The 57,671-nt window shown below is 68.8% G+C and carries 45 protein-coding genes and 1 tRNA gene (1 of these 46 running past the window's edge); 25 read left to right on the plus strand and 21 right to left on the minus strand.

Annotated features, from left to right (window positions below):
• The first annotated feature begins 371 nt into the window (after nucleotides 1-371).
• From Q0309_RS15070 to Q0309_RS15085, 4 genes are all read left to right on the plus strand, one after another.
• Nucleotides 372-1,847 carry a pyruvate kinase gene (locus Q0309_RS15070; protein ID WP_299442917.1) on the plus strand — a complete coding sequence of 492 codons (1,476 nt, stop codon included), beginning with the start codon at nucleotides 372-374 and terminating at the stop codon, nucleotides 1,845-1,847.
• A 191-nt stretch (nucleotides 1,848-2,038) separates the two neighbouring features.
• A complete protein-coding gene (locus Q0309_RS15075; RefSeq protein WP_299442920.1) occupies nucleotides 2,039-3,766 on the plus strand; it encodes a cation:proton antiporter family protein in 1,728 nt (575 codons plus the stop codon).
• Entirely contained in the window at nucleotides 3,763-4,575 is an 813-nt protein-coding gene (locus Q0309_RS15080) for a universal stress protein (protein ID WP_299442923.1), read from the plus strand. The genes Q0309_RS15075 and Q0309_RS15080 overlap by 4 nt, the downstream gene beginning before the upstream one ends.
• A 210-nt stretch (nucleotides 4,576-4,785) precedes the next feature.
• Nucleotides 4,786-6,465: a BCCT family transporter gene (locus Q0309_RS15085; RefSeq protein WP_299442926.1), complete on the plus strand. Its 1,680-nt coding sequence runs from the start codon at nucleotides 4,786-4,788 to the stop codon at nucleotides 6,463-6,465.
• A 467-nt stretch (nucleotides 6,466-6,932) separates the two neighbouring features.
• On the opposite strand, the gene Q0309_RS15090 is transcribed toward Q0309_RS15085, so the two are convergent.
• The 3 genes from Q0309_RS15090 to Q0309_RS15100 all read right to left on the minus strand — a co-directional run bounded on the left by Q0309_RS15090 (nucleotide 6,933) and on the right by Q0309_RS15100 (nucleotide 9,825).
• On the minus strand, nucleotides 6,933-7,856 hold the full coding sequence (locus Q0309_RS15090) for a U32 family peptidase (RefSeq protein WP_299442929.1): 924 nt from the start codon (nucleotides 7,854-7,856) through the stop codon (nucleotides 6,933-6,935).
• Nucleotides 7,857-8,162: 306 nt separating this feature from the next.
• Nucleotides 8,163-9,146, minus strand: coding sequence for a peptidase U32 family protein (locus Q0309_RS15095; protein ID WP_299442932.1), 984 nt, complete (start codon nucleotides 9,144-9,146; stop codon nucleotides 8,163-8,165).
• Nucleotides 9,147-9,174: 28 nt separating this feature from the next.
• Nucleotides 9,175-9,825 (minus strand): SCP2 sterol-binding domain-containing protein, encoded by a 651-nt coding sequence (locus Q0309_RS15100; protein WP_299442935.1) that lies wholly within the window; start codon nucleotides 9,823-9,825, stop codon nucleotides 9,175-9,177.
• 209 nt (nucleotides 9,826-10,034) lie between these two features.
• Between Q0309_RS15100 and Q0309_RS15105 the strand changes: the two genes are divergently transcribed.
• Nucleotides 10,035-10,517, plus strand: a complete 483-nt coding sequence (locus tag Q0309_RS15105; protein ID WP_299442938.1) for a TspO/MBR family protein — start codon at nucleotides 10,035-10,037, stop codon at nucleotides 10,515-10,517.
• A gap of 125 nt (nucleotides 10,518-10,642) precedes the next feature.
• Entirely contained in the window at nucleotides 10,643-11,161 is a 519-nt protein-coding gene (locus tag Q0309_RS15110) for a NifB/NifX family molybdenum-iron cluster-binding protein (RefSeq protein WP_299442941.1), read from the plus strand.
• Between the two features lie 282 nt (nucleotides 11,162-11,443).
• On the opposite strand, the gene Q0309_RS15115 is transcribed toward Q0309_RS15110, so the two are convergent.
• The 9 genes from Q0309_RS15115 to flgF form a co-directional block, all read right to left on the minus strand.
• Nucleotides 11,444-11,520, minus strand: a tRNA-Pro gene (locus Q0309_RS15115).
• A gap of 292 nt (nucleotides 11,521-11,812) precedes the next feature.
• On the minus strand, nucleotides 11,813-12,232 hold the full coding sequence (locus Q0309_RS15120) for a secondary thiamine-phosphate synthase enzyme YjbQ (RefSeq protein ID WP_299442945.1): 420 nt from the start codon (nucleotides 12,230-12,232) through the stop codon (nucleotides 11,813-11,815).
• Nucleotides 12,233-12,241: 9 nt separating this feature from the next.
• Nucleotides 12,242-13,522 (minus strand): glycolate oxidase subunit GlcF, encoded by a 1,281-nt coding sequence (gene glcF / locus Q0309_RS15125; protein ID WP_299442948.1) that lies wholly within the window; start codon nucleotides 13,520-13,522, stop codon nucleotides 12,242-12,244.
• Nucleotides 13,523-13,525: 3 nt separating this feature from the next.
• A complete protein-coding gene (gene glcE, locus Q0309_RS15130; protein WP_299442951.1) occupies nucleotides 13,526-14,773 on the minus strand; it encodes a glycolate oxidase subunit GlcE in 1,248 nt (415 codons plus the stop codon).
• Between the two features lie 22 nt (nucleotides 14,774-14,795).
• Entirely contained in the window at nucleotides 14,796-16,283 is a 1,488-nt protein-coding gene (locus tag Q0309_RS15135; protein ID WP_299442954.1) for an FAD-linked oxidase C-terminal domain-containing protein, read from the minus strand.
• A 222-nt stretch (nucleotides 16,284-16,505) separates the two neighbouring features.
• Nucleotides 16,506-17,267: a flagellar basal body L-ring protein FlgH gene (flgH, locus tag Q0309_RS15140; RefSeq protein WP_299443222.1), complete on the minus strand. Its 762-nt coding sequence runs from the start codon at nucleotides 17,265-17,267 to the stop codon at nucleotides 16,506-16,508.
• Nucleotides 17,268-17,363: 96 nt separating this feature from the next.
• Nucleotides 17,364-18,500, minus strand: coding sequence for a flagellar basal body P-ring formation chaperone FlgA (flgA, locus tag Q0309_RS15145; protein WP_299442957.1), 1,137 nt, complete (start codon nucleotides 18,498-18,500; stop codon nucleotides 17,364-17,366).
• Nucleotides 18,501-18,550: 50 nt separating this feature from the next.
• Nucleotides 18,551-19,336, minus strand: a complete 786-nt coding sequence (flgG, locus tag Q0309_RS15150; protein ID WP_299442960.1) for a flagellar basal-body rod protein FlgG — start codon at nucleotides 19,334-19,336, stop codon at nucleotides 18,551-18,553.
• Nucleotides 19,337-19,356: 20 nt separating this feature from the next.
• On the minus strand, nucleotides 19,357-20,100 hold the full coding sequence (gene flgF, locus Q0309_RS15155; RefSeq protein WP_299442963.1) for a flagellar basal-body rod protein FlgF: 744 nt from the start codon (nucleotides 20,098-20,100) through the stop codon (nucleotides 19,357-19,359).
• A gap of 404 nt (nucleotides 20,101-20,504) precedes the next feature.
• Between flgF and Q0309_RS15160 the strand changes: the two genes are divergently transcribed.
• The 9 genes from Q0309_RS15160 to aat all read left to right on the plus strand — a co-directional run bounded on the left by Q0309_RS15160 (nucleotide 20,505) and on the right by aat (nucleotide 30,942).
• Nucleotides 20,505-21,092 (plus strand): flagellar basal body-associated FliL family protein, encoded by a 588-nt coding sequence (locus Q0309_RS15160; protein ID WP_299442966.1) that lies wholly within the window; start codon nucleotides 20,505-20,507, stop codon nucleotides 21,090-21,092.
• Between the two features lie 62 nt (nucleotides 21,093-21,154).
• Nucleotides 21,155-22,351: a flagellar motor switch protein FliM gene (gene fliM / locus Q0309_RS15165; protein ID WP_299442969.1), complete on the plus strand. Its 1,197-nt coding sequence runs from the start codon at nucleotides 21,155-21,157 to the stop codon at nucleotides 22,349-22,351.
• A gap of 73 nt (nucleotides 22,352-22,424) precedes the next feature.
• The gene (locus Q0309_RS15170) at nucleotides 22,425-23,021 is read left to right on the plus strand and encodes a DUF6468 domain-containing protein (RefSeq protein WP_299442972.1); all 597 of its coding nucleotides are present in this window, start codon (nucleotides 22,425-22,427) and stop codon (nucleotides 23,019-23,021) included.
• 160 nt (nucleotides 23,022-23,181) lie between these two features.
• Nucleotides 23,182-23,970, plus strand: coding sequence for a hypothetical protein (locus tag Q0309_RS15175; protein WP_299442976.1), 789 nt, complete (start codon nucleotides 23,182-23,184; stop codon nucleotides 23,968-23,970).
• A 148-nt stretch (nucleotides 23,971-24,118) separates the two neighbouring features.
• Nucleotides 24,119-24,508, plus strand: coding sequence for a response regulator (locus tag Q0309_RS15180; RefSeq protein WP_299442979.1), 390 nt, complete (start codon nucleotides 24,119-24,121; stop codon nucleotides 24,506-24,508).
• Between the two features lie 249 nt (nucleotides 24,509-24,757).
• Nucleotides 24,758-25,765: a hypothetical protein gene (locus Q0309_RS15185; RefSeq protein WP_299442982.1), complete on the plus strand. Its 1,008-nt coding sequence runs from the start codon at nucleotides 24,758-24,760 to the stop codon at nucleotides 25,763-25,765.
• Nucleotides 25,765-26,502, plus strand: coding sequence for a flagellar motor protein MotB (locus Q0309_RS15190; protein ID WP_299442985.1), 738 nt, complete (start codon nucleotides 25,765-25,767; stop codon nucleotides 26,500-26,502). Before Q0309_RS15185 ends, Q0309_RS15190 begins: the two co-directional genes overlap by 1 nt.
• On the plus strand, nucleotides 26,499-30,164 hold the full coding sequence (locus Q0309_RS15195; RefSeq protein WP_299442988.1) for a tetratricopeptide repeat protein: 3,666 nt from the start codon (nucleotides 26,499-26,501) through the stop codon (nucleotides 30,162-30,164). Before Q0309_RS15190 ends, Q0309_RS15195 begins: the two co-directional genes overlap by 4 nt.
• Before the next feature lie 94 nt (nucleotides 30,165-30,258).
• Nucleotides 30,259-30,942 (plus strand): leucyl/phenylalanyl-tRNA--protein transferase, encoded by a 684-nt coding sequence (gene aat, locus Q0309_RS15200; protein ID WP_299442991.1) that lies wholly within the window; start codon nucleotides 30,259-30,261, stop codon nucleotides 30,940-30,942.
• On the opposite strand, the gene Q0309_RS15205 is transcribed toward aat, so the two are convergent.
• The 6 genes from Q0309_RS15205 to Q0309_RS15230 form a co-directional block, all read right to left on the minus strand.
• A complete protein-coding gene (locus tag Q0309_RS15205) occupies nucleotides 30,849-31,376 on the minus strand; it encodes a DUF2155 domain-containing protein (RefSeq protein WP_299442994.1) in 528 nt (175 codons plus the stop codon). The genes aat and Q0309_RS15205 overlap by 94 nt on opposite strands.
• A gap of 91 nt (nucleotides 31,377-31,467) precedes the next feature.
• On the minus strand, nucleotides 31,468-31,734 hold the full coding sequence (locus Q0309_RS15210) for a DUF3253 domain-containing protein (protein ID WP_299442997.1): 267 nt from the start codon (nucleotides 31,732-31,734) through the stop codon (nucleotides 31,468-31,470).
• 54 nt (nucleotides 31,735-31,788) lie between these two features.
• Entirely contained in the window at nucleotides 31,789-32,733 is a 945-nt protein-coding gene (locus tag Q0309_RS15215; protein ID WP_299443000.1) for a response regulator, read from the minus strand.
• A gap of 121 nt (nucleotides 32,734-32,854) precedes the next feature.
• On the minus strand, nucleotides 32,855-33,934 hold the full coding sequence (locus Q0309_RS15220; protein WP_299443003.1) for a patatin-like phospholipase family protein: 1,080 nt from the start codon (nucleotides 33,932-33,934) through the stop codon (nucleotides 32,855-32,857).
• Between the two features lie 55 nt (nucleotides 33,935-33,989).
• Entirely contained in the window at nucleotides 33,990-40,403 is a 6,414-nt protein-coding gene (locus Q0309_RS15225; RefSeq protein WP_299443006.1) for a type I polyketide synthase, read from the minus strand.
• The gene (locus tag Q0309_RS15230; protein ID WP_299443009.1) at nucleotides 40,397-40,630 is read right to left on the minus strand and encodes a hypothetical protein; all 234 of its coding nucleotides are present in this window, start codon (nucleotides 40,628-40,630) and stop codon (nucleotides 40,397-40,399) included. The genes Q0309_RS15225 and Q0309_RS15230 overlap by 7 nt, the downstream gene beginning before the upstream one ends.
• 436 nt (nucleotides 40,631-41,066) lie before the next feature.
• Between Q0309_RS15230 and Q0309_RS15235 the strand changes: the two genes are divergently transcribed.
• From Q0309_RS15235 to Q0309_RS15250, 4 genes are all read left to right on the plus strand, one after another.
• Nucleotides 41,067-47,003, plus strand: a complete 5,937-nt coding sequence (locus Q0309_RS15235; protein WP_299443012.1) for an AAA family ATPase — start codon at nucleotides 41,067-41,069, stop codon at nucleotides 47,001-47,003.
• Complete coding sequence (locus Q0309_RS15240; RefSeq protein WP_299443015.1) at nucleotides 47,000-47,539, plus strand: chemotaxis protein CheX; 540 nt, start codon at nucleotides 47,000-47,002, stop codon at nucleotides 47,537-47,539. The genes Q0309_RS15235 and Q0309_RS15240 overlap by 4 nt, the downstream gene beginning before the upstream one ends.
• A gap of 167 nt (nucleotides 47,540-47,706) precedes the next feature.
• Entirely contained in the window at nucleotides 47,707-48,066 is a 360-nt protein-coding gene (locus Q0309_RS15245; RefSeq protein WP_299443018.1) for a response regulator, read from the plus strand.
• Between the two features lie 50 nt (nucleotides 48,067-48,116).
• Complete coding sequence (locus Q0309_RS15250; RefSeq protein ID WP_299443022.1) at nucleotides 48,117-48,989, plus strand: GGDEF domain-containing protein; 873 nt, start codon at nucleotides 48,117-48,119, stop codon at nucleotides 48,987-48,989.
• 50 nt (nucleotides 48,990-49,039) lie between these two features.
• On the opposite strand, the gene Q0309_RS15255 is transcribed toward Q0309_RS15250, so the two are convergent.
• A complete protein-coding gene (locus tag Q0309_RS15255; protein WP_299443025.1) occupies nucleotides 49,040-50,893 on the minus strand; it encodes an autotransporter assembly complex family protein in 1,854 nt (617 codons plus the stop codon).
• Between the two features lie 223 nt (nucleotides 50,894-51,116).
• Here Q0309_RS15255 and Q0309_RS15260 point away from each other — a divergent pair, with 223 nt between their 5' ends.
• The 3 genes from Q0309_RS15260 (at nucleotide 51,117) to nudC (ending at nucleotide 53,842) form a co-directional block, all read left to right on the plus strand.
• Nucleotides 51,117-51,977 (plus strand): branched-chain amino acid aminotransferase, encoded by an 861-nt coding sequence (locus tag Q0309_RS15260; RefSeq protein WP_299443028.1) that lies wholly within the window; start codon nucleotides 51,117-51,119, stop codon nucleotides 51,975-51,977.
• A gap of 108 nt (nucleotides 51,978-52,085) precedes the next feature.
• Nucleotides 52,086-52,838, plus strand: a complete 753-nt coding sequence (locus Q0309_RS15265; protein WP_299443031.1) for a class I SAM-dependent methyltransferase — start codon at nucleotides 52,086-52,088, stop codon at nucleotides 52,836-52,838.
• A complete protein-coding gene (nudC, locus tag Q0309_RS15270) occupies nucleotides 52,826-53,842 on the plus strand; it encodes an NAD(+) diphosphatase (RefSeq protein WP_299443034.1) in 1,017 nt (338 codons plus the stop codon). Before Q0309_RS15265 ends, nudC begins: the two co-directional genes overlap by 13 nt.
• Before the next feature lie 31 nt (nucleotides 53,843-53,873).
• Here nudC and Q0309_RS15275 read toward each other — a convergent pair whose 3' ends face one another.
• The gene (locus Q0309_RS15275) at nucleotides 53,874-54,530 is read right to left on the minus strand and encodes a hypothetical protein (protein ID WP_299443036.1); all 657 of its coding nucleotides are present in this window, start codon (nucleotides 54,528-54,530) and stop codon (nucleotides 53,874-53,876) included.
• A gap of 176 nt (nucleotides 54,531-54,706) precedes the next feature.
• On the opposite strand from Q0309_RS15275, the gene ilvD reads away from it, so the two are divergent.
• Complete coding sequence (gene ilvD / locus Q0309_RS15280; protein WP_299443039.1) at nucleotides 54,707-56,608, plus strand: dihydroxy-acid dehydratase; 1,902 nt, start codon at nucleotides 54,707-54,709, stop codon at nucleotides 56,606-56,608.
• Between the two features lie 69 nt (nucleotides 56,609-56,677).
• Nucleotides 56,678-57,088 carry a hypothetical protein gene (locus Q0309_RS15285; protein ID WP_299443042.1) on the plus strand — a complete coding sequence of 137 codons (411 nt, stop codon included), beginning with the start codon at nucleotides 56,678-56,680 and terminating at the stop codon, nucleotides 57,086-57,088.
• Nucleotides 57,089-57,118: 30 nt separating this feature from the next.
• Here the strand turns inward: Q0309_RS15285 and Q0309_RS15290 are convergent, their stop codons facing one another.
• A complete protein-coding gene (locus Q0309_RS15290) occupies nucleotides 57,119-57,403 on the minus strand; it encodes a hypothetical protein (RefSeq protein WP_299443046.1) in 285 nt (94 codons plus the stop codon).
• A 189-nt stretch (nucleotides 57,404-57,592) separates the two neighbouring features.
• Between Q0309_RS15290 and rimP the strand changes: the two genes are divergently transcribed.
• A protein-coding gene (rimP, locus tag Q0309_RS15295; RefSeq protein ID WP_299443049.1) for a ribosome maturation factor RimP crosses the window boundary here: on the plus strand, nucleotides 57,593-57,671 show its start. It continues 473 nt past the right edge of the window; the window shows 79 of its 552 coding nt (coding positions 1-79); its start codon is at nucleotides 57,593-57,595; the stop codon falls past the right edge of the window.

Here is a 57,671-nt window from a genome sequence, read left to right on the forward strand (position 1 = left end):
GCGAGGCGGTGCGTCGCCCGCCGCGTTCGCGGCGGTCAGACGCACCCTACGGGCTTATGCACGTCATTGCGAGGAGCGCAGCGACGAAGCAATCCAGAGCGAATACTGGCGCCCAACGCCCTGGATTGCTTCACCCTCGTCTTCCGACGAGGGTTCGCAATGACGAGTCATGATCCTGTTCGCAGCCGTCGTAGGGTGCGTCTGGAGGCGGCGACGCCGCCGACGACGCACCAGGTGGCCGCGACGGCCGCGAGGCGGTGCGTCGCCCGCCGCGTTCGCGGCGGTCAGACGCACCCTACGGGCTCTGATGGACTACCCGTGACCGGCCCGCAACGAGGCAAGCTGGACGCTCCGTGTCCCAGAGGGGGGAGATGATCTTGAACGGCGACGGTAGCATCGACCACTTGCGCGCCGATCTTGCCACCGTTCGCGCGGAGGTCGAAGCGGTCGGTGAGCGTACGCTCGCCCGCTGGTCCCCGCTCCTGCACCGACCCGACTTCGAGGCCTCGGCCCGTAATCTGGCGCACTATCTGGCCCTTCGCGCGCACGACCATACCGATCTGCAGCGGCGGCTGCGCGGTCGCGGCCTCTCGACCCTGGGCCGCAGCGAGGGGCACGTCATTCAGAGCCTGGACGCCATCAAGGCCACCCTGGGCGGACGGGACCCCGATCCCGATATCCTCGCCGGGTTCGAGGGAGCGGAGACGCGCCTGCGCACCAACACGGCGACCCTGTTCGGACCCCGCCCCACGGAGCGATTCACCCGCATTCTGGTCACGCTGTCGCCCGAACTCGGCACCGACCCCGCGCGGCTCAGGGAGCTGATCGCCCTCGGCATGAACGCGGTGCGGATCAACTGCGCCCGCGATGACCCCGAGGCATGGCGCCAGATGGCGAAGACCGCGCGCGCGGTCGCCCGTGAGAGGGGGGCCGACCTGCGCGTATTGCTGGATCTCGCCGGCCCCAAGATCCGGACCGCCGACCTGCACGCCACGAAAGGGGTTCGCATCAAGGCCGGCGACCGGGTTCGGCTGCGCCGCGTCGGCGGTCCGTATCCGGCCGACGGGGCACCCAGCTTCACGTGCACACTCGACGAAGCGCTGGACGCCGTGCGGCCGGGCGCCACGGTGGCGATCGACGATGGCACGATCTGGGCCGTCGTCGAGGCGGCCGACGCGGGCGGACTCGACCTGCGGATCACCCGCAGCAAACCCGGCGGCGCCAAGCCGAAGGAACAGAAGGGCCTGAACTTCCCCGGCACGGCCTTGCCGGGAACCTCCATGACGGCGGCGGACCGCGCCGCCTTGCCCACCGTTCTGGAACTGGCGGACCTGATCGGCTGCTCCTTCGTCCAGCGCCCCCAGGACATCGACGATGTGCTCGCGGCGGTCGCCGAGGCGCCGAAGCCGCCGCGTCCCATCGGCCTGATCGCCAAGATCGAAACCGACATGGCGTTTCGCAACTTGCCGGAAATCATCGTCCACGGGGCCGGGCGCGTGCCCTTCGGGGTGATGGTGGCGCGCGGCGACCTGGGCGTGGAGGTGGGGTTCGCCCGGCTCTCGGAAGTCCAGGAGGAGATCCTCTGGATCTGCGAGGCGGCGCACATCCCGGTGATCTGGGCCACCGAGGTCCTGGCGCAACTCGTCAAGAGCGGCGTCGCCAGCCGGGGCGAGTTCACCGACGCGGCGATGGGTGCCCGCGCCGAATGCGTCATGTTGAACCGGGGTCCGTTCGTCGCCGATGGCGTACGCACCCTGGGCGATGTGCTGAACCGCGCCGAGCGCCACCTTGACAAGAAGACGCCCCAGCTTACCCGCCTTCAGGCGTGGCAAGACCCCGCCACCTGAGCGCGCGAAACGCCCCCGGCCCTTCCGGTTTTCGATGACAAAACGCCCGACTCCCGGGTAGGATCAAGACTTGGCCACGGCGGCCCGACCGGCCGGGCTGTATTGGTGTACCCTCAAGGGAAGTCCAGAGGCAGGCCGGTTCGCGTTGTGTTTCGGGCTGGCCCGGCGTGCGCGTGGGGAGTGGCGAGGACATGGTCGATTTCATTCCGTCCGGCAGCGTTTTCCTCGAGTTCTCGATCATTCTTCTGTTTTCCACGCTGATCGGAGCCGTCGGCCTTCTTCTGCGCCAGCCCCTGATTGTTTCGTTCATCGCGGCCGGTATTCTCGCAGGGCATTCCGTGCTCGGCCTGGTGCAGTCCGAGGAACAGATCCGCGTGCTGGCCGAGTTCGGCATCGCGCTGTTGCTGTTCGTGGTCGGCCTGAAGCTGGACCTGGGCTTGATCCGCACGGTCGGCGGCGTGGCCCTGATCACCGGCCTCGGGCAGGTCGTGTTCACGTCGGTGATCGGCTTCGTGCTGTGTCTGGGGCTGGGGTTCGAGCCCCTGCCGAGCATGTATATCGCCGTCGCCCTGACGTTCTCGTCGACCATCATCATCGTCAAGCTGCTGTCCGACAAAGGCGAGATCGACGCCCTGCATGGCCGCATCGCGCTCGGGTTTTTGATCGTGCAGGACATCGTGGTCGTGCTGGTCATGATCGTGCTGTCGTCGATGGGCGCCCGGGAAGGGGCGACGGCAACCGATCCGGGCCTGATCAGCTCCCTGCTGATGATCGTCGTCAAGGGCGGGCTGTTCCTGGCCGTCGTCGCCGCCTTCATGCGCTGGCTGGCCGAACCGATCCTGCGCCGGCTGGCGGAGTCCGCCGAACTGCTGGTGCTGTTCGCGGTGGCCTGGGCCGTCGTTCTGGCCTCGGTCGGCGAGGTCATGGGCTTCAGCAAGGAGATGGGCGCGTTCCTGGCCGGTGTCAGCCTCGCCTCCACGCACTACCGCGAGGCCATCGGGGCGCGCCTGGTCAGCCTGCGCGATTTCCTGCTGCTGTTCTTCTTCATCCACCTGGGCAGCGGCCTGGACATGGGCCTGATCGGCGAACAGGTGGTGCCGGCCCTCTGGCTGTCGCTGTTCGTGTTGATCGGAAACCCGCTGATCGTGCTGATCCTGATGGGGCTGCTGGGCTATCGCAAGCGCACCGGCTTCCTGGCCGGCCTGACGGTGGCCCAGATCAGCGAGTTCTCGCTCATCTTCGCCGCTCTTGGCCTGTCGCTGGGGCACATCGGGCTGGACCATGTGGGGCTGATCACCCTGGTCGGGCTGATCACCATCGGCCTGTCCACCTACATGATCATCTATTCACAGTGGCTCTATGCGCGTATGGAGCCCCTGCTGGGGATGTTCGAACGCCGCGACCCGGCCCAGGAAGCGGCCCTGATGGACCGCTTGTCGGAAAACGCCCGCTTCGATGTCATCATCATCGGCCTGGGCCGCTTCGGCAGCAACATCGCGCACGGACTGCGCCAGCAGGGATGGTCGGTGCTGGGGATCGATTTCGACCCAAGCGCCATGCGCGACGGCCCGCACCGGGACTACCCCGTGCTGTTCGGCGACGCCACGGACCCTGAGTTCCTCAAGGACCTGCCGGTGCAGCACGGCCAGTGGATCGTGAACGCGTGGCGCGTGCGGCCCGAGGGCGCCGCCGGCGGCAACTCCATCCTGGTCATGCTCAAGACCCTCAAGGCGCAGGGCTATCCCGGACGCGTCGCGGTCACTGCGCAGACGGCGGCCGAGGTGCCGTTCTACCGCGACCACGGCGCGGATCTCGTTCTGCTGCCGTTCGCCGACGCGGCCACCAGGGCCGTGGAACGGCTGGGCGACGCGCGCGCGGGCCATGCGGCCGAGGCCGCCGCGCCGGAGGTGGCGTCATGACGGAGGGGACCGGCCTGCATTGCCTCGTCGCCACCGACCTGTCGGCGCGCGGCGACCGGGCGCTGGTGCGCGGCTTCCGCATGGCGGCCGCGTCGCACGGCAGTGTCGTGGTCCTGCATGTGGTCGAGGACGCCTATCCACCCCCGATCCTGAAGCACATCCGCGACGATGTCCGGATCCTTCTGCATCAGCAGGTTCAGGCCATGCCCGAGTCCGCCGGCGTGGCGTGGCGGGTCGAGGTCGTTCCCGGGCACGACTTCGAGGAAATCATCGCCCACGCCTTCGGATGCAACCTGATCGTCCTGGGCGGGGGCCGGGAAACGCGGCTGTCGGATCAGTTCCTGACGTCGACGACGCAACGCGTCGTGCGGCGCGCCGATGTTCCCGTGTTGACGGTGAAGACGCCGTACCGAGGCCCCTATGGGCTGGCCGTCGTCGCCCTCGACGACACGGACCCGGCAGAGCGCGCCGTGACCTTTGCGCTGGACGCCTATCCGGACATGCGGGTGGTGGCCTTTCACGCCGTGGACGTGCCAAGCGACATGGTCGATCCGGCGGAGGGCGGGCTCGACGCATTCGCGCGGCCCATTCGCGACCGACTGGCCCGCGTGCCGAACTTCGCCGATCGGGGCCGGTTCACCTGCGAACGCGGGGCGCCGGTGCCGACGCTGGACGCCCTGGTGACCACGCACACACCGGATTTGGTCGTGCTGGGACGGCCACGCCGGGGCTGGTCCTTCCTGCTGGCACAGGATCTGCCGGGCCATGCGCTGATGAGCGCCAGGGCCGACATTCTCGTGGCGCCTTGATGGCTTGGAACGACCCTCGCCTCTTGTATCAGATGTATCAGGCGGTCTTGATGCTGGCTCGCCGGGATCAAGGCCCAACGCCGTGTCGTGGCGCCGGTGCGATCTCACCGGCCCTTGGGCCAGTCGGTCGCTCTTGTCGCGGGCCGCCGCATCGACAAGGCCCTGGCGATCCCTCCAAGGCCCCCACGCCCCTAACCCGGCGGAGCAGACATGGTACCGTTACCCCGTTTCAGCGCGCGACTCCTTGGCGACGTCGGTCCGGTTTTTCATGCCTCGGTGATGATCGTGGCCGTCTTCGTGGTGATCACGGCCCTGGCTCCGACCATGGTGGAACAGGCGTCGGCGGCGATCCTGCGCGCGACCGCCGAGAACGTCGGCTGGATGTACCTGATCGCGACCACGGGGTTCGTTGTCTTCGTGCTGTATCTGGCGTTGTCCAGGATCGGCACCATCCGGCTCGGCACCCAGGATGAGCCGCCCGAGTTCTCCTTTCCAAGCTGGCTGGCTATGATCTTTTCCGGCGGCATGGGTGTCGGCCTTGTGTTCTGGGGCGTGGCGGAACCCATGATGCATTTCAACGAACCGCCGCTGGGCATCGGTGATCCAAGGACCGTTGAGGCGGCGCAGACGGGCATGCGCTATGCCTTCTTCCACTGGGGCCTTCATCAGTGGGCGAACTTCGCGTTGGTGGGGCTCGCCATCGCCTACGTGCGGTTCCGCCACCAGAGCCACGGCCTGATCAGCGAGACCTTTCGTCCCCTTCTGGGAGATCGTGTGGATACGGGGTGGGGCAAGGCCATCGACGTCCTGACCGTGGTCTCGACCGTGTTCGGCGTGGCCACGACCATTGGCCTGGGGGCGCTGCAGGTGAACAGCGGCCTGTCGCGCCTTGTGGACGTGCCGTACGCCCTGTCGACGCAATTGCTGATCGTGGCGGTGCTGGGGGGCGCTCTGCTTCTGTTCGTGATGACGTCCCTTGAAAGCGGCATGCGGGTTCTCAGCAATGCCAACATGGTGCTTGCGGGGCTCTTGTTGCTGGTTGTTCTGTTTTTGGGGCCAACGTCCTTCATCTTTGGCGTCATGACCCAGACCCTTGGCGAATATCTGGGCAACGTCATCCAGATGAGCCTGGTGACATCGCCCTATGCCGGCGGCCAATGGGTCGAGCAATGGACCATGTTCTACTGGGCATGGGGTCTCAGTTGGGCGCCGTTCGTCGGCAGTTTCATCGCCCGTATTTCACGCGGCAGAACTGTCCGGGAGTTCGTGCTGGGCGTCATGCTCGTCCCCGTCGCGCTGAGCATGTTGTGGTTTTCGGCCTTTGGCGGCGCCGCGCTGCGCTTTGAAATGTTGGACAGTACCGGCATCGCGGACGCGGTCGCGGCGGAGGTTCCCGCCGGCCTTTACGTTCTTCTTGAACAGTTCCCGGCCAGCAACCTGCTGATCATCGCGGCGATCATCCTTGTCGCGCTGTTCCTGCTGACATCGGCCGTTTCGGCCACCTTCGTGCTGGGCATGTTCACGTCAAAGGGCGTCCTGAACCCGGCTGTGTCCATTCGCGGCCTGTGGGGCTGCCTTCAGCTTTTGATGGTGGCCGTGTTGCTGTCGACAGGGGGCCTGGAGGGGCTGCGCACGGTCTCCATCATCGCCGCGTTTCCGTTCATGCTGTTGATGATCATGATCGCCGCGTCGCTGTATCGGGACCTGTCCTATGAAATCGAGACCCGCCAACAGCGGGAGCAGGTTCTGACCGAGCGCATTGAATGGCTGTTGCTGCGCGAAGCCGAACGGGAGGCCGCCAGGGCATACGAAGAAGACGTCCACCCGACCATCGCCGAAACACCGCCGTTGGCCACGAAAGACACGCCGGACCCGCCGGACGCGCCGTGACGACCCAAGGGGCCAACCAAGGCACCATTTGCCCTATAGTCGCGGTCGATAGACACGTCGGGGCGGGTGGGGCGCCGCCCTTCGAAAACAACAGAAACAGCGCCGCTTTTCAGCGCGTCTGCCCAGCGACCGCGAACCCAGGTGTGGCGATATGGGTCATTCGGTGGCTCCGTTCCCAATCGCCGATTCACAGCGATGGTGAGGGGGCCGGGCGGATCCAGGCCCGGACGCCGCAGTTCGGCGCCAGAAGGCCGGTTTTGGGGATCGGCTGTTCACTGACCGGCGCCGTGTTTCGGAGGCTTGTCGGGAACGGCAGCTTTCCATGTCGCGGGTTCAATGACCTGCCCGTCCCCTCCCGGCCCCCATCCGCCCTTCGTCTTCCTTCCCCGCCCAACGCAACAGGGCGCCCCGGCAAGGGGGCGCCCCGTGACAATACGCGACCGGCTCACGGGGCGACGCCTCGCCCCCTACTCCGCCGCGACCCAATCGGCGCCGGGGGCGGTGTGGAAGAAGCCGTTGGCCACTTCGCGGTCCTCCAGCAGGTCGAGCAGGCGGTCCTCGGCCTCGTCGACGCCGACGCGGCCGGCCAGCAGGTCGGCATAGACGCGGCCCACCGCCACCATGTCCATGTCCAGCGGCGAGACGCGGACCTGGGTCACGCCGGCCTCGATCATCTCCGGGATCTCGCGCACCAGCAGGGTCACGGCGTAGGCCATGGTCTGCAGGCCGTTGACCACCATGAACGGGTCGCCGTCGATGGTGTCGACGTCCATGCCCTCCGGGTCCTGGTCGCAGATCAGCCGGCAGGTGGCCTTGGTCAGGCCGTGCGCGCGGGCGTGGTAGCAGCGCGCCGAGATGGCCAGCGGGGCGCGGCCGAACACGGTCACGCCGCACTCGACGCCCAGGTCGCGGGCCGTGCGGGCCAGGGTCAGCACGTTGTCGCGCGGCAGCTCCCACGGCAGGGTGACACACGTGGCGCCGCGCTCGACCAGGGCGGTCAGCGTCGCCGGGTTGTAGACGTTGACCATGGGGCCGATGTGGTGCGGCTGGTGCGACAGCAGCGCCAGGGCGCCGACGTCGTTGGCCTCGATCAGGGCACCGGCGTTGGCGGTGCGGGCCACGGATTCCAGCGCCTCGACCTCCTCCTCGGTCACCGCGAGGCCGATGGTCGGGCGGATCACCTGCCGGCCCGCCGCCTTCAGCATCACCTCGGCCTCGGCCATGGCTTCGAGCACGGGCGCCGTGTCGCGCTTGGAGCAGACGGTCTCGCCCAGCACGACGGTGTCGTAGGGGCCGTCCTCGGCGATGGTCTTGTAGAACGCGCGGCGCCGCTCCGGTGTCCAGTGGTACAGCAGCGGGCCAAGGGTCAGGCGGGCGGACGGTTGGGTCATGGGACGGGTCCGTTTCTCTCGATCCGTGCCTCGATCACACGGGGTGTTGAAAAAAGGCGCGACGGCGATGATCCATTCCCGCGCGGGTTCTCGTCGTCACACACAACCGAAGACGGCGGTCATCGCCTGAACCCCCTCCCAGCCTCCCCCATGAATGGGGGAGGAGTCCGGGCGGTGGACTCCGGCCGGACTCCCTCCCCGTTCACGGGGAGGGTTGGGGAGGGGTCTTGTCCCGCTCCGCCGGCGCGTGTCGGCTTCGGGGAAACACGTTTGAGGACCGTTTAGGGGGCGTGGCCCGGCCATCGATCAATGCCAAGTGCCGGCGTACACCCCCGTGGTGGCCGCCGCCCCCTCCATGAACGGGCGCGAGGCCGCCGCGTCGGTGGCCTCGCCGGCGATGGCGGCCTTCAGGGTTTTCACCACCTGGGCGACGTAGGCCTTGCCGCGCTGGCGGCCCTCGACCTTCAACGCGGTCACGCCGGCCTTGGCGAACTCGGGCAGCAGCGGCGTGGCGTCGAGGCTGCACGGGTCCTCGAACAGGTGCATCTCGCGGCCCATCACGCGGTAGCGGCCCTTGCACGGCGTCGGATAGCCGGCCTGCTCGCCGGCGCCGAAGCGGTTGAGGGTGAAGTTGCCCAGGCGCGAGGTCATAATCTCGCCGTGCTCCTCATAGCGCACGTGGCTGGCGGGCGAGCACGCGCCGTCCTTGTTGGGCGAAATGCCGGTGGCGTAGCCGGACATGGAACAGCGCCCCTCGGCCATCACGCACAGGCCGCCGAAGACGAACACCTCGGTCTCCATGTCTGGCACGGCGCGGATCAGGGCGGCGATCTGCTCGACCGTCAGCACGCGCGGCAGCACGACGCGGCGGATGTTGAAGGCGTCGCGGTAGAACTTCACCGACGGCGCATTGGACGCCGACGCCTGCACCGACAGATGCAGCCGCAGGTCCGGGTGGCGCTTGGCGGCATAGCCGGCCAGGCCCATGTCGCACAGGATCACCGCGCCGGCCCCGGCCTCGGCGCAGACATCGACGTTGCGCCGCCACAGCGAGTCGTCGCCGGCGTCGGGATAGGTGTTGATGGCGATCATGGGCCGGGCGCCCTTGGCCTTGCAGGTCTGGATGCCCTCGGCCAGTTCCTTCTCGGAGAAGTTCAGGCCCGGAAAGTTGCGGGCGTTGGTGCGGTCGCGGAAACCGAAGTAGACGGCATCCGCCCCCGCCTCGATGGCGGCGGTCAGGGCGGCCGGCGTGCCGGCGGGGCAGACCAGTTCCATGGGAACAGCATTCATCGCGGGACCTCTCCGACTCCGACTGCGACTAACTGGCTCGGCGGCGCTGGGTGCGCTGCATCTGGCTTTCCATGCGGGACATGCGCGCGTCCTGGCGGGCCAGCTCGGTGCGTAGCGGCGCCAGGATGGCGTCCTGCACCGTGGCCAGATCGCGGCTGGCGGCGGCGTGGACGCGCTGGCCGACCCGCATGACATGCGGCAGCGCGGACCCGAGCGGCCAGGGGAAGGCGCGGGCGACGTCATCGACTCCGGCGCCGGCGTCCTCCAGCGCATAGCGCAGGGCCATCACCAGACTGGTGTCGCCCTCGATGGTCAGCGCGCGGGTGAAGAACGAGGCATCGCCGTCCATGCCCTCGGTGTCCAGCATGGCCGTCAGGGTCTCCAGCGGTGCCCGCACGGCGGCCACCGCGCCCATGTCCTCGCGCGTGTCGGCCTCGATCAGGTCCATGGCGATGGCGCCGTCCTCGATGTCCAGCGCCACGGCCACCGGATGCCCGTTCGGAACGATGGCCAGCCGTCCGGTGAGCCCGGACAGCCGGTCCTGCAGGCGCGGCGCCATGTCGCGGACCAGGCCGTCCAGCACCGGGCGGGCCAGGGTCCGCATCACCGACAGCGGCACGGGACGCAACAGGATGCCAACGAGAAGACCGGGCGAGAAGGTACGCACTGAGGGTGGCATGGAGCACCTGACAGACTGGCGGAACGGGAGGACGCACGGCACCGGACCCTTGCGGCGTCACCGGGCACCTTGACCGCACAGTCATAATGCGGTCAATCCGCCCGGGCAAGAGTCGCGCTCGATCCCGCCGCGGCCTTCGGGGGATCGCGGCTCTTGTCCCCACCGCCGGCGCGCGCGCCGGCGATCCAGACCGTACCGGGAGACCCGCCATGCTGTTCGAGTCCCTTCTTGTGTTTGCCGTCCTGGTGGCGGGGAGCCTCGCCGCCGCGTCAATGGGGGCGGTGTTCCGTCCCGGCGCGTGGTACGCCGGCCTGCGCAAGCCGGCCTGGGTGCCGCCCAACCGGCTGTTCGCGCCGGCCTGGACGGTCATGTACACCCTGATGACGGCGGCTGCCTTTCTTGTCTGGCATTTCGGCGAGGGGACGGTCGGCACGGCGGCCCTGATCGCCTACGCCGTGCAACTCGGGTTGAACGCGCTGTGGTCACCGGTGTTCTTCGGCCTGCGGCGCATGGGGGCCGGGTTCGCGGTGGTGGCGGCCCTGTGGGGGGCGGTGCTGGTGACCACGCTGCTGTTCTTCCAGGTGTCGCCGTGGACCGGGTTGCTTCTGGTGCCGTACCTGGCCTGGGTCACCTTCGCCAGCGCCCTGAACCTGTCGGTCTGGCGCCTGAACCGAGCGGCGGAGGCGGGCTGAATCGCGATGCCTCGCGTCCATCCTGCGATTGCGAATTGTTATGTCCTGCCGCGGCCAGGGGCGTTACACCGTGCAGATGCCCGGCCGCCCACCGGCGGCGCCCGTTGCGAGTCGCGGAGGATCCCATGCGTATCGGTTTCACCAGCCTGAATTTCAAGACCATCACCGGCCATGCCGGCCGCACCCACCGGTTCCTGGTGTTCGATCTGGCCGAGGACGGCACGGCGACGGAACAGGACCGCCTCGACCTGCCGCCCGAGATGGCCATGCACGAGTTCCACCAGGCGGGACCGCACCCCCTGGACGTCCTGGACGTTCTCGTGACCAAGGAATGCGGTGCCGAGTTCATTCAGCGCATGGCCAAGCGCGGCGTGCGGGTGGTGCTCAGCCCCGAGGACACCGACCCGGCCAGCGTGCTGAAGGGGATCGCCGAGGGCCGGGTGGATGTGTCCGGCGCCGGGTCGCACGACTGCGCCTGCGGCCATGACCATCATGACCATGACCACGAGCATCATGACCATGGCCACGGGCACGGCCAGTGCTGCGGCGGGCATGGTCACGGGCATGGTCACGGGCATGGCCATGGGCAGGGCGGGGGCGGCAAAAGGCGCGGTCCTGCCGCCGCGCGTTCGGCCGGGCACTAACCTGATCCGGACACCAACTTGATCCTGTCTCCGACCCGAAAGACAGCCCGCACCACATCAGATCGTCCACATCGACGTCGAGCGCCCGGGCCAGGGCCTTGATCGTCGCGGTCGAGCCGCACGTGCGACCGCGTTCGCCCTTGAGGGCTTTCGCGGTCGCGGCCAAAGATATCGGCGTCGCGCCGCATATCGCTGTGGGTGGCTTATTGTTGCGGCGCCGGCACGCACCGTCCCACGGGCACGAAAAACCCCGCCAAGTCATTGACCTGACGGGGTTTTCTTTGGTCGGAGTGGCAGGATTCGAACCTGCGGCCCCTGCCTCCCGAAGACAGTGCTCTACCAGGCTGAGCTACACTCCGGCCGTCGCTGTTCCGTCCCGATCGGGACGGCCTGTATAGGGCTTCCGACCGGGCCACGCAAGATGCGATCGCGCAGGGTGTCCGTCGCAGATGATATGTCCGGTTTTTTGAAAGGGTCCCGACCGGAGGGATCGGACGCTACCGGAGGTCGGGACGGCCCGATCTGTGGACGGCGCTCCACCCCGCCCACAACCCCACCATCAGCAGCGGACATTTTTTGTGCTATGAAATCCAGACATCTTCACGTGTCTTTGGCACAAAAAAAGCTGGGCGACCTCGACGGTGCGCCGGCTCATTCCCCGATCAGGTGCGCCGCCACCTGCCGTCGGCCGCCGCGTGCCCGGTGCTCGACCACGAACACGCCTTGCCAGGTGCCCAGGACCATGCGGCCGTCGCGCACCGGAATGGACAGTTGCACGTTGGTCAACAGGGTGCGGACGTGCGCCGGCATGTCGTCCGGCCCCTCGGTGCCGTGGCGGTACAGCGACGGGTCGCGCGGCGCCAGCACCGCCAGCCGGTCGGTCAGGTCGGCGAGCACGTCCGGATCGGCGTTCTCGGTGATCGTCAACCCGGCCGAGGTGTGCTGAAGCAACAGGGTCAGCAGGCCGTCGCCGATGCCGCTGTCGGCCACGAACCGGGCGACGTCCCGGGTGATCTCGACGAAGCCGGTGCCGCGCGTCGGAAAGCTCAGGGTGTCGTGGTGCTGGCGCATGGCGCCCCCTTATGGTCCGATCCGGCGCGGCCTCGGCCCGCCCGTGGCCCAGTCGAGCAATTGCACGGTGTGGACCAGCGGCACGCCGGTCTCGGCCTCCAGGTGGGTCAGGCAGCCGATGTTGCCCGAGGCGATGACGTCGGGCCGCAAGGCGTGCAGGGTCTCCGCCTTGCGCGCCCGCAGCGCGCCGGCCAGGGCCGGCTGGGTGATGGAATAGGTGCCGGCCGAGCCGCAGCACAGGTGCGGGTCCGTCGGGGTCACCACGCGATAGCCGGCCGCCTGCAACAGGGCCTTCGGCGGGTCCTTGATCTGCTGGCCGTGCTGCAGCGAGCAGGCGGCGTGATAGGCCACGGTCAGGCCCGGCTCCAGGACCGCGTCCACCAGGCCGAGGTCGGTCAGAAGCTCGGTCACGTCCACGGTCTTTTCGCCGATGGCCCGCGCGGCCTCGGCCAGCTCCGGGTCGTCGGCCAGCAGATGTCCGTAGTCCTTCACCGTCGTGCCGCAGCCGGAGACGTTGATCACCACCCGATCCACCCCGGCGGCGGTCCAGGCGCGCACATTGGCGCGGGCGAAGGCCTTGGCCTCCTCCTCGCGGCCCATGTGGTGAACGGCGGCGCCGCAACAGCCCTGCCCCTCGGCGATGACGACCTCGCAGCCGTGCCGGCGCAGCAGGCGCACCGTGGCGGTGTCGATCTCCGGGTCCAGCGCCGGCTGCACGCAGTTGCGCATCAGGGCGACGCGCAGGCGGGTCGCGCCCTCGGGCGGGATGACCTGGGGGCGGTCGATCGCCGAGCGCAGCGCCGGGCGCCGCCGCGCCATGCCGGCCATGGCGCCGAACCGCCCCGGCACCGCCCACGCCAGCGGCCGGCCCAGCCAGCCCGCCAGCATGGCCCAGCGGAAGCGGCCGGTGTGGGGAACGATGGCGCCCAGCACGTCGCGCAGCAGGCGGTCCGCCCACGGCCGCCGGTAGGTCCGTTCGATGTGCGCCCGCCCCTGCTCCAGCAGGTGGACGTAGTCGACGCCCGACGGGCAGGTGGTCATGCACGACTGGCAGGTCAGGCAGCGGTCGATGTGCCGCACCACCGTCTCGCTGGCCGGCTTGTCGTGCTCCAGCATGTCCTTCAGCAGGTAGATGCGGCCGCGCGGGCTGTCCAGTTCATCGCCCAACAGGACATAGGTCGGGCAGGTCGCGGTGCAGAACCCGCAATGAACACAGGTGCGCAGGATGTCGTTGGCCTGTTGGACCATCCGGTCCTGTTCCAACCGCGCGGCGGAGAAATTGGTCTGCATGGGTCAGCGTCCCTCCGCCATGCGGCCCGGGCCGAGAATGCCGGCGGGATCGAAGCTCTCCTTGACCCGGCGGGAGAGGGCCTCCAGCGCCGGCGGCGACGGATGGAACCCCGCAGCGCGCGCCCGCGCATCGCGGCCGGCCCGGATCAGCGTGGCGTGACCGCCGCCGTGATGCTCGACCGCCGCGCGCACGGCCGAGACGTGGGCGTCCGGGGCCGGCGCCAGGGCCAGCCACACCAGCCCGCCGCCCCAGTCGAACAGCACCGACAGCACCGCGCCCGGCGCCGCCTGCTCGACCGCCCGCACCACCCGCGCGCCGCTCATCGGCGGCACCGACAGGCGCCAGACCTGCGCCTCGGGCGGATCGGCGATCAGCCGGGCGTCGCGCACCTCGCGCCAGAGCGTGGCGCTGTCCGGGCCGTCCAGGGCGTCGGTCGGTCCCCATCCGGCCAGTTCGTTGCGCAAGGCATCGCGGCGCCAGACGACCGAGGGCTCCGGCCCCTCCACCCGCAAGGCCGTCACGCCGCGCGCGGCCTCGCGAATGCCCGGGACGGCCGAGCGCGCGGCCACGTCGGCCGGCAGGTGGCAGGCGCCCGAGACCTCGTGCGGCGAGCGCAGGCCCAGCGACATCACCTCCATCGCCGCGGGGTCGGTGGCGCCGTGGATCAGGACGGTGCGGGTTTCCTCCGGACGCGGCACCACCTTCAGCGATAGCTCGGTCAGGGCCGCCAGGGTGCCGAACGACCCGGTCATCAGCTTCGACAGATCGAAGCCGGTGACATTCTTGACCACCCGGCCGCCCGACTTGAACGGCTCGCCGCGCCCGGAGACGCCCTGGACGCCCAGCACGTGGTCGCGCGCCGCACCCGCCGACAGCCGGCGCGGTCCCGACAGGTTGGTGGCCACCAGTCCGCCCAGCGTGCCCGGCGGATCATCCGGTCCATCGGGCTGGCCCAGCAGGGCGCGCCAGTCCGGCGGCTCGAACGCGAGCATCTGGCCGGCCTCGTCCAGCGCCGTCCGGATCTCCGACAGAGGCGTTCCCGCTCGCGCGGTCATCACCAGCTCGTTGGGCGCATAGTCGACGATGCCGGCGATCCCGCTCAGGTCGAGGCGATGCGCGGTGTTCGACGGCCGGCCGATGTCCGCCTTGGTGCCATGGCCGATCAGGTCGAGCGGCGTCGCCTCGGCCACGGCCCAGGTGATCAACTCCGCGACCTGCTCGGGCGTGTCTGGACGGTACGTCTGGGTCATGGGAAAGCGTGTCCGATCGCGGTCAGAATCGCGGAATGTCGGGGAACGGCATCGATCCGCCCGAAATCTGCATCCGGCCCAGTTCCGCGCAACGATGCAGGGTCGGGAACACCTTGCCGGGATTGAGGAACTGGCCGGGATCGAAGGCGCATTTCAGGCGCTGCTGGTGGGCCAGGTCGATTTCGTTGAACATCGTGCCCATCAGGTCGCGCTTCTCGACGCCAACGCCGTGTTCGCCGGTCAGCACGCCGCCCACCTCGACGCAGAGTTTCAGGATCTCGGCGCCGAAGGCCTCGGCCCGCTCCAGTTCGTCCGGCACGTTGGCGTCGAACAGGATCAGCGGGTGCAGGTTGCCGTCCCCGGCGTGGAACACGTTGGCGCACCGCAGGCCGTAGCGGGTGGACATCTCCGCCATGCGCGTCAGCACGGCCGGCAAAGCATGGCGCGGAATGGTGCCGTCCATGCAGAAGTAGTCCGGCGAGATGCGCCCCACGGCCGGAAACGCGGCCTTGCGCCCGGCCCAGAACAGCGCCCGTTCGGCGTCGCTGGTGGAGACCCGCAGCGAGGTGGCGCCATTGCCCGTGGCGAGGGCCTCGACGCGCGCGATCAGGTGGGTGACCTCGGCCTCCGGGCCGTCCAGTTCGCAGATCAGCAGCGCCGCCACGTCCAGCGGATAGTCGGCGTGGACGAAATCCTCGGCGGCGTGAATGGCCGGCTTGTCCATCATCTCCAGCCCGGCCGGAATGATCCCCCGGGCGATGATCTCGGCCACAGTGGCGGCGGCCGATTCGGTGTCGGGAAAGCCCATCAGCACGGCGCGCGCGGTCTCCGGCGCCCGCAGGATGCGCACCGTGACCTCGGTGATCACACCCAGCAGCCCCTCCGAGCCCGTCACCACCCCCATCAGGTCATAGCCGCCGGGGTCCAGGTGCTTGCCGCCCAGGCGGACCACCTCGCCCGTCATCAGCAGCATTTCGACGCCCAGCAGGTTGTTGGTGGTCAGGCCGTACTTCAGGCAATGCACGCCGCCGGCGTTCTCGGCCACGTTGCCGCCGATGGAACAGGCGATCTGGCTGGACGGGTCGGGCGCGTAGTAGAACCCCTGGTCCTGCACGGCGGTGGTGATGGCCAGGTTGGTCACGCCGGGCTGGGCGACCACGCAGCGGTTCGAGATGTCGATATCGAGGATGCGGTTGAACTTGCCCAGGCCGAGCGTGACCGCGTCGGCCAGCGGCAGGGCACCGCCCGACAGCGACGTGCCCGCGCCCCGGGGCACGATCTTGACCCCGTTCTCGTGGCAGTAGCGCAGCACCGTCGAGACCTGCTCGGTCGTCGAGGGCAACACGACAATCAGCGGCGGCTGGCGATAGGCCGACAGGGCGTCGCACTCATAGGCCCGCAGGGCGTCCTCGTCGACGATCACGCCTTCGCCGGGCACGAGTCGTTGCAGGTCCCGGGCGATCGCCACGCGCCGGGCGATGACGCCGGCATCCGGCTCCGGCATCCGCATGGGCTTTCCTCACGCCAGAGGTCGGCCGGCCCGGGGTGCCGAACCGGCAGGACACCCGATGCCATCTATTCTGCCCGGGCGGAGGTTTCAATGGGAATCGCGTCTTGGGTTGTCCGCGGCCTCGCGGTGCCGGGGCCGACGCGTCGGGTTTCATGAGAAAAGAAGCGCCGGCGCTGACGCACCGGCGCTTGTCAAATTGGTGTCGCTCAAGTGTCCGGCGCGTCAGAACGGGAACAGGATATCGTAGATCTGCTGGCCGTAGCGCGGCTCGGTCATGTCGGTGACCGTCCCCCGGCCGCCGTAGGAAATCCGCGCCTCGGCGATCTTGTCCCAGGCGATCGTATTGTCGGATCGCACGTCCTGCGGCCGGATCACGCCGGTCACGGTCAGTTCGCGCAGTTCACCGCTGACCCGCACCTCCTGGCGTCCGGCAATCACCAGGTTGCCGTTCGGCAGGACCTGGAGCACGACGGCGGCGAGGCGGATGTTGACCGTCTCCGAGCGCGCGATCGTGCCGCTTCCGGCGTGATCACTGCTGGACCCGAAGTTGACCAGGTTCGACGGATCGACCTCGTTGGGGAAGATGTCGCTGAAGCCGCCTTCCAGGCCGAAGAAGCTCGTGACCCCGGCGCCTTCCTCGCCATTCCGGCCGCGCGCCAGGGTGTTCGCCAAGCTGGCCTGTTCGCCCTCGATATCGACCACCACCGTCAGGATGTCACCCACCTCGCTGGCGCGCTGGTCCTTGAAGAAGGCACGGGCGCCGGGCCGCCACAGGCTGTTCGGATTGGGCTGGGCGATCTCCGGCGTCGGCATGGGCATACTGACGGGCTTGTAGTCGCGCCGCAGCGTCGGGTTCTCCAGGTTGCTCATGGCCGGGGGCTCGCCCACCTCGGACAGTCGCTGCAGGGTGTTGCAACCGCCCAGCGCGCCGACGAGCAGTCCCGCGACACCGGCCAGGGCAACGCCGCGCGCGATGCGGCGCATGGCCCCTGCGGCGGGCCGAGGCATGGTGAAACGGATCGGAACGGACATCACCCTTCTCCAAGCCAGCAGGAACTCAATTCTCAGCGCACGGATGACTCAATACACGCCGGCCGTCATCGAGTCCGGGCGGACCCGGACCGTGTTCCGTCCTGTGACCTCGGCCAGAACCTCCTTGTTGGAGGCCACGTTGGCCACCCGGACGGTATCGCCCACGGCGCCGTCCTCCAGCGCGCGCCCGCGCGCGGTCACCGTCATGAACGGTGTTTCCAGCACCATCGTCACCGCCGCGTTGCGGGAGACGACCTCGGGCGGAATCACCTGGTTGGCGCGGACCGGCCGCCCGGACTGAATGTTCTGGCGCGCCGCCTTGCCGATCAGGTCCTCTGTATCGAGCAGGATGTCGGGGCGCAGGTCGCCGCGCCGCATGGAATCCCAGCGCACATCCTCGGCGGTCACGATCATGCCCCGCCGCAGCGGTCGGGTCAGCACAGGCACCTCGACGGACACATGCACCGCCCCGGTCAGGCGAACCGGCCGGGCGTTCGGACCATCAGCGGGCACGTTGAGCAACGCGTTGAAGCGGCCCGTCCGGTCGTCATAGTACAGATCGCGCACGGCGATCCGCACGTCTTCCGGCGCGCCGACGGTCGCGTGCACGTTGAGGGCGCTCACTTCGACCTCGGCCTCCGGCTGCATCCCGGCGGCAACAAGATGACGGCGCAGTGTCTGCAAAACCTCTTCGCGGCCGATCTCGTAGCCGCGCCGCGCCACGACGGTCTGCACGAACCGGCTGGCGGCGGTCCACGGCACGCCGTACTCCTCGGCCAGGTCGTTCAGGTAGTGGACGTCCAGCACCACGCGCTCGCCCGGCGCCGGGGCATGGCCAACCGGAACCTGCGACAACTCCCGGGACAGCCCGCCGAACACGTCGCCCAGATGGATGAACGGCCGCTCGATGGTCGATTCCGGCCGCAGCACGGCGCGGGCGGGACCGCCGCCGGGAAGCCCATGCACCGACGCCAGCACACCAGAGGCGGTGCCGCGCCGGTTGGCGGCCTCGACCAGGGCTTCGGCGAGCGCCGAGATATCGGCGGGCCCCGACGCCGCGCCCTCGGCTGGCGACGTCGCTTCCGTGGTGGGCAGGGCCACCTCGTTGGCCATGCCCGCGCCCGGCACCAGAAAAGCCAGGGCCAGGGCACCCGCACCGACGACTTGGAAAACGGACCGCAGCATCGCATTCCCTCCCGCCGGACGCCGCGCGCCCGGCCGGTTGTCAGATCCCCCTATTTCATCCGCGAGACGGTGGACATCATTTCGTCCGCCGTGCTGATGACCTTGGAGTTCATCTCGTACGCCCGCTGGGCGCTGATCAGTTCGGTGATCTCGGCCACCGTGTCGACGTTCGACGATTCGAGGAACCCTTGCAGCACCGTGCCGTAGCCGGGCTGACCCGGGTTGTTGGCCGTCGGCCCGCCGGAGGCCTCGGTCTCGGTGAACAGGTTGTCGCCCTCGGGGTTGAGGCCGGCCTCGTTCGGGAAGATGGCGAGCTGGATCTGGCCGGCGTTCTGCAAGGCGTTCTGGCCGTCCAGCTTGTAGAGCACCTCGCCCGACGCATTGACGGTGATGCTGACCGCCTCGTTCGGAATGGCCTGGATGCCCTGCACCTTGTAGCCGTCGTGGGTGACCACCTCGCCGTCGGGGTTGAGCTGGAACGACCCATCGCGGGTGTAGCCGGTTTCGCCGGTCGGCAGGTCGATCTGGAAATAGCCCTTGCCCTGGATGGCCATGTCGAGGCTGTTGTCGGTGCTCAACATGCTGCCTTGCTCGGTGATCCGGTAGACGGCGGCGGTTTTCACGCCCAGGCCCACCTGCACACCCGCCGGCACGATGTCGCCCGCGTCGGAGGAGGTGGAGCCGGCGCGGCGCAGCGACTGGTACAGCAGGTCATGGAACTCGGTGCGACGGCGCGAATAGGCCGTCGTGTTCATGTTGGCGATGTTGTTCGAGATGACTTCAACATTCTGTTGTTGCGCCAGCATTCCGGTCGCACCGATGTTGAGCGCGCGCATGTTCTCCTCCGCTCCGCCTCTTATGCGTTCTTGGCGCCGGACAGGACCGAGATGGCCCTCCGCTGCCGCTCCGATTCTGACTCGATCATCTGTTGCACCGATTCATAGGCCCTGTGGACCTCGATCATGTGCGTGATCTGTTCCATTCCCTGGACGTTCGAGCCTTCGAGCATTCCCTGCTGGAGGGCGACGACCTCGACCTCTTGAGGTTCCTGGTCATCGGCATCCAGAAGGCCGGCCTCGACCCGGCGCAAGCGCTCCGGGTCCTCGAATTCCACCACGCGCAGCCGGCCGATGGCGCCGTTTTCGGTCGACACCGTGCCGTCGCGCGAGATGGTGATGTCCGTTTCGTTGGGCGCGATGAAGAACGGCGTGTCGTCGGCGCTCATCACCGGGTGCCCGGAACTGGTCACGATCATGCCGTCCTGATCCAGCATCAACCGTCCATTGCGGGTGAAGAAGCGCCCGAAGTCGGTCTCGACCTCCAGATAACCCTGCCCGCTGATGGCCACGTCCAGCGGGTTCCCGGTGTGGGTCATCGGCCCTTCCGACATGTCGCGGACCGTGCCGTAATCCAGCGTGTAGGACAGCCTGTCCGGCGACGGGCTCTCGATCCCGCGTGAGCGCGCCAGGTACTGTGTGAACAGCGTCGCCTCCGACTTGTAGCCGGGCGTGTTCATGTTGGCGATGTTGTTGGCCACGACGTCCATCTGCCGCCACAGGGCGGTTTGGCGGGACAGGGCGATGTAAGACGGCGTTTGCATGGGCTCGACCATTCGCGGAACAACGAGGGATCTCCACCGCAGGCGGATCCCGGCCGCAACCATGCAGGCCGCGTGCCAGCCGTCCCGGGTCCGGTATTGGCTCCCGGAGGGCGCCTTTGGCGCGCCTGTCCGGGGTGCGTGCTTGGGGAACCGGGGTGCTCATTGCCGGGCAGTTCTTGCCGGGCACGATGCGGCGCCGCGCCCAGAGTCCCTTCGCGCTGAACGAATTTTTAAGGAGTGCCGCCTACGCTTCGCGGTACGCCAGATCGCCACTGTGCCGCGCGTCGGACGCGGTGGCCGTGGCGTCGCGAGACCGGGGCGGCCCGGCCGGGTCCACGGACCCCGACACGATCCGCCCGCGTCTGGTCCGCGCCCCTTCGACCCCGCCACGGATTGCCGAGCCCATGGCCGACGACCTTGAAGAAGACTACGACGCCGCCGACGACAGTTTCCAGGAAGAGGGACGAAAGGGCGGCGGCGGCAAAAAGAAACTCCTGCTGTTCATTCTGCCGGTTCTGCTGGTGGTCGGCGGGGCCGCCGGCGCGTTCTTCACGGGGCTGCTCGATCCGGTCATGAACATGGTCACCGGCGGCGGCGATGAAACGCACGCGGCCGGCGACGCGCACGGCGGCAACGGCGGTGGCGGTCATGGCGGCGAAGGTGGGGACGGTGCCGGGGTCCTCGGACAAACCGTGTTCTACGACCTGCCCGAGATGGTCGTGGATCTGAACGCCGGCGGCCGCAAGTCGCACTTCCTGAAAGTCCGCGTGAGCCTGGAACTCGCCAGCCAGGCGGATGTTGCGACGGTCGAGGCAGTCATGCCGCGCGTGATCGACAACTTCCAGGTCTTCCTGCGCGAGTTGCGGATCGAGGATTTGCAGGGCGCCGCCGGCATCTATCGCGTGCGCGAGGAGTTGTTGCGGCGGGTCGGCAACGCGGTGCGACCGGCCCGCGTCAATGCCGTTCTGTTCAAGGAAATGCTGGTGCAGTAGGCGAACCGCCGGCGGCGGCGCCGGCGGACAAGACGCCCCCGAGACCCGAGGATACGGCTGACATGACCCCCTCCGACGAACCGGGCCGCGAGGTTTCACAGGAAGACGAGGAAGCCATGATGGCCGAATGGGCCAACATGGTGGACGAAGATGGTGGTGCCGGCGGCGGGAGCGGTGGCGGGGGCGACGGCGAAGATGGCAATGCTGACGCCATGGCCGCCGAATGGGAGGCCATGCTCGGCGACAACGGTGAGGACGGCGAGGTTGCCTCCAGCGTCGCGGGCCGGGAAAGCACCCGGGTCCTGAACCAGGACGAAATCGACAGTCTGCTCGGCTTCGACGAGTCCGAGGAGATCGGCAGCGACAAGTCCGGTATCCAGGCCATCCTGAACAGCGCGCTGGTCTCGTACGAACGCCTGCCGATGTTGGAGGTGGTGTTCGACCGGCTGGTGCGCATGATGTCGACCAGCTTGCGCAACTTCACGTCGGACAACGTCGAGGTCTCGCTCGACAACATTTTGTCTCTGCGCTTCGGCGACTACCTGAACTCGATTCCGCTGCCGGCGATGCTGTCCGTGTTCAAGGCCGAGGAGTGGGACAACTCCGGCCTACTGACCATCGACTCTTCCATGATCTATTCCATCGTCGACGTCCTGCTGGGCGGCCGGCGCGGCACGGCGGCCATGCGGATCGAGGGGCGGCCGTACACGACCATCGAGCGCAACCTGGTCGAGCGCTTGGTGCATGTGGTCCTGGCCGATCTGTCGGCGGCGTTCGACCCGCTGTCACCGGTCACCTTCCGGTTCGAACGCCTGGAGACCAACCCGCGCTTCGCCACCATCTCGCGCCCCGCCAACGCGGCCATCGTCGCCAAGCTGCGCATCGACATGGAGGATCGCGGCGGTCGCCTGGAACTGTTGATCCCGTATGCCACCCTTGAGCCCGTGCGCGAACTGCTGTTGCAGATGTTCATGGGCGAGAAGTTCGGGCGCGACTCCATCTGGGAAACCCACCTGGCCGAGGAGATGTGGTTCACCGAGGTCCAGATGGAAGCCATCCTCGACGAGGTCGAACTGCCGCTGCGCCATATTCTTCGGCTCGAGGTCGGCTCTCAGATCATGTTCAACGCCACGCCCGATTCGACCGTGGTCCTTCGTTGCGGCGACGTGCCCATGTTCGCCGGCCGCATGGGGCGACGCGGCAACAACATTGCCATCCGCGTCGATCGCAAGGCTTGGCAGAAAGCTTCGCCCGCGTAACGTCCGGCAGACCGACCATGGTCGCGGCCGCCGGATCCCCGGCCCCGCTCGCCATGGCAGCGCAGAGGCGCCCATGTCCTTCAGCTTCCTTCTCGACGTCATCATCGTGGCGTTGCTTGTCCCGACCATCGTGTTCGCCTGGATCCTGAACGGGCGACTGGCCGATCTGCGCCGCAATCGGGATGAACTGGCGCGGCTCATTTCCGAGTTCAACGAGGCGACGCAACGCGCCGAATCGGGCATTCCGAAGCTACGCAAGGCGGCCGACGACGCCAGTCGCGGTTTGCAGGACCGCGTGGAAAAGGCCCAAACCCTGCGCGACGACCTCGCCTTCATGGTCGATCGCGCCGACACGGCGCTCGGCAAGCTGGAAGACGGCGTGCAGGGCCGCCGCGCCCGCGCGCCGGACAGCGCGCCCGCGCCCTCCAGCCTGGGCGCGCGCTCCCACGCGCCGGGTGCGTCCGCCGGCCGGGCATCCGCGCCGGGGGGCGGCGTTCCGGCCCCACCGCCGGTGCCGGGGCGTCGCCCGGTGCGCGCCGCCGCGCCGCCACCCGCCGCGACGGCGGCCGCGTCGACGGTCTCCGATGACGGCGACGACCAGTTCTTCATTGAGGACGAACGCTCCGAAGCGGAACGGGAACTCCTGCGGGCGCTGCAATCCGCGCGGTGATCGGCCGACGTTCGTGTCTTCGCGGTCCCGCCCGAGACCGCGGCGCTCCGACCGTGGCCGCTTTTCTGGTTTCTTAACGGGTCTCTGCTGTACTGCGCACACGCGGCGGCGCGCATGGCGCGTCCGGGGGACCGCAGAAGGGCAGAAGGAAGGTATCGGGATGCCCAAGACCAGGGCCAAAACCACCGCGCGAAAGGGCCAGCGGACACGGCGGAAAGCGTCGCCACGGGTGGGCGTCCTGCACCTCGTGATCGTCGCTGGTGTTCTCATGCTCTCCGTGCGAGTCGGCACACTCTACGAGGACATCAACGGCTGGGGCGCGTCGGTCCAGGTGGGCCAGACCCAGGCCATGGCCGTCGAAGCCACCGCCGCCGAGCCGCCTCGGGTCGGGCCGGAGGCGGAACCGACCGGCCAGGTGACACCTGGCGGCGCACCGCCGCCGCCGACCGGCGGCGCCCCGGACATGGCGGCCGAGGCCGTCGCCGGCACGGCGCCCCCGGGGTTCACGCAGTCCGAGATCAACCTGTTGCAGCGCCTCGCCGAACGCCGCGAGGAACTGGACGCCATGGAGCGCGAGTTGACCGACCGCGAGGCCCTGCTGCAGGCAGCCGAACGGCGCATCGAAACCCGCATCCAGGAGCTGAAGAATCTCGAATCGGTGATCCAGGATTTGCTGGGCGAGCATTCCGAGCAGGAACAGGCGCGCATCGATCAGCTGGTCAGCATCTACGCCACCATGAAACCGGCCGACGCCGCCCGCATCTTCAACGACCTGGAAATGCCGATCCTGCTGCGCGTCATCGAAACCATGAAAGAGCGCAGTTCCGCCGCCATTCTGGCCGAGATGTCGCCGGCCAGGGCCAAGGAAGTCACGACCGAGTTGGCCCGGCGCCGCGCCCTGCCGGGTACCGATCCGTTCGCGGCGAATCAGGAGGCGGCCCTGCAATAAGGCGGGGCCAGACCGGCCAAAAAGGATAGACGAAGTCCTTGGCCGAAAACGGGACTTGCACCAGCGCGTGGGCATCTTATAAGTAGCCTCGAGGGTACGCGGGCTGGTTTGGAACGGGTTGGTGCCGTGTGCGAGAATGGGGAGAGAAATGGCCGTCGACAGCGAAATGCGCATCCTGATCGTGGATGACTACAAGACCATGCTCCGGATCATCCGGAACCTGCTGCGCCAGCTTGGCTTCAACAACATCGACGAGGCGATGGATGGCAGCCAGGCGCTGCAACAGCTTCGGTCCGGCACCGAATACGGACTCATCATCTCCGACTGGAACATGGAGCCGATGACCGGCCTCCAGCTTCTGCGCGAGGTGCGGGCCGACGCGAAGTTGAAAGGCACGCCCTTCATCATGGTCACGGCGGAATCCAAGTCCGAGAACGTGATCGCCGCCAAGGAAGCGGGTGTCTCCAACTACATCGTCAAGCCGTTCAACGCCGAGACCCTCAAGTCGAAGATGGTCAGCGTGCTTGGTGATTTCTGACGCGCCGCGTCAAGGCTCGACGCCAGGCCCCTGATGGTCCGGGGCGGCCGTTTCGGGCGCGACGCGGCACCGTTGGGCGCGGTTCGTGTGTCCAACAATAAATCATTTGTTCAGTCTCTCGTGTCACGCTGCCAATCACCCGGCCGACGGGCTCGGCCGGACTCCATGTCAGGATGGGAGGAGGCACCGTGAGCACGTACAGGCACCCCCTGCCGCGTCTTGCCATCTCACGCTAGGATGGCCCTTGCCATGTCCCCATGGGACCCGCCGGCCCCCGCGCCCGCCTTTCCGAAACGAGACCCGTTCACCCCCTATGGGGCCTACGGCGGCTCGGATAGCGCGCGGCAGTGGGTCGTCGCGCCGATGGCGCGCGGCTCTTTGGCCCTGTTTCTGGCGCTCTACCTGCTGCTTCTCGCCTTTTTCATCATGCTGACGGCGCTCTCCGCCCTGGAAAACGAACGGGCCCGGGCCGTGATGGACAGCCTGACGGTGACCTTCGCCAAAACCACCACGGCGGATGAGTCCCTGGGGCGCCTGCCGACCGAAAGCCTGGTGCGTGACACGCGGGCCGCCGAGACCTTCATCGCCATCATCCGCGATCTGATCCAGGTCGCGATCCCCGAAGCACGGATCGAGCCGATCGTCGCGGGCCGCGAGGTCGAAGTGTGGATCCGCGCCGAGGCTGTGTTCGAACCGGGACAGGCCGACATCCGCCCGGCCAGGTACCCCACGCTGGACGGCATCGTCGCGGCGCTGGCCGCCGCGCCGGCCGGTCAACGCTTTGAGATGGCGGCCGTGTTCCTGTCCGGCCCTCAAACGGAGGTTGACACCCCCACCTTGCCGGTGTCCGGGGACGATCTGCCGACCCGCCGCGCCGGCGACCTCGGCCGCACCATGACCGCGCGCGGGGCCGCGCCCGGCAGCGTGTTCGTCGGGCTCGCACCCGGTGATCCGGACTGGATGCGCCTTGTGTTCCGGGCCGTCGACGTGACCGGGTGGACGCCGGACGTCAGCGCCGCCCCGGGCGGTGGGGCGCAGACTGTCGCACCGACGCCGCGTGTGGCGCCCGAGGATGAGGGATCGACCGAAAATCCGCCGGTGCAGGCGCCGGACGTCTCGTTGGAGGGTGCCCAAACACCCGAAGAAAGTGATAATGTGCAGAGGGGCTTGTCGGGGGAAGCGTCAACCGGGCTTCAGGTTGACGATGGATCAGCGCGGGACGGTCGCGTCCCCGTTCCACCGGCAAGGACAGACTGATGACAGGTTCGCAAGACCACGCCCCATCAACCAGCACCGCCTGGATGGTCACATTCAGCGACCTCGTGGTCCTGATGCTGGCGTTCTTCGTTCTCATGTTCTCCATGACCTCGTTCAAGGCGGAGACATTCCAGAGCCTGTCGGCCTCCCTTACCGAAACCTTCAATCCGCGCCCGGCTCCGGTCCAAACAGAGGACGGCACCGATCCCGCGATCGTCGCGCCGGCCCGCCCGCCCGGCCAGGGCCTGGGCTACCTCGCCTCGGTGCTGGAAACAACGTTTGCCAACGACCCCCGGTTCGCCGGCACGTTGGTCCAGTTGCTGGACGGCCGCCTGGTGATCCTGATGCCCGCCGACCTGCTGTTCGAGGCCGGCCACGCCGACGTGGCCGTGACGGCGCGGCCGGTCATTGCCGAGCTTGGCGCCCTGCTGGCCAACCTTCGCAACCGCGTCGCCGTCGCCGGGCACACCGCCCCCAACCCCGTGGACGCCGACAGCCCGTTCCCGGGCGCCTGGGAGTTGTCGCTGGCCCGCGCCGCCGCCGTGGCCAACGGCCTGCGCCGCGCCGGCTACCCGGCTCCGCTGGAGGTCTGGGGACACGCCGACACGCGCCACGACGCGTTGCGCGGGGTGCAGGAGGCGGACCGCGCCCGGCTGGCGAGGCGGGTCGATGTCGTCGTGCTGCCGGATCGCCCCCAACAGATCCCCCATGCCGGACGGGAGGGCCGCGCCGGATGAGCCGGATCGTCGTTCTTCTGCTGACCCTGGCCGCGACCGCCGTGGTCGCCACCCTGACGCCCGTCCCTCCGGCGCGCGCCGCCGAGGTCATGTCCTCGTCGCAAGACGGCTTCGGCCGCATGGTGTTCCGGTGGGACGATCCCGTGCGCTACTCGGTCGAGGTGCGGGGCAACACCCTGTTCGCCGAGTTCGACGCGCCGGTGGCCTCGGACGTCATCATGGTGCCGTTGCGCCTGCCCGACTATGTCGAGACGGTGTACGTCTCGGGCGACCGGCGCACGGTGTCCATGCCCCTGAAGGGCGACTTCACGCTGAACGTGTTCACGCTGGGCAACGGCGTCGTTGTCGACCTGCGTGGCGGCCCCGCCGCCGAGCCCCCCGCTCCGCCGCCGGCACCGGCCGAGACTGCCTCGGCTCCTGGCACGGTTCGCGTGCGCACCGGCAAGCACGAGGGCTTCCAGCGCATCGTGTTCGACTGGCCCCGCGCGGTGGGCCACAGGATGACCGCCGACGACGATCGCTTGGTGCTGCGCTTCGACCGGCCCGCCCGGCTGGCCGTGGACCCGATCCGCGACGACCTGCCGGCGGGCTTTTTGAATGTCACCAGTCGCATCGACGGCGACGACAGCGTCTTCGCCCTGAGCGTCCCCGAGGGCGCCACGGCCCGCACCTACACCGCCGGGCCGAAGGTGGTGATGGACATCACCATCCCACCCGAACCGCCAGCGGAGCAGGTCGCGGCCGCCCAGCCTGAGACGGAGCCCGAGGCCGAGCCAAACACCGAACCGGAACCGGCGTCCGACTCCGACCCCGAGGCGGCTCCAGAGGACGCGGAGCCACAAGACGCGGCGCCCGCCAATCAGGGGACCCCGGCCACCGCCACGGGCGATGGCCCCGCACCAGACCCGGCGGACGACGCTGGCGAATCGCCGTCAGCGTCCATCGCCGCGCCCAAAGACCAACCGCAGCCGGTCGCGCAGAGCGCTGAAACCGCCCCGGATGACCCGTCCGATCCGGACGCCGAGGCGGCACCCGATGCGGAAGGCACTGGGGCGGACGGCACTGGGGCGGAGGGCACTGGAGACGCGGCGCCGACGGACGCCGACGGCGCCGATCAAGCTGCCGCCGCCGATCAGCCCAACGCCGCCGAGACGGACGCCGCCGAGACCTCGACCGCCCCCAACGAAGCGGCGATGGAGCCCATCGCGGCCGGTGGCCCAACCCTCACGCCCGGCGCCGAGGAGGCCATGGCGGAACGCCTCGCCGATGCCGTGCGCCAGTCCGGCGAACAGGCGCAGACGACCGACGACGGGCGTCCGTCCGTCGTCAGCCTGGGCTTTTCATGGGATATGCCGACCGCCGCCGCCGTGTTCCGCCGGGGTGGATACCTTTGGGTGGTGTTCGACCGCTTCCAGGAGGTCGACCTCGACCTGCTGCGGCGGCTCGGCTCCGGCGTTGTGCGCAGCGTCGACCAGGTCCGCATCGGTCCGAATTCCACCATCGTCCGCATGACCACCTCACCGGGCTACAATCCGTCATTGCGCCGCGACGGCCTTCTGTGGGTGGTCGATCTGATGCGGCGGCCGTTGCGTCCGGAACGCCCCATTCGCATTCAGGTGCAGGAATCGTCCCCGGTCGGGGCGCGGCTGCTGCTGCCGGTGGTCGAGGGCGGACGCGTGGTCCCCGTGCGGGACCCGGAACTGGGCGACCAGTTCTTTGTGCTGCCGCTGATCCAGCTTGGCCACGGTGTGTTCCCGGCCCGGACCTTCCCCGAACTGACCATGCCCGTGACGGCGCAGGGCGCGGTGGTGGTGCCGCTGTCCGACCGCATCGAGATGCGCTCCAGCCGCAGCGGCGCCGAGATCACCGCCGACGGCGGCCTGACCCTGTCGCCCGACACGGCGCGCCTGGACGCCCTGGCCAACCTCGGCGACGACGCGCTGCGGCACGTGTTCGATATCCCCGCCTGGCGGCGCGAGAGCGAAGACAAGAGCTATCACGACATTCTGAACGACCTCCAGTTCGCCGTCGCCATGGCCCCCGACAGCCGCCGCGCCGAGGCCCGGCTGGAACTGGCCCGCTACCACTTCGCCAACGGGTACATCCCCGAAGCCCTTGGCGTGTTGCGCGCGCTGACCGACGAAGACCCGCAGATGGTCAACACGCCAGCGGTTCGGGCGCTGCGCGGGGCGGCCCAGTTCCTGATGCATCGCTACGGCGAGGCCGTGGACGACCTCAGCCACCCCAGCCTCGCCGACGTGGACGAGGCCGCCTTCTGGCGTGCCGCGGCGCAGTCGCGCATGGGCCACGCCGGCCTGCAGGCCGCCGTGCTGGAAGCCACCGGCGCCGTGCTGGAGAACTATCCGCCGGACGTGAAGATTCCGCTCGCGTTGGTCGCCGCCGAAGCCACCATCGAGGCGGGCGATGACCTCGCCGCCAATACCTTCCTGGAGGCCGCGCGCGACCCGGACTACAACACCACGCATGACGAGGCCGTGATCCAGTACCTTGAAGGCAAACTGATGGCCAGCACCGGCGCCTTCGAGGCGGCCCTCGCCGCCTGGCGCGAAGCCGAGGCGGGCCAGAGCCGCCGGCACGCCGCGCTGGCCGCCCGCGATCGCCTGGACATGGAACACAGGCTGGACCTGATCACCACCGAGCAACTGATCAACGGCCTGGAGGACCTGCGCTTCGCCTGGCGTGGCGGCGATTTCGAATACGACCTGCTGAGGGAACTGGGCGCCCTCTACCTTGAGGACAAGCGCTACGGTGACGCCCTGCGGACGCTGCGGCTGGCGGCGTCATACTTCCAGGAGCGCCCCGGGTCCGACGAGCTCATGGCCGCCATGCGCCGGATCTTCGACACTCTGTTCCTGGACGGCGGCGCCAACGACATGGCGCCCCTGACGGCCATCGCCCTGTTCGACGAGTTCCGGGAGCTCACCCCCACCGGCAACAAGGGCGACGAGATGATCCGCCGGTTGGCCGACCGTCTGGTGTCGGTCGACCTGCTGGACCCGGCCGCCGCCCTGCTGGAACGCCAGATCCGCTACCGTCTGCGCGGCCTCGACCGCTCCAAGGTGGGAGCCCGTCTGGCCCTCGTGTACCTTCTCAACCGCCAGCCCGGCAACGCGCTGGAGGCCCTGGAGAAGACCCGATTCGCGCCGCTGCCCGAACGCCTGGAGCGGCAGCGCCGCCACCTGCGCGCGCGCGGCCTGGCCGACACTGGCGACCCCGAGGCCGCCATCGCCCTGCTGGAAAACGACCCCAGCGAGGATGCGCGGGTGCTGCGGGCGGAAATCCACTGGCGCGACCGCAACTGGGCCGAAGCGGCCCGCGCGCTCGCCGAACTGGTGCCGCCGCCGCCGCAGGACAACGCGGCGCTGTCGGAAAAGGATGCCTTCCGCCTGATTGACTGGGCCACCGCCCTGACGCTGGCCGGCGACGAGACCGGCGTCTCCCTGCTGCGGCAACGATATCTTGACACGCTGGCCGGCACGCCGTTTCGTGATGCCTTCGACTTGGTCACGGCGACGCCCGAGTCGGGAGTCATCGACATCGCCTCGGTCGGCGGCAAGATCAGGCAGGCGGAAAAGTTCCGCAGCTATCTGACCGCCTACCGCGACAAGCTGCGGGACGAACGCCTCAGCGCGATCAACTGAGACTCCACGCCTTGATGCTTGATGCCCACGGCGGTTGAGGGCGGCTCATCCGCCAAGCCGCACCGGCCCGCTCGCCAAAGGACGCCCGCGCGCCGTGTTCCAGATCACCCCTGACATCCTGCTCCGCGCCTATGCCTCGGGCCTGTTCCCCATGGCCCGTGCCCGCCACGACCCGAAGGTCTACTGGGTCGACCCGGACCAACGCGGCGTGCTGCCTCTCGACGCCTTCCACGTGTCCCGCTCGTTGCGCAAGACCCTGCGCCGGCAGGTGTTCGAGGTTCGCGTCGACACCGCCTTCGCCGACGTCGTGGGCGGCTGCGCCGACGCGGTGCCGAACCGCCCGGAAACCTGGATCAACGAAGAAATCGAGACGCTGTTCCTGGACCTGCACGCACGCGGGCTGGCGCACAGCGTCGAGGTGTGGCGCGACGGTCAGCTGGTGGGCGGGCTGTACGGGTTGGCGCTGGCCGCCGCCTTCTTCGGCGAGAGCATGTTCTCGCGCGCCACCGATGCCTCGAAGGTGGCGTTGTGCCATCTGGTCGCCCGCCTGCGCGCCGGCGGCTTTCGCCTGCTCGACACCCAGTTCATCACCGACCACCTGGCCCAGTTCGGCGCCCGCGAGATCCCGCGCGGCCTGTACATGGACCGCCTGGACGACGCCATGCACAAACCGTGGGGCACGTTTCACTGCGATCCGGAGGCGGTCTCGTCGGCGCTGGCGGCGCTGTCCGCGCCGCCGCCGGATGCATCGGCGCATTCCAACACCCAGACGTCATAGACCGGGTGTTCCAGGGCCGACAGCGACGGGCTGGAGGCGAACATCCAGCCCTGGAAGATCTTGCGCGGCGCCTCGCCTGGACGGTTTTCGCTGATCTCCAGGAACGCGGCATCCTCGGGCGCCTGGTCCGGCGCCGTGCGGCGGCAGGCCCGCACAAGGACCTCCACGCCCTCCAGGGTAACCCGCTCACCCACCGGTACCGCGATCTGGTCGACGCGCGCCGTCGACTTGTCGAGCCAGCGCAGCACCACCCGGTCGGAGTCGATGGTCGGGCGGTCGAACGTCGTCGAGGGGGCCGGGTCGTCCTGCGCCGCCACCGTGCCGGCGGCCGGAACGGCGGCGCCGGCCAGCACGGCCCCGACCAAGCCAACCAGGGGCAGCGTCACGATACCATGGCGGAGAAGACGGCGGGCGGGCATGGTCGGATCAGGCATGGTCGGGCGATCTCGTGGCGGGTGGAGACGGAAACGGGCGCGGGTCTCGTTTGCCGCACCAATCGGGCGGAAGCAAGGCAGGCCTGGATGGTCATGGCCCGTCCGGCGCCGCCCCCAGGCGGATCACGCCCTTGACGTCGGCCGGATCGGCCACCGGCTTGCCCTTGCGGTAGATGCCGATGCGCCCCTGGCGGGCCAGAGCGATGGCCACGGTCCGGACCGGCCGCAGCAATGCGCGCCAGTCCCCGGACGCCCCCTCGGCCAGGTCCTGGGCGATGTCCGCCGGCGCCACCGTGCGGCCGGGATCGCACGTGGCCACGCGCCGCAGGATGGCGTCGGCAATGGCGTCGTGGTCCATGTTTGGCCTCCCCACGCGACACGCGCCCCATCGCCGGCCGGAGCCATGGCCCGCTCAGGACTCACCGCGGGTCCGGGCCCTTTCGATCACCGCGGCCAGCTTGTCGCGCTTGATCGGTTTCAGCACATAGCCCTTCGCGCCGGCGTCCAGGGCATTGAAGACGAGGCGTTCCTGGCCATGCGAGGTCACCATGACGATGGCGGCGTCCGGGAACTCGCTGACGATCAGGTGGGTGGCCTCGACGCCGTCCATGTCCGGCATGGTGATGTCCATGGTGACCAGATCCGGCGTCAACTGTCGGTAGGACGTGACCGCCCCCGCGCCGGTTGCCGCCGTGCCGATCACGGTATGGCCCAGGTCGGTCAGGATCGAGGTGATCTTCTCAACCGTGAAAATGGAATCGTCGACGACGAGAACACGAAGCGGGGCCATCACCTGGTCCTGCGCGGCGTGCTTCACCTGGTCATCGAACACGGCCCGGGGGCCGACGACACTGACGTCGAGGACTCCTTTCTCCGTGGTCAGGTGCATGATTGAGAAAATGGCGTCCCGGTGCTGTTGTATCCATTTCGTGTTGTCCAGAATCACCGGCGTCGAAAGGCTGATTGTCGTGTCGGCCAACTGAAGGTCTCCGGTCCCGAGTCCAAGCGCCATGTTGACGGCTTCCGCCGCGCAGTCGCGGCGATACGTCTCCCTGTCTTCCATGGGAAGGCCCAGGGACCCGACCATGCCGTCGACCAGTTCTTTCAAAAGCGTCTCGGCGAAGCTGAAGGCGACCAGAACGTTCACGGGCGCCCCCAACCCGGCCAGGACCGTCAGGCCCTGGATATGGAGGCTGTCAAGCCCGCGCGTCACCGTCGACACGTGGGTCACGCCGATCCCGGCCTCTTCCGAGAGGATCTGGCGCGTGCGTGCGAGGATGCACTCCATCAACCTCGGCATGAGGGTGTCGTCGAACGCGGGCGCCGACGATGGACCCAGGCCCTTGGGACCAAGCATGGTAGCCTCTCCCAACGAAAGCGGCATCCAATGGGATGCCCCCTACACAAGAAAGGCGCATTTTCCCCGAAAACACAAGCTTTGTTCGAATGTGGCCGCGATCACCCCCATCACACCCCCATCACGCGGCGGCCGCCTCCATGCCAAGAACCTGGCTGTGCTGGCGGAGAAACGCTTTTCCTTGCTGGTATCCCAGATGGAACAGGCGCTCCAGATTGGATCGGGACCAGTCAAGAGCCGTGTATTCCCATTGATCCGGGATGGGGAAATCTAGCCTCAAGGCGCGGATCATCATCTCCTCGTCGTGCTGCGCTTCGTTCCATTCCTCCAGTCTGTTATAAAAAATGTCGAGATTCGCGCGGTCCAGGGGAATCAACGCCGAGATGATGGACTGGCCATAGGCTGCCCACAGGCTGCGCGGGGGCTGGAGATACTCGGTATTGCCGAAGGAATTGAAGATGACGATGTTGTCGACCATCTTCCCGGTGTCCTTGATGAACTTGACAACGCCCTGGAAGTTAAAGGCTTCTTCCGTCGCGCCCTCGATGTAGCTTTTTCCGTATTTCTCCGCCGGGGGATAGATGAAGGGGAAGGCTCCCGTGGCCCCGAACACCTCCGGCGTAATCTGCTCCTTGGAAAATATCTGCATCTTGTGGTCGGTCAGGCAGTAGCTGTTCAGGTAGACTTCTTCTCGGATCAGTTTGAGCTTGCTGAAGTCGACAAGATCCTTGATGAAGGGCGTATGGGCGCACAGCCCCTTGCTCCAGGGCGTGACCAGGGCCGGCGTGCTGATGGCCCACCACGCCTGGATCAGATCACTGGCCAGTTTTTGGCCTTTGGTCATGTTGGTCTGGTTCATGACCCGGCGGTACCCGGGCATCTTGGACAGCAGGAACCGGTAGGCATCGGCCATGCGCCCGTATTTCTGGAAGACCTTGTAGTTCATCGGCACGAACCGGTAGATCTCATCCGAGATGCCAAGGTTCAGGGAGTTCTTGAGGGCACTGGCCCGGTCCATTCCCTTTGGCGCCAGATAGGTCAGGGCGACCGAGCCGCCACCCCCCGCGCCGGTGACCACGTCGAACTGCAGGCCGGCCTCCTCGAAGGCCAGCAGCGCGCCCGTCATCAGGCTGAAGTTCGGAGCGCCACCTCCCAGAACCAGTGCGTTGACCGGCTTCCGATGTGTCGTGTGTTCCACCATGTCCCCCGCCTTTTCATCTGAGAGGTGTGCGTTTCAGGAGTGATCATCGGCAGCGCTAGTCGGATGAGGACATCAGGTCGCGCGCGATGACGCGCTGGATGAACGCCGCGTCCTCGAACACCGAATAGTGCGTTCCCTCCCGCATGTGGACATGCAGGCGGCTGTTCGTGAACCGTCCCCAGCCCAGGACGTCCTCGCGCGACACGTAGGGATCGCCGCGCGAGACGAAGCAGGTGATGGGGATGTCCCAGGGGCGCCCTGGCCGGTACCGGTACTCCGTGGTCATCTCGAACTCCGCCCGCACCGCCGGCAGCATCAGGCGGCGCAGGTCCGGGTCGTTGAGGAACTCGTCCGAGGCGGCCATGTCGAACTGGCGGATGATGCTGGCGAACACGGCATCAGGCTGGCGGTAGGCGGGCACCAGGGGCTGATAGTCCGTCTGACCGACCAGGTGGCGCGCCAGGCGTCGCTCGAAGGGCCCGACGATGCGCACCCGGTCCGGCGGCCGCGCGCCCGAACAGAACAGGTGACGCGGCGGTGGCCGTCCCGAGTCCACGAGCGCCCGCGTCGTCTCATAGAGGGTCAAGCCCCCCAGGCAGTGGCCGAACAGAGCGTAGGGCCGGTCCAGAAGAGGGTCCATGTCGGCAAGCACGCTGGCCACGAAGGTGTCCATGTCGCGGACCGGCGGCTCGTGGATGCGCGACAGGCGCCCGGGCGGTTCCACGGCGACCAGTTCGATGGCCGGATGTGTTTGCGACGCCCAACTGTGAAAGGCCGCCGATCCGCCGCCGGCGAAGGGGAAACAGAACACGCGGAAGCGCGGATCGTCGCGCGGGGTGATGGGCATGAGCCATGCCCCCGCCCTCGGCCGGCCACCGCCCCGGTCGGCGCGACCGCCTCCGGTGCTGCGGCCTGGCCCAGGCGGCGCCTTGGGCGGGGTGGTGAGTCCGCCGTCTCCGGTCTCTCGCGCCCCGACGACGTCGGCGTTGGCGGCGCTGGCGGCGCTGGCAGTGACAGGGGTGGGCGCCGCGGTCTCCAGGCCCTTCAGGTCGGGCCAGACCTCGTCGATCACCTGGGCAATCGGGGGGCCCTGAATGAGCTTGGCCGGGGCAATGCGGACGCCCGTGGCCGCCTCCACGCGGTTGATGAGGGTGACGGCCATGAGGGAATCCAACCCCAGGTCCCGCAGCGGCTGCTCCGGATCGGGCGGCGTCCCCATGCCCAGGGTGGCCGCCGCCTGGCCCGTCAGGAACGCGGTCAGCGCCGCGCGCCGGTCGGCGGGATCGCCGCCGGTCAGACGGGCGCGCAGGTCCGCGCCGTCCTCGGCCAGGCCCTCGCCCGTGTCCGGCGCGGCCAGTTCCGCGTAGAACGGGGGCGGCGCCTGGAACTGGCGCAGGAACAGGGACCAGTCGGTCAGCGTTACCACGGCCTGCGTCATGGGACCGTCGAACAGGGTGTCGAACGCCTCCCGCCCCTGGGCGGGGGGGATGTAGTCCATGCCCCGCGCGCGCCAGATCGCCTCGCCCCGCGCGCCCAGGGTCTCGGCCAGCCCGGCCTCGGCCCAGGGACCCCAGTTGACGGACTGAGCGGGCAGGCCGACCGCTCGCCGGTGGGCGGCGAGCGCGTCCAGGCAGGCGTTGCCCGCCGTGTAGTTGGTCTGGCCGGCGGAGCCGATGACCGACAGGACGGAGGAGAAGAGCACGAACTCCTGAAGGGGCAGGCCGGCCGCTTCCCGATGCAGCAACCAGGCGGCGTCCAGCTTGGGTGCCAGGGCCTCGCGGAACCGGGTCCAGGTCATGCCGTCGGCCATGCCGTCCCGCAGCACGCCGGCCACGTGGTAGATGCCTCGCAGGGGTGGGTCCATGGCGCGCAGGTCGGCCATCAGGGCGGTCAGGTCGCCCGGATCGGAAACGTCGGCCCGCGCCAGCACGACCTTGGCCCCCAGGGCCTCAAGCTGGTCCACCACCGACGCGGCGTTGGGGGTGTCGGCGCCCCGGCGGCTGGCCAGCACCAGCGTGGGCTCGGGCCGGTTGCGGGCGATCCAGGTCGCGGTCTCCACGCCCAGCGCGCCCAGCCCGCCGGTGACCAGATAGGTCCCGGGGCGCCCCTGGTCCACGCGCGGGGGTGGCGGTTCGGCGCGCACCAGACGGGCGGCGCGCCGCTCACCGCCCCGGAACGCCGCCTGGTTTTCGCCGTCGCCGGCGCGGAGGTGACGGGCGAGCGCCGGGATCTCGCGGTCCGGATCACCGCCGGCCTCCAGGTCCACCAGACCACCCCACGCGGCCGGCGCCTCCAGCGACAGGGACCGCCCCATGCCCCAGAGCCCGGCCTGCAGCACGTCAACGGGGGGCAGGGCGCTGGTGACGGGCATCGCGCATCGGGTGACCAGCCACAGGCGCGGCGGCCGGTCGAAGCGGTCACGGCAGTCGCCGATGGCCTGGGCCCAGGCCAGGGCCGAACCCAGAATCTCCTTCTGACCCGCCTCGTCGGCCCAGTCGACGGTCCCGATCAGCCCGGCATCCAGGCCCATCAGATGGACGATGTCCGGGCCGTCCCGCCCCTGCGCGGCCAGTGCCTCCAGCATCGCCCGCGCCGCCTCGCGCTCGCGCGGTACGTCGGCATGGGCGATGGCCTCCGCCCCGGGTCCAAGGGCGGCGGCGAGGCCGGTTCCGAACCCCTCCCGGCCGCCGCCGAGAACAAGCCAGCGCTCCGACGCGGCCGCCGGCCCGGCCTCGGCCGGCAATGGACTGGAGACCCAGGTCGGCCGGTACAGCCACCCGCCGTCCGCCGTGCCCGGTTTCCGGAACAGGGTCTTGGGCAGGGCCTTGACCGTGAGCCCGTGGAACGCGGCGACCTCACGTCCCTCGCGGTCGAAGACCTCGATGTCGACCCGTGAGACTCCCTGGCCGCCGCCCCCCGCACCGCGTTCGGACGAGCGGCGGGCATGAACCCAGAGTTCCCGTGCCTCGGTGGGCCGGGCCTGGAACCGGTCCAGGGATATCGGCAGGGGCACCTGGGCACCGCCGGGCGGCGCCGTGGTGAAGTCTCCAAGCCCCTCAAGGACGGCGGGATAGAGGTGCAGGCAGGCGTCCAGCACCGCCGGATGGAGTACGCCGTCCAGCATGAGCGGCAGGGAATCGGGGGCGCGCACGCGGGCCAAGGCCTCACCCTCGCCGCGCCACAGGCTCTGGATGCCCCGGAAGGCGGGGCCATAGCCCAGCCCCAGGCCCCGGATGACGGTATAGTACCGCTCCACCCGCAGGGACTGCCCGCAGCGGCGCCGGGTGGCGTCGGCGTTGAAGCGCCTCGGCGCCTGCCCGGCGGGCTCCGCCGGCGTCAGCGGACGGATGACGCCGTCCATGTGAGTGCGCCAGGCCGACTCGTCCCCGTCCGCCGGACGGCTGAACAGGGCGAGATGGACGGCGCCGCCCGGAACCGACCCGTCTCCTTCCCCGGTCAGGGCCAGGTGGCCTTCGCGCTCGCCGTCGTCGGGCAGGATCATGGCCTCGGCGTGCGAGAAATCGGCGATCTCCACCAGGGTATCGCCGAACCGCTCGCGGGCCGCCACCAGGGCGGCCGCCAACCCGACGGTGGTCGGCAGGACCACGGCGTCGTGGATCCGATGGTCGGTCAGCCAGGGCTGGCGAACCGTGCCCCAGAACGAGCGGAAGCGCAGCTCCGGCGGCGGCAGGGGCAGCTTCTGCCCGGTCAGGGCGGCGGCCGGCGAGACTCCCGCCGTCGCGCCGGTCTGGGTGGGCGTGGTGGAAATGGGCAGGTCATCGGCCCAAAGGCGCTCCCGCTGGAAGGCATAGGGCGGCAAAGAGAGGCGACGGAAGCCCTGGCCCTGGTTCACACGCGCCCAGTCGAGGGCATAGCCCCGCCGGTAGAGGGCGCCGGCCAACTCCAGGATCCGGCGGCCGTCGTCTTCGGGCACATTCAGGCTGGGGTGCCAGGCCAGGTCGGCGCCGGACAGCGCCCCCGAGCCCAGGGACAGCAGCCCCTTGCCCGGTCCGAGTTCGACGTAGTCGGTGACCCCCAGGGCGGCCAGGCCGCGAACGGCATCGGCATAGCGCACCATCCCCCGGGCCTGATCGGACCAGTAGGCGGGCGCCGGCGCGGCCTCCAGGCGGTCGCCCGTCGCGGTCGAGATCCAGGGCAGGTCCGGCGGCCGGGCGTCGGTGCCCTCGGCCGCCGCGCGCAACTCTGCCAGCATGGGATCCATCAACGGCGAGTGGAAGGCATGGGACACGGTCAACCGCTTGAAGCCAATGGCGCGGTCCTCCGCCAGGGCCAGGGCGGCGTCCAACGCGCTCTCCGAGCCGGACAGCACCGTGGCCATCGGCCCGTTGACGGCAGCAATGGCCAGATCCGCCCGGTCCACGGCGGCCAAGAGGTCCCGGGCATCGCCTTCCTCGGCGAGAAGAGCCGCCATGGCGCCGCCGGCCGGCAGGGCCTGCATCAGCCGTGCCCGCGTGGCGATCAACCGCGCGGCGGTTTCCAGATCGAGCACGCCGGCAACCCGTGCGGCGGCGAACTCACCCACACTGTGACCGACGACGCCGGCGGGATGCAGCCCCCAGGACTCGAGCAGGGCCGCCAGGGCGTGCTCGACGGCGAACAGGCAGGGTTGGGTGAAACCGGTCTGATCAATCAGGCCCCGGTCGGCGTCGGTGTCCGGGAACAGGACCTGGAACAGGGGTCGCTCCAGATGGGGATCCAGGGCGGCGGCCGCGGCCTCCAGGGCGGCGCGGAACACCGGTTCGGCGGCATGAAGGGCGCGGCCCATGTCCGCCACCTGGGCGCCCTGACCGCTGAACAGGAAACCGAGGGCGCGCTCCCGCCGGTCCGAGCGTGCCGGACGGCGGTCGGCCGAGAACGACTCCAGGCGCGCCACCAGGTCCTCGACCGACGAGGCCACGACGGCCATGCGGTAGTCGAAGTGGGCGCGCCCCACGGCCAGGGTGTGGCACACGTCGCCCAAATCCACGTCGGGATGATCGAGAAGCCAGGCGCGATGACGGGCGGCGGTGGCCTCCAGGGCCTCCGGGCTCTTGGCCGAGAGCACGAACAGCGAGGCCGTGCGCCGGGACTCGGTCGTCCGGGGTGCCGCGGGCGGCGCCTGCTCCAGGACGGCGGCGCCGTTGGTGCCGCCGATGCCCAGGCCGTTCACCAGCGCCCGCAGCGGCTGTCCGGCGTGCCGCGTCGGGTACGCCTGGACCGCCGTGTTGATCGTGAACCCGGTGGCGTCCAGGTCCAGCTTCGGGTTGGGCCGCGCGAGGTTGATGGTGGGCGGGATGACCCGTTCCTTGAGGGCGTGGGCGACCTTGATCAAGGCCACCAGTCCGGCCGACTGTTCGCAGTGGCCGATGTTGGGCTTGACCGACCCCAGAACGCGGGGATCCGGCGGTGAGGTCCCGGCCTCTGTCGGCGTGCCAGCCTCCGCCGGACCGAGGGCCAGGGCCACCGCCTCGACCTCCCTCGGGTCGCCGACGACCGTGCCCGTTCCGTGGCATTCCACATAGCCGATGCTGTCCGGACTCACCCCGGCGCAGGCGATGGCCTCCGTCATGGCCTCGGCCTGCGCCTCGGCGCTGGTGCCGGCGTAGGTGGTCTTGCGGGCGCCGTCGTTGTTCACGGCGGTGCCCCGCAGGATGCAATGGATCGGGTCGCCGTCGGCCAGGGCCGCGTCCAGGTCTTTCAGGAGCACGGCGGCCACGCCGCTGGAGAAATGGGTTCCCCCGGCGTCGGCGTCGAAGGTTCGGATGTGTCCGTCCGGGGAGGCCAGCGAGCCCTTCACCGGACGGTAGCCGCCAATCTGGGGCACCCGCACGACGGCGGCGGCGGCCATGGTCAGCGGGCACGCTCCGCTCACGATGGCCTGACGGGCCAGGTCCAGCAGCACCATCGAACTGGAACAGGCGGTCTGTACGTTCAGGCTGGGGCCGACCAGGTCCAGTTTGAACGAGACCCGCGTGCTCGCGAAATCCTTGTCGTTGCCCAGGTGAAGCACGCTTGCCGTGTTGCCCATCGCGTCCGGATGGTGGCGCAGGGCGTTGATCATGTAGTTGGTCACCAGGCTGCCCGTGGCCGCATAAAGGCCCACCGGCCCAAGATGGCGGCCGGGCACGATGCCCGCGTCCTCGAAGGCTTCCCAGGCGACTTCCAGCAGATTGCGGATCTGCGGGTCGGTCAGCCGGGCCTCGTGCGGCGAGGACCCGAAAAAGGCCGCGTCGAAGCGGTCGGCTTCGGGCAGCGGGAAGGCCGCCTTGACATACTCGGGATCGGCGACCGCTGCGGGATCGTTGCCCGCGTCGAGCAACTCGGCGTCCGTGAACCACGCGAGGGACTCGATCCCATTGAGAAGGTTGCTCCAGTAGGCATGGCGGTCCGTCGCCCCAGCCACCCGGCAGGCCATGCCAATGACCGCCACGGGGGGGGCGGCGTGGCCTCTCCCGCGAGCGGTCACCATTCGCCTCCGTCGTCCGATTCGGTCCCCTGGTGCAGGCGCGGATCGATGTCTTTCAAGCGTCCGCGCGCCCGCTCCATCACGCCCTTCGTGGCGTCCAATTGGTCGATGACGAGGCTCAGGACCCAGAGCAGCATCTGGAACCGGAACGCAAAACGCAGGGATCTGGTCCGGCTCCGATCCGTCAGCATGGTCAGAATGAAAGGCAACAGGGCGGTCAGTTGTTCCACAGTGCCAGACGACGTCGCCGGGTCATCGGTTTCCCCATGACCGGGATCGTATGTCCCGGTACCACCGTTCGTGCCATTTCCCCCTGTCACCATAACCTTCTGTAACCTCCTGGGTTCCGGATGAAACTACTGTTTCACCCATTGTTGAAAAAGCTCGCAAGCAAGATGCGCACTATGCCACCCAGAGTCGATCTGTGGCAAGTTGGAATGGGTGATCATTTCGTTGCTTTTTGGCCAATGCCTCGACCATTCTTACCCGGTCAGCGGACAGGTCGGGCTGGAAGACAACTTTGTCGCGGAGCGCTGGTCTTCAAGTTACTCTTCTGCTACGGTCTTATTCCAAAAAGGCGTGGCATCGTCGCGTCTCAAACACGCCTTACCCTGGACGCGACCGATCCGAGAGCGCTTCGAACAACTAAAATCGAGTCAACTGAGAATGGACAGGCCGTTGGTGGAGCGGGGGCAGGGCGGCGAGCTTTGGCGAAACCAGGATTTCGTCCTGCACCGAAGGACGGATCCCGACCTTGGGCCGGTCCTGTGCCTCGACACGGTGCAGGACCACCCGGAACCGGCGGTGCTGAGCCGACTGCGCCATGCCCTCGGGCTGGCCTCTCTTCTCGATCCGGCCTGGGCGACGCGCCCCCTGGCGTTCCGCGACGCCGGCAAGCGGGCGTCCCTGATCCTGGCCGATCCTGGCGGCCTGATCCTCGCGGAGAGACTGGCGCGGTCCGAGCCCAGCCAGGACGCGGCCGAGACGGCGAACCGCCTGCGGCTGGCCATCACCCTCGCCCGGACGCTCGCCCGGCTGCATGACACCGGCCTGATTCACAACAACGTCAACCCGGACACCCTGCTTGTGGCCGGGGACGGCGCCCAGGCGTGGCTCACCGGATTCACCCTGGCCTCGACGGTGTCGCGGGAACGGCGTGCAGTCGCCGCGAGCACGCTGATCGGCAGCCTTCCCCATGTGTCCCCCGAACGGACGGGGCGTATGAACCGGTCCGTGGACAGCCGCAGCGACCTGTATTCCCTGGGCGTGATCCTCTTCCAGCTGTTCGTCGGTCGACTTCCCTTCACGGCGAACGATCCCCTGGAGTGGGTGCACTGCCACGTTGCCCGTCAACCGCTGAACCCGCGAAACGTCGCACCGGACGTGCCGCCGGCCGTTTCGGACATCATCCTCAAGCTTCTGTCGAAAACGGCGGAAGACCGCTACCAAAGCGCCAGCGGACTGGTCGCGGACCTGACGACCTGCCTCGACGTCCTGGCCACACAGGGGACCGTGTCCCGCTTTCAACTCGGTCAGCACGACAACCCCGGACGCCTCATGGTGCCGGAAACCCTGTATGGCCGGGAACAGGCCCTCGCCACCCTGGAGCGCGCCCTGGAGCGCCTCTCAGCGCCCGGCGCGGGACGGTTGGTCCTGGTGGCGGGGTCGTCAGGCGTGGGCAAGTCGGCCCTGATCGGCCGCTTCCAGGCCACGGCGCTGGAGCGGGGCGCGCGGTACGGCGGCGGCAAGTTCGATCAGCACAAACGGGACGTCCCTTATGTGACCTTCGCCCAGGCCTTCCACGCCCTGGTGCGGCACACCCTGTCGGGCGATGATGAGCAGGTGGCCAAGGCGCGGCGGGCCATCCAGGACGCCGTGGGACAAAACGGGCGCCTGCTGACCGACCTCATTCCGCTGCTGGAGAGCCTGATCGGCCCGCAGCCCCAGGTCCCGGATCTGCCGGTCAACGAGGCCCGGGTCCGCTTCCAATCGGTGTTCGTCCACTTTGTCCAGGCCTTCGCGGCGGCCGACCAGCCGCTGGTGCTGGCCTTGGACGACCTGCAGTGGATCGATGCCGGATCGCTGCGCATCCTGGAACACTTGTGCACCCATCCCGACCTGGACCATGTTCTGATCGTCGGCAGCTACCGCAACAACGAAACGCCGCCGTCACATCCGCTGATGCTGGCGCTGGAGGCGATCCGCAGCGCCGGCGCCCCGGTGGACACGGTGGACCTTCAGCCCCTCGCACGGGGGGACCTGGAGCGAATGGTGTCCGACTGCCTGCGCGCCCCCGTGGACCAGGTTGTGCCGCTGGTGGCCCTGGTGCTGGAAAAGACCGGTGGCACGCCCTTCTTCGTCATCCAGTTCCTGGAGACCCTGGTGGACGAGGGGCTGCTGTCGGTGGATCCCGGAACCAGCGACTGGCAGTGGGACACCGGGCGGATTCGCGCCAAGGGGTTCACCGACAACGTTGTCGACCTGATGGCAACCCGCCTCAACCGCCTTCCCGGCGCGGTCCAGGATGAACTTCGCCAGATCGCCTGCCTGGGCACCTCGGTGGAGATGTCCACCCTGGCTCTGGTTCATGGGCGCAGCGACGATGACGTGCTGGCCGCCGTGTCCGACGCCTTGCGGGCGGACCTGCTGTATCACGACAGCGGCAGGTTGGTGTTCGTCCACGACCGGGTCCGCGAAGCCGCCTACGGCTCCTTGCCGGAGGCCGAGCGGGTTGCCGCGCACCTGCGGATCGGCCGCGTCCTGATGGACAGCCTGCCGCCGGAGACGCTGGAAAGCGAGGTCTTCGACGTCGTCCATCACCTGAACCAAGCCCATGACCTGATCACCGATCCCGAGGACCGGGACCGCCTCTCGCGCCTGAACACGACGGCCGGCAGTCGGGCCAAAGCCTCCACCGCCTACGCGTCGGCCCTGGTCTACTACCGCCTGGCACGCGACCTGCTGCCCGAGGACGCCTGGGCGAAGACGCCCGAACGCGCCTTTGATCTGCTCCTGGACCTGGCTGAAAGCGAGTACCTGGGCGGCCACCTCAGCGAGGCGGATGCGCTGTTCGACCAGCTCCTTGACCGGGCGCCGTCGCCGGACCGGATGGCGCGAGCCTGGCGCCTGCGGTTCCGCATGTTCATGGTGGCGGGCAAGGTGATTGAGGCGGTGACCGTGGCCATCAACGCCTTGGCCCAATTCGGCCTGACCTGCCCCGAAACGCCGGCCGAGATGGAGGCGGCCCTGGCGCGGGAGCGGGCGGATCTGCGCGCCATCCTGGACAGGGTCGGGATGGACGCCCTGTTCACCTTGCCCGACTGCCGCGATCCGGAAACCCGCACTTTGTTGGGCTTGATCGCCGACGTCATCCCCGTCGTCTATCATGTCAAGCCGCCCCTGTACCCGTACCTCGGACTGGTCGGCCTCAACCTGTCCTTGCGTCACGGCGCGACGGGGGACTCCTGCGCGGCCTTCAGCGGCTACGGCGTGTGGCTCATGGACTCGTTCGAGGACATTCCCGGCGCTGTGGCCTTTTCGGAGGCCGCCCTGCGCCTGGCGGAGCGGCCCGATGCCGGTCCCCTGCTCGGCGCCACGCGGTTCCGCCATGGGTACTTCGTCGCCCTTTGGCGCCGTCCCCTCGCCGAATGCCTGCGACTGATGGACTCCTCGTTTCGGACCTGCCTGGAGACGGGAAACCTGGTGTACGCGGCCAGCGCCGCCAGCGGCTCCACGTGGTACTGCATCGAACAGGGCGTGCCGCTGGACACCGTCGCCGCGCGACTGAACCAGTTCCGGCCCTTCGTGGACGCCACACGCATTCCCTGGGCGACCACGGTGGTGCGGCTGCAGACCCTGTTCCTGGCGACGTTGCGCGACGAGACACCGGAGATCGTCCACGGCAAGCCCGGCGCGGAGTCAGAGGCCGACGCGGTCGCCGCCCTGGAGGCGACCGCCCACGGCCATGGTCTGGCGGTCTATCATGTGATGAAGCAGGTCCCGCCCTTCCTGATGGGCCGGTTCGACGAATCCCTGGAGCGGGCCGAGCTGACGGCGGCGATGAGCGTCAAGCTGGGGGCCGCGCTGGTGCGGTTCTCGTACGTCTTCTTCGCCGCGATGGCAATGGCCGGCGTGCGTGACACGGTGTCCGCCGACCGCTGGGCGGACCTCGCGCCGCGATTCGCCGAACACCGGCGTCAACTCCGTCTGTGGGCGGAGAACTGCCCCGAGAACTTCGGGGCGCCCCATCTGCTGGTGGAGGCTGAAGCCGCGCGCATCGATGGGCAGGACCTGGACGCCCTGGCCCTGTATGAGCGGGCCATCGACGCCGCGCGCGAGCACGGCCGCCTGCACGTGGAAGGCATCGCCTGTGAGCGGGCGGGGCTGCTCGCCGATCGACTGGGGTTGACCACCATCGCCCGGACCTTCCTGCGCGATGCCCGGTATGCCTTCGACCGCTGGGGCGCCGTCGCCAAGGTGAGGCAGTTGGACCGGACACATCCCTGGCTGGCGAGCACCGCCCACGTCCGTGCCGCCGCCGGCGACCAGATCGGCGCCGGCGACCTGGACCTTGAGGCGGTCATCAAGGCCCAGCAGGCGGTCTCGGGACAGATCGTGCTGGCTCGGCTGGTGGAGGCCCTGCTGCGCATCGTCGTCGAACACGCCGGGGCCGATCGGGGTCTGTTGCTCATGCGGCAGGGCGCGACCTTCCTGGTGGCGGCCGAGGCCACGGTCGGCGATGCGGGGATCACCGTGGCTTCGGTCCAGCGTGCGGTCGACGGCGACACTCTCGCCCTGCCGGTGTTCAACTACGTGTCCCGCGCCCGCGAACGGATGCTGCTGAACAACGCCGCCGCGCCGGGCGTTGCGGGCGCAGAAGCCTACGCGGCCAGAAACGGGGTCAAGTCCATCTTCTGTTCACCGGTCATCACCCGGGGCGAGATGACGACGATCCTCTATCTGGAAAACCATCTCGCCGCCGACGCCTTCACGCAGAACCGCCTCGCGGTGCTCGATATGTTGGTCTCGCAGGCCTCCATCTCGCTCGAAAACGCGACGCTCTACGCGGAGATGGAGGAACGGGTCCGTGAGCGGACCAAGGAACTCGTCCAGTCGCTCGACCTGGTGCGGACCAAAAGCGAGCAGGTGGGCATTCTCCTCGACAACTCCGACCAGGGGTTCCTGTCCTGTGACCACAACCTGATCGTTGGCGTCGAATACAGCCGGGCCTGCGAGACGATGCTCGACACGATGCCGGCCGGACAGCCCATCGACCAGTTGCTCTGGGCCCATGCCCCGGTGAGCGCCGAACTGGCCCGAGATGTGATCCCGACGGTCCTCGATGGTGTCGACCCGGTGCGGGCGGAGATGATGATCGGCCTGCTCCCCAGGGAGATCTTTCGTGGCGAGCGGGTGCTGGAAGCCCAGTACAAGGTCCTTGAGAACCGGCAGATGATGCTCGTGCTGACGGACGTGACGGCGGAACGTCGCCTGCGCGAACGGCTGGCCGAGGAGCGGCGGCACCTGGAAATGATTGTCGCCGCCGTGACCGACGGCCACGAGTTTTTCGACACCGTTGCCTCGGTGCGGACGTTCGGGAGCGGCGGCCTGGACGCGATTCTGGGCTCCGGAGCACCGCCGGAGACCGTGCTGGGCGACGTCTACCGCGAGGTGCACACGCTCAAGGGCCAGCTGAACCAGTTCAGCTTTTCCGACACGCCGGCGGCCTTGCACGCCCTTGAGGACCGGCTGACCCTGTTGCGCGACGGCGAGACACCGCCGACTCACGAGGCCGTGGCCGGGACGGCCCGGTCCGTGCCTTATGCCGACTTGCTGGACCGGGATCTGGACGTTGTCCGCCAGGTGCTCGGCGAGGATTTCCTGGCGGCCGGCAAACGGGTGATGCTGACCCATGACCAGGTGCAGCGCCTGAAACGCTTGGCCGCCGATCTGCTGGCGGGGCGCGCGGTCAACGTGGCCGCCCGGGACGTCCGGAGCCTGCTCCTGGAGGTGGGGGCCCTGGGCAAGGTTTCGGTGAAACGGACCCTGGCCAGCTACGCGCCACTGGTGCAGCGCCTGGCCGAGCGGACCGAAAAGGACGTCGAACCCCTGGAAATCCTTGGGCCGGACGTCCTGGTGGAACCGGACCGCTTCAGTCCGTTCCTGCGCTCGCTGGGGCATGTGTTTCGCAATGCCGTCATCCATGGCATCGAACCGCCAGGCGAACGCCTGCGAAAAGCGAAAAACCCAGCCGGGCGCGTCACATGCGCGATCTCGACCCAGGGAGACGAGATCCGTATCGAGATCGGTGACGACGGCGGCGGCATCGACCCCGAGGCGCTGAAACGGCGGGCCGCGTACCTTTTTGGCTCCAGCAAGGTGCGCGACCTGTCGAAAAAGGATGTCATGGGGTTATTGTTCCTGGACGGCCTTTCGACTCGGGAGGTGACCACCGAGGTCGCCGGTCGGGGCGTGGGCCTTTCCGCCGTTCGCCAGGCGGTGCGCAGGCTCGACGGCGCCATCCAGGTCGAGACCGAGCCGGACCGCGGCGCCCGGTTCATCTTCACGGTGAGGAATGCCAACAACGAGGGGCCAGTGTCATGATGCAGCCAGTTATGCCTCTCACCTCCGTCATGGCCTCGGTGTTACGCCGGACGCGCAGGGTGCTGCTCGCCAGCACGGCGGTCAACGTCGAGGCGGTGGAGCGCTATGTCGTCGATGCGCCGACGCTGGAATTGCACGACGTCACGGCGGTCGGGGGCTTCAACGCCCCGCTTGGCGTCCGCGCCGCCTTCAGTTTTGAACGCTCCCTTCTGGAGGTCCTGTACGGACGCTTCACGGCCGACATCGCCGTCCCGGATGGCCAGGAGGATCTGTACGTTCACGACACGGCGGCCGAAATCGCCAACTTGATCCTGGGCCTCTGTTCCGGCGACTTCCCCAACCTGGACGGAACCATTGCCCTGATTCCCGTTGTGGTCCTGACGGAAGAGCGGCATATCGATCGCCGTGACCACGCCGTTTTCGGCACCATGCGGATGCGGGCGCCCGACGGACGCCTGGATGTCCACCTGCTGCGACCCAAAGAGATGTTCGACGACCAGCTGAACCATCTGCCCCCGTTCGCCAGCGGCTCTTGACTCCATCAGGCGGGACGCCGCGTCGCGCGCGGCGGACAGGGCAGGGTCACCCAAAGAGCCTTTGACGGGAGCCCTGATGGGAACCGAACCCCGTCTCGTGAACTCCGGAGCCCCGGGAGGGCGAGAAACATGGAGAAAGTGCGATGTCTTGGGTAAGTCGTCGGGCCATGGTCGTGGATGACTCCGTGATCGCCGCGACCAAGCTGCGCGTGGCCCTCGAATCCCTTGGACACAGGGTGGTGGGCAGCACCGACAATGGCACCGATGCCCTGTCATTGTACCGCGACCTGCGTCCCGATTTCGTGACCATGGACATCGTCATGCCCGACATGGACGGGGTGCAGGCGACCCGCCAGATCCTCGGCGAATTCCCCGACGCTGTGGTGATCATGGTGACGTCCATAGGGCAGGAAAAAATGGTTATGGACGCCCTCAAGGCCGGGGCGGTAGGTTACATCCTGAAGCCGATCAAGGCCGATTCGATTAGTTCGACCCTTGAGAAACTCGCTGGGCGATTCGAAAATTGATGATTTATGTCGATTACACGGAGTCATCAATTGACCCCTGGGACTCCTGGATGGCGGCCCAGGATGCCATTCCTTTTCCCGTTTATGTGGTCGATTCGGCGACAATGAAGCTTCTTGCGGTCAACACCGCCATGCGCAAGCGGTCCGGCGCGGCGGTGGGTGAATCGTGCCACACGCAAATCTATGGGCAGGAGCGCCCCTGCATCCATTGCCCGCTTGGCGAAATGGTGGCCAACCAGGGCAAGAACCGCCGCAAGATCGTGTTCGAGCTCTTCAACGAGGCCGATGACCGCTGGTACCAGATGGAAGAGACCCTGATTCCCTGGCACGACGGGACCGTAGCCAAATACTCCATCGCCGTGGACATCACCACTCTCAAGGAGACCCAGAACGCCCTTGTGGAAGCCCATGCGGAACTGGCCCTGAAGAGCCGTGAGCTTGAGCGTCTCGTCGTCACCGACCAGCTCACCGGCTTGAGCAACCGCCGCCGCCTGGAGGAAACCTTGATGGCCGAGGTCGAACGGGCGGACCGCTACGACAAAACATTTTCTGTCATCATCTGCGACGTCGACCGCTTCAAGGACGTCAACGATCTTTATGGACATGTGGTCGGAGACACCGTTCTGACCGAGATCGCCCATCTGCTGCGGGAGCACGTGCGCCACCTGGACGCCGTGGGACGGTGGGGCGGAGAGGAATTCCTCATCATCTGCCCGGAGACCACGCTGGACGGCGCCGTGAGCCTGGCCGAGAAGCTGCGCAAGACCGTCGCCGAACACCAGTTTTCGGTCGCCGGCGCAAAAACCCTCTCGTTCGGAGCAGCCGCATTCCAGCCCGGAGACACGGCTACCGAACTCGTCCGTCGGGCCGATCACGCGCTCTATCGCGCCAAGGAAAAGGGCCGCAATCGGGTCGAAGCGTGATGCCGCCCGACGAAAAGGCCATCCTTTTCGTCGGCCGATCTTACCCGCCCCTAAAACGCCTGACCCAGGCTGATGTAGATCTGAAACAGGTCGTCCTCGTCGCGGGGGTTGAGCGGCACGCCGATATCGACGCGGATCGGGCCGAAATCGGTGTGGTAGCGCCCGCCCAGGCCGGCGGCCCATCGGATCTCCTCGTCGCCGGGGTCGGGCCAGGGGCCGTCGCTGACCAGTCCGGCGTCCAGGAACGGCACGATGCCGATGGAGTCGGTGACCTTGATGCGTGCCTCGACGCCGAAGTCGAGCGCCGAGCGCCCGCCGAGCGGATCGCCGTCGTCATCCAGCGGTCCCACCATCTGGTGCCCATACCCCCGCACCGAACCGCCGCCGCCCGCATACAGGCGCGTGGTGGCCGGCACGTCCTCAAGCGCGGCCCCCACCAGCGTCGCCACGCGCGCCCGCCCGGCCAGCACCAGCCGGTCGCTCTCCAGCGGCGCCCAATAGGCCGAGCCGCCCAGGCTGGTGACGACGAACCCCAGCGCCAAGTCGCCCGCCTGCCCGGCGTAGGGGGTCAGTTCAAGCGTCAGCCGGCTGCCCCGGGTCGGGTTGAGTGGATCGTCGGTGTCGTCGCGCGACACGCCCATTGGCAGAGCCAGCAACAGACTGCGCTCCGGCCCCTCCTCGTCCTCAAGGTCCGCGTACTCCACTTGCACGCCGGCCGAGGCGCGCCAGGTGTCGTTCAGGCGCCGGTCCAGGCCGAGCCCGGCCGTGGCCTCCAGGCCCTGGTAGGCATCCCTATCCGAGCGTTCGACCGACGCCGACAGCGTCAGGGACTGGTCCTCATGCAGAAAGCGCGGCTTGTCCAGCGACGCGCTCAACGCCTGGGCGGTGAGGGAGGCGTCCAGGTCGGCGCGGAAGTGCTCGGCGCGGCCGAACATGTTGCGGTGTTCCCAGAACAGGCGCACACCCGGCCCCTCGTCGGTGGCATAGCGCAACCCGCCGCCGATGGACCGTGGCGGAGCTTCGCTCACCGACACCAGGACCGGCAGACGGCCGTCCGCGTCCGGCTGGTCGGCCGGACGGACGGTCACGGAGTCGAACAGGCGCGTGCCCTGAACGCGGGTACGGAAGGTATCGAGCTGATCGCGGTTGAAGGTCTCGCCCGGGCGCCACGGGATCTCGGCATCAAGGTAGGCGGCTTCGACCCGCTCCAGGCCCTCGTAGCGCACCGCGCCGAAGGTGGCCGGCGGTCCCGCCGCCACCACGATCCGCACGGCCATGTGCCGGCGGGCGTGGTTGACCGCGGTGCGGCGGGAGGCTACCTCGGCGAACGGCCGGCCGCGCGCGCGCAGGTGCTCGATCAGATCGCGTTCCGCCGTCAGCACCGCGTCGGCGCGGGCCTGGTCGCCCTCGTTAAGGCCGACCACCGCGAGGCTTTCGGGCAGGTCGCCGGTGCCCGGGGCGTCGCCCTCGTAGGTCACACGCGTGGCGCCAATGGTATAAGCCGGACCGGGCGTGACGGTGATGGTCACCCGCGCCGGCGTGCCACCCTCGATCTCGCCCGAGACCGAGCCGCCATAGTGCCCCTCTGCGTTCAGCACGCGGCGGAACGCCTCGACGTCCGACTCCAGGCGCCGGCGCAGCCCCGGACGCGTCGCCGGTGGGGAGTCGGCCAGATCCTTCAGGGTTGAAACCGCGTCCAATCTGTCGGCAAGGTCGTCTGGCGCGTTGTCCTGGTCGGTCACCCGAATGGAGACCTCGTAGCCGACGCGCGGGCCGTTCGTGGCTGCGTCCGGGGCCTCCTCGGCGGCGGCGGCCGGGTCCGGGCCGGGCGCAAGTGTCCCCGCCGCCAGAAGAATGGCGGCCAGGGCGACACGAAGTCGGCGGCCGGAACGCGGGGCAGACACGTCGAGACATCCTTCGCTGAGGGGCCGCCGCCAAGAGTGGCGCCACCGGTGGACGTTCAGTCTATAACCTCCGATAGCGTGGTCAAATGGACCAGAACACTTGCCGGCGGGGTCCGGGGCATACTACACCCAACCGCTGGACCCGGACGCGCCTCCCCCCCTGCCGAGCTCCGCGCCTGACTGGTCCCGGACGCATCCTGAACCAAGAGGAGCACGCGGCGCGATGACCCAGGCCTGGACCTATGTCGATGGCGAGTGGCTGGACGGCAACCCCCCGATTCTCGGACCGTTGACCCATGCCACCTGGTTGTCGTCGATCGTCTTCGACGGCGCGCGCGCCTTCGAGGGCGTGGCTCCCGATCTCGACCAGCATTGCCAGCGCTGCGTGGACTCGGCCATCCGCATGGGGATGCGCCCGACCCTGGACGCCGCCGAGATCGAGCGCCTGACCTGGGAGGGCATCAAGCGCTTCCCCGACGGCGCCGAGCTGTATATCCGCCCGCTGTTCTACTGCGCCGAGGGGTGGGTCTCGCCGGACCCTGACACCACCCGGTTCATGCTCACCTTGTACGACATGCCGATGAAGGAGCCGGGCGGGTTCACCGCCTGCCTGTCCAGCTACCGCCGGCCGGCGCCGGACCAGGCGCCGGTGGACTGCAAGGCGTCGTGCCTCTATCCGCAGGCCGGGCGGGCGCTGCGCGAGGCCGCCGCGCGCGGCTATGACAACGGCGTGCTGTGCGACCCTTGGGGCAACGTGGCCGAATTCGCCACGGCCAACCTGTTCATGGCCAAGGACGGCGTGGTCAGCACGCCGGCCGTCAGCGGCACGTTCCTGAACGGGGTGACGCGCCAGCGCGTGCTGAAGCTGTTGCGGCTGGACGGTCACGTGGTGCTGGAGCGCGAGATTGATCCCGAGGAACTGCTGGACGCGGACGAGATTTTCTCCACCGGCAACCATCAGAAGGTCATGCCGGTGCGCCGCTTCGAGGAGCGGGAGTTGATCTACGGCCCGTTCGCCCGCCGTGCCCGCGAGCTGTACTGGGATTACGCCCACGGCAGACTGCCCGACGGGTTCAAGATGTAGCCGCAAGGGGCGGCTGGGGCGTTCGCCGTCGCCTTGCCGCTTGGCGAACCGGGCGCGGTTTGCCACCATGGTCCGGCCCGACCCGGAGCCACGCGAGGCCCTCCCGCCATGCCGCCCTTCTCCTTCTTTCCTGGACGCGCCTCCGGCGGACGTCCGGACCATGACACGGCCGCGTCGCAGCCGCCCGATCCCGACACCCTGGCGGCGCTGGAACGCCACCGCCACGACGACGACCGCCACACCATCTCCCACTTCAGCCGGCTGCTCAGCCGCCACGGCACGTCGCACGCGTCGCTGGAGTGGAATAGCCGCGAGAGCCAGGAACGCCGCTTCGAGGCGTTGGTGGAGATCGGCGTGCGCGCGGGCGACAGCCTGCTCGACGTCGGCTGCGGCACCGGCGACCTGCTGGCCTGGCTGGAACGCCGGCACCTGGAGGTGACCTACACCGGCACGGACCTGACGCCGATGATGGTCGAGCACGCGCGCGGGCGCTTTCCCGAGCACGTGTTCGTGCAGGGCTGCCTTCTGGACGGGCTCGCGTTGCCAACGCCGCAGGTCGACTGGGTTCTGGCCAGCGGCATTTTCGCCCACCGGCGCGACCGGCCCGACGCCTATATGCGCGACATGATCGCCGCCATGCTGCCGCTGGCGCGCAAGGGCGTGGCGGTCAACTCGCTGAGCCTGAAGGCGCCCGACAACCGCCGCTGGCGCCTGTACCACGCCGATCCGGACGCCATGATCGCCTGGGCCACGGACCAGGTCCCGCACGCGGTGCTGCGCGAGGACTACGACCCCAACGACTTCACGCTGTACCTCTACACCGACCCCGCGATCGCCCGGGCCACGCCATGGCGACCCTGAGCGCGGCGGCGCGGGCGGCGCTGGCGGATCTGACCTACACCGGCGCGCCGCTGGACCGGGCCGAAGCCCTGCGCGGGGACGCCGCCGCGCTGGCCCGGTTGCGGGCCAATCCCGCCAGCCGGGTGGTGTTGCTGTGGCGCAACCGCGTTCTGGTGTGGGAGGCGGACGGCGAGGACGGCCCGCGTGCCGGCGTGGCCGGCGGCGACTGGCGGCCGGACGATCCGGCGTTGACCCCGGAGGAAGAGGTGTTCCTGGGTCTCGACCCGGCCGGCGCCGCCTGGTTCGGCGTCCAACTCCCACCCGACGCCGAGGCGGACGAGGACACCGGTCCGGACACCGGTCTGGGTGGGCGCTTCGTGCCGTTGCGCACCGTCGGACCGGCGCTGCCGGCGGCCGAGGCGGCCCTTCTGGCACAGGCGCTGGGGGTGCTGGCGTGGCACCGTCGGCACCGCTTTTGCGCCGCCTGCGGGTCGCCGTCGCGACCGATTGAGGGTGGCTGGCGCCGGCGGTGCGAGTCCGAGGCCTGCGGCGCCAGCCACTTCCCGCGCACCGATGCGGCGGTGATCATGCTTGTGCACCACGGTCGGGGCGACGCCGCGCGGTGCCTGCTGGGGCGCGGCGCCCGCCTGCCGCCGGGCATGATCTCGACCCTGGCCGGCTTCCTCGAACCGGGCGAGAGCCTGGAGGAGGCGGTGCGCCGCGAGGTGGGCGAGGAAACCGGCGTGCGCGTCGGCCGCGTGGCCTATGCGGCCTCGCAGCCGTGGCCGTTTCCCTCGTCTCTGATGATCGGTTTCCATGCCGAGGCCGACACGACCGACCTGATCCTGGACCCGCGCGAGTTGGAGCACGCGGTGTGGTTCAGCCGCGCCGAGGTGGCGGCGATGACCGAACCCGGCGCCGGCCGATCGGGCGACACCTGGCGCCTGCCGCGCGGCGACTCCATCGCCCGGCGGCTGATCCTGGGGTGGCTGGCGGGGGATCCGTTCGAGGCCGACGCCGGATAAACGCGGCGGGCGGCGTCCCGCGCGCCCTGCGCTACCCCGTCGCGCGTTCGTCGAGGTAGGCCAGGGCGTCGGCCACGGCGACCCCGGCCGCGCGCACGCTTTCGGCGCCTTGCGGGTCAAAAGCATCGAGGATGGCCATGGTGTCCGGATCCGGATTGGGGAACACCCGCACCAGCACGGCGACCGATCCGGTGTCCCGCCGGCCGACGCGGTACAGCCGTACGTGCGGGGTGGAGCGTGCCAGGATCGCCAGCAAGGACAGGAACGTCTCGGGATCCTCGCAGAACGCCGAAGGGTGGATGATGGTGCCGTCGCCCTCCGGCCCCTCGCTGGCATAGCGGATGGCGTTGGCGTCCAGGCCGGCCGTCTCGGCGGCGCGGGTGAGATCGGCGAACGGTCCGGTGAGCTCCCAGTGCGGGGCGTGCCGCCCGGGGACCACGGCCTCGAAGTTCAGGTCGTCGGCGTCGTCCCCCGGTTCGAAGCGGAACGACGGGCCCGGATCGTCGCCCCGCGGGCCCGCGTCGCCAGCCGACGAGTCGGCGTCCGCCTGGGTGTGCGCGGTCGTAACGCCGTGGTGCCGCATCAGCCGGGCCAGCGCTTCCCGGGCCACGGGGTCGGCCTCCCGCAGGGCGTCGGCCAGCGCCCGCCACTCGCGGTCTGTCAGGGGTTCGGGAGGTGGGGGCATCATGGTGTCCCGAATGGCCTCGGACTGCGTGTCTCGGGGCTCACAATGCCGCCCCGGCGGACCGGCAACAAGCCCCTGGAGCGCACCGACCGAGCGGGGGCTTGTCACGGTAGACGCACGGGGTACATAAGGCGGGACGGCATAACGCTACGCCAGCCAATCATCAGGGAGACCCGTCCATGCCCGAGCTTCGTTCCCGCACCAGCACGCATGGCCGCACCATGGCCGGCGCGCGCGGCCTGTGGCGCGCCACGGGCATGACCGACGCCGATTTCGGCAAGCCGATCATCGCCGTCGCCAACTCCTTCACTCAGTTCGTGCCCGGGCACGTGCACTTGAAGGACATGGGCCAGATGGTCGCCCGCGAGATCGAGGCCGCCGGCGGTGTCGCCAAGGAGTTCAACACCATCGCCATCGACGACGGCATCGCCATGGGGCATGGCGGAATGCTGTACAGCCTGCCGTCGCGCGAGCTGATCGCCGACGCGGTGGAATACATGGTCAACGGCCACTGCGCCGACGCGCTGGTGTGCATCTCCAACTGCGACAAGATCACCCCGGGCATGTTGATGGCGGCCATGCGGCTGAACATCCCCGTCGTGTTCGTCTCCGGCGGACCGATGGAGGCCGGCAAGGTGGTGGTGGACGGCCAGGAACGCGCCGTCGACCTGGTGGACGCCATGGTGCAGGCGGCCCAGGCCGACACCAGCGACGAGGTTGTGGCCGAATACGAGCGCTCGGCCTGCCCGACCTGCGGCTCGTGCTCCGGCATGTTCACCGCCAATTCCATGAACTGCCTGGCCGAGGCGCTGGGCCTGGGGCTGCCCGGCAACGGCACCCTGGTGGCCACCCACGCCCGGCGGCGCACCGTGTTCCTGGAGGCCGGCCGGCGCATCGTCGACCTGTGCCGGCGCTGGTACGACGAGGACGACGCCAGCGTCCTGCCGCGCTCCATCGCCTGCCGGGCCGCATTCGAGAACGCCATGCGCCTGGACATCGCCATGGGCGGGTCGACGAACACGGTGCTGCACCTGCTGGCGGCCGCCCAGGAGGGGGAAATCCCCTTCACCATGGCCGACATCGACCGCCTGTCGCGCTCGACCCCCAACCTGTGCAAGGTCGCGCCCTCCGTGCCCGACGTGCACGTCGAGGACGTCCACCGCGCCGGCGGCATCATGGCCATCCTGGGCGAACTGGACCGGCTGGGGCTACTCGACACCGCCGTGCCCACGGTGCATAGCGCCACCCTGGGCGAGGCGCTGGCGCACTGGGACATCCGCGTCAGCAATGACGCCGAGGTGCGCGACTTCTTCAAGGCCGCGCCGGGCGGCGTGCGCACCACCGAAGCGTTCTCGCAGAACCGCCATTTCAACGACCTGGATCTGGACCGAACCGGCGGCGTCATCCGCGAGGGCGCCCACGCCTTTTCCGCCGACGGCGGGCTGGCGGTGCTGTACGGCAACGTGGCCGAGCGCGGCTGCATCGTGAAGACCGCCGGCGTGGACGAGTCGATCCTGCGGTTCTCCGGCCCGGCCGTGATCTGCGAAAGCCAGGAGGAGGCGGTGGCCAAGATCCTGGGCGGCGAGGTCAAGGCCGGCGACGTGGTGGTGATCCGCTACGAAGGCCCCAAGGGCGGCCCCGGAATGCAGGAGATGCTGTACCCGACCAGCTATCTGAAATCGATGGGCCTGGGCAAGACCTGCGCCCTGGTCACCGACGGCCGCTTTTCCGGCGGTACGTCCGGGCTGTCGATCGGCCACGCCTCGCCCGAAGCGGCGGCCGGCGGCGGGCTGGCGCTGGTCGAGCCGGGCGACATCATCGACATCCACATCCCGGCGCGGACTATCGGCGCGCGCGTGGACGACGCCGAGTGGACGCGCCGCCGCGCGGCCATGGAGGCGCGCGGCCCCGCGGCCTGGAAGCCGATGGACCGCCGCCGCGTGGTTTCGCCGGCTCTGCGCGCCTATGCCGCGCTGACCACCAGCGCCGACATGGGCGCGGTGCGCGACGTGACCCAGGTCGAACCGGGCGCCGCCGCCGCGACTCCCGCCGCGCCGGCGCCTGCGAGCGAAAGGGTGTGATACGGTAGGCCCAAGTCTGCGGCTGTATTGGCCCGCGTCGGCTGGATCGCCGTCAAAGAGGAGCGCTTCATGTCGAAGCAGCCGAAACGTTGGGTGCGGGTCAAGGCCTTGACCAAAGAGGAAAAGGCGGAGATAGCCGCCGTGTGCGGGCGCTTCATAACTGATGTTCTGAAGCCACGCTTCCTCCCCGAGGTCCACCCCACCGCATTCAATTACCCCGTCGACATCCTCGGCAAGTGGCGGGGCCGCCAGTACAGCTTTATCACCCGTTACCGCTCGGGCTTTCCGGAAACCTTGGGACAGGAGTTCAACGCACCGTTCGCGCGGCTCGATCACGATGAAGAACACATCGCCGAACCCCGCTTTGACGTCATGTGGCACCGGCACACCGGAGAGTGGCGCTGCCTCCACAGCTCGGTCACCCTGGAGGAAGCCCTCCGCCTGATCGAGGACGACGACCTGTTGCACCCGGTCTTGTAGGGGATCGCACCGACGGCCCCCGGACCGCGCTCAAACGCCCTGTCCCTTGAACGCCGCCCGGACGATCGGCCGTGCCCAGGCGGGCACGGCCTTCAGGGCTGCGCCGTCGCGGCCGTCGGGGACGATGACCTCGCCCCGGCGGACGTCGAGGACCAGCACCGGATCCGGACTCTCCTCGCCCAACGCGACGATCGTGCTGTTGTCGAAAACCTGAAGGGCGGCAAGAGACGGCAGCAGGTCGATCAGATTGATGATGGAACGCGTCCATCGGGCGTGGATCGTCTGTTCGGGAATGGGATGCCCGCCCCACCCCATGACCCTTTCGTGACACCCGACCTTGCCAGCGGCGGCCGAACCTGATATCAACCCGATTATTCAATCCTCATGGCTGGGTCATGAATGATCCAGTAGCGTCAACGCTGGGGTGGGCTGCGGCCCCCCTTTTTTTGTTGCCGGACGCGGGCCGTCGGGCCGCCACGGCGACGGGATGGGACGGGACCGATCGTGACCAGGCTGATGGGCGAACAGGGGCCGCTGGCGGCGCTCGTGACCCCGACGCTGGAGGACATGGGCTTCGAGCTGG

Source organism: uncultured Rhodospira sp., from assembly GCF_937138205.1.
Lineage (GTDB): Bacteria > Pseudomonadota > Alphaproteobacteria > Rhodospirillales > Rhodospirillaceae > Rhodospira.

Bases quoted from the DNA above. Each gene is read 5' to 3' on its own strand.
- Q0309_RS15070 (WP_299442917.1), top strand. From the start codon at position 372: ATGATCTTGAACGGCGACGGTAGCATCGACCACTTGCGCGCCGATCTT.
- Q0309_RS15075 (WP_299442920.1), top strand. From the start codon at position 2,039: ATGGTCGATTTCATTCCGTCCGGCAGCGTTTTCCTCGAGTTCTCGATC.
- Q0309_RS15080 (WP_299442923.1), top strand. From the start codon at position 3,763: ATGACGGAGGGGACCGGCCTGCATTGCCTCGTCGCCACCGACCTGTCG.
- Q0309_RS15085 (WP_299442926.1), top strand. From the start codon at position 4,786: ATGGTACCGTTACCCCGTTTCAGCGCGCGACTCCTTGGCGACGTCGGT.
- Q0309_RS15090 (WP_299442929.1), bottom strand. From the start codon at position 7,856: ATGACCCAACCGTCCGCCCGCCTGACCCTTGGCCCGCTGCTGTACCAC.
- Q0309_RS15095 (WP_299442932.1), bottom strand. From the start codon at position 9,146: ATGAATGCTGTTCCCATGGAACTGGTCTGCCCCGCCGGCACGCCGGCC.
- Q0309_RS15100 (WP_299442935.1), bottom strand. From the start codon at position 9,825: ATGCCACCCTCAGTGCGTACCTTCTCGCCCGGTCTTCTCGTTGGCATC.
- Q0309_RS15105 (WP_299442938.1), top strand. From the start codon at position 10,035: ATGCTGTTCGAGTCCCTTCTTGTGTTTGCCGTCCTGGTGGCGGGGAGC.
- Q0309_RS15110 (WP_299442941.1), top strand. From the start codon at position 10,643: ATGCGTATCGGTTTCACCAGCCTGAATTTCAAGACCATCACCGGCCAT.
- Q0309_RS15120 (WP_299442945.1), bottom strand. From the start codon at position 12,232: ATGCGCCAGCACCACGACACCCTGAGCTTTCCGACGCGCGGCACCGGC.
- glcF (WP_299442948.1), bottom strand. From the start codon at position 13,522: ATGCAGACCAATTTCTCCGCCGCGCGGTTGGAACAGGACCGGATGGTC.
- glcE (WP_299442951.1), bottom strand. From the start codon at position 14,773: ATGACCCAGACGTACCGTCCAGACACGCCCGAGCAGGTCGCGGAGTTG.
- Q0309_RS15135 (WP_299442954.1), bottom strand. From the start codon at position 16,283: ATGCGGATGCCGGAGCCGGATGCCGGCGTCATCGCCCGGCGCGTGGCG.
- flgH (WP_299443222.1), bottom strand. From the start codon at position 17,267: ATGCGCCGCATCGCGCGCGGCGTTGCCCTGGCCGGTGTCGCGGGACTG.
- flgA (WP_299442957.1), bottom strand. From the start codon at position 18,500: ATGCTGCGGTCCGTTTTCCAAGTCGTCGGTGCGGGTGCCCTGGCCCTG.
- flgG (WP_299442960.1), bottom strand. From the start codon at position 19,336: ATGCGCGCGCTCAACATCGGTGCGACCGGAATGCTGGCGCAACAACAG.
- flgF (WP_299442963.1), bottom strand. From the start codon at position 20,100: ATGCAAACGCCGTCTTACATCGCCCTGTCCCGCCAAACCGCCCTGTGG.
- Q0309_RS15160 (WP_299442966.1), top strand. From the start codon at position 20,505: ATGGCCGACGACCTTGAAGAAGACTACGACGCCGCCGACGACAGTTTC.
- fliM (WP_299442969.1), top strand. From the start codon at position 21,155: ATGACCCCCTCCGACGAACCGGGCCGCGAGGTTTCACAGGAAGACGAG.
- Q0309_RS15170 (WP_299442972.1), top strand. From the start codon at position 22,425: ATGTCCTTCAGCTTCCTTCTCGACGTCATCATCGTGGCGTTGCTTGTC.
- Q0309_RS15175 (WP_299442976.1), top strand. From the start codon at position 23,182: ATGCCCAAGACCAGGGCCAAAACCACCGCGCGAAAGGGCCAGCGGACA.
- Q0309_RS15180 (WP_299442979.1), top strand. From the start codon at position 24,119: ATGGCCGTCGACAGCGAAATGCGCATCCTGATCGTGGATGACTACAAG.
- Q0309_RS15185 (WP_299442982.1), top strand. From the start codon at position 24,758: ATGTCCCCATGGGACCCGCCGGCCCCCGCGCCCGCCTTTCCGAAACGA.
- Q0309_RS15190 (WP_299442985.1), top strand. From the start codon at position 25,765: ATGACAGGTTCGCAAGACCACGCCCCATCAACCAGCACCGCCTGGATG.
- Q0309_RS15195 (WP_299442988.1), top strand. From the start codon at position 26,499: ATGAGCCGGATCGTCGTTCTTCTGCTGACCCTGGCCGCGACCGCCGTG.
- Q0309_RS15205 (WP_299442994.1), bottom strand. From the start codon at position 31,376: ATGCCTGATCCGACCATGCCCGCCCGCCGTCTTCTCCGCCATGGTATC.
- Q0309_RS15210 (WP_299442997.1), bottom strand. From the start codon at position 31,734: ATGGACCACGACGCCATTGCCGACGCCATCCTGCGGCGCGTGGCCACG.
- Q0309_RS15215 (WP_299443000.1), bottom strand. From the start codon at position 32,733: ATGCTTGGTCCCAAGGGCCTGGGTCCATCGTCGGCGCCCGCGTTCGAC.
- Q0309_RS15220 (WP_299443003.1), bottom strand. From the start codon at position 33,934: ATGGTGGAACACACGACACATCGGAAGCCGGTCAACGCACTGGTTCTG.
- Q0309_RS15225 (WP_299443006.1), bottom strand. From the start codon at position 40,403: ATGGTGACCGCTCGCGGGAGAGGCCACGCCGCCCCCCCCGTGGCGGTC.
- Q0309_RS15235 (WP_299443012.1), top strand. From the start codon at position 41,067: ATGGACAGGCCGTTGGTGGAGCGGGGGCAGGGCGGCGAGCTTTGGCGA.
- Q0309_RS15240 (WP_299443015.1), top strand. From the start codon at position 47,000: ATGATGCAGCCAGTTATGCCTCTCACCTCCGTCATGGCCTCGGTGTTA.
- Q0309_RS15245 (WP_299443018.1), top strand. From the start codon at position 47,707: ATGGTCGTGGATGACTCCGTGATCGCCGCGACCAAGCTGCGCGTGGCC.
- Q0309_RS15250 (WP_299443022.1), top strand. From the start codon at position 48,117: ATGGCGGCCCAGGATGCCATTCCTTTTCCCGTTTATGTGGTCGATTCG.
- Q0309_RS15260 (WP_299443028.1), top strand. From the start codon at position 51,117: ATGACCCAGGCCTGGACCTATGTCGATGGCGAGTGGCTGGACGGCAAC.
- Q0309_RS15265 (WP_299443031.1), top strand. From the start codon at position 52,086: ATGCCGCCCTTCTCCTTCTTTCCTGGACGCGCCTCCGGCGGACGTCCG.
- nudC (WP_299443034.1), top strand. From the start codon at position 52,826: ATGGCGACCCTGAGCGCGGCGGCGCGGGCGGCGCTGGCGGATCTGACC.
- Q0309_RS15275 (WP_299443036.1), bottom strand. From the start codon at position 54,530: ATGATGCCCCCACCTCCCGAACCCCTGACAGACCGCGAGTGGCGGGCG.
- ilvD (WP_299443039.1), top strand. From the start codon at position 54,707: ATGCCCGAGCTTCGTTCCCGCACCAGCACGCATGGCCGCACCATGGCC.
- Q0309_RS15285 (WP_299443042.1), top strand. From the start codon at position 56,678: ATGTCGAAGCAGCCGAAACGTTGGGTGCGGGTCAAGGCCTTGACCAAA.
- Q0309_RS15290 (WP_299443046.1), bottom strand. From the start codon at position 57,403: ATGGGGTGGGGCGGGCATCCCATTCCCGAACAGACGATCCACGCCCGA.